Genomic DNA, 56,460 nt, shown 5'->3' with positions numbered 1-56,460 from the left:
CTGATGCCGGGCCTGAAGAAGAGCCGCGAGGCGCTCTATGTCGCCGTGCTGCTGCACGACATCGCCAAGGGCAGGCCTGAAGACCATTCCGAGGCCGGCGCCAGGATCGCAAAGCGGATCTGCCCGCATATGGGGCTTTCGCCGGCCGATACGGAAACCGTCGCCTGGCTGGTCGAGAACCACCTCGTCATGTCGATGACGGCGCAGACCCGCGACCTCAACGACCGCAAGACGATCGAGGACTTCGCCTCGATCGTGCAGTCGGTCGAGCGGCTGAAGATGCTGTTGATCCTGACCGTCTGCGACATCAGGGGCGTCGGACCGGGCGTGTGGAATGGCTGGAAGGGCCAGTTGCTGCGTACGCTCTACTACGAGACCGAACTGCTGCTGACCGGCGGCTTTTCGGAAGTCTCGCGCGCCCAACGCACGGCGGCAGCGCGCGAACGCCTGGCGAAGGCGCTCGCCGACTGGCCCGACAAGGCGCGCAAGCGCTATGTCGGGCTGCATTATGAAAACTATCTCCTGACCGTGGACCTGCCGGACCAGCTCCGCCACGCCGAATTCATTCGCGAGACGGACGCGGCTGGCAATAAGCTCGCCACCATGGTCAAGACCCATCAGTTCGAGGCGGTGACCGAAATCACCGTGCTGGCGCAGGACCATCCCCGTCTTCTCTCGGTCATTGCCGGGGCATGCGCCGGGGCCGGCGGCAACATCGTCGACGCGCAGATCTTCACGACATCGGATGGCCGCGCTCTGGACACGATCCTGATATCGAGGGAGTTCGATCGCGACGAGGACGAGCGCCGGCGCGCCGAGCGCGTCGGCCGGCTGATCGAGGACGTGCTGTCGGGCAAGAGCTGGCTGCCGGAGATGATCGAGAAACGCACCAAGCCAAGGCGCGGATCCAAGGTGTTCAAGATCCCGCCGCGCGCCGAAATCCGCAACGCGCTGTCGAACCGGTTTTCGGTCATCGAGGTCGAGGGGCTCGACCGCCCTGGCCTTTTGTCGGAGATCACCGGGACGCTGTCCGACCTGTCGCTCGACATTGCCTCGGCGCATATCACCACTTTCGGCGAGAAGGTCATCGACACCTTCTACGTCACCGACCTCACCGGCCAGAAGATCGACAGCCCAGCCCGCATCGCCACCATCCGCAACCGGCTGATCGCGACGCTCGAAGGCATCGTGCCGGAACGCGGCGGCAGGTCCAAGGCAGCCGCCGAGTGACGGCCATCATCCCCTTCTCCCAGTCCCACAGGCAGTTTGCGAACGCATGAGTCTCGTCAAGAAGTTTGCTACCGTCGCTTCCGGCACACTGATGAGCCGTGCGCTCGGTTTCGGCCGCGAGATGCTGATGGCAGCCGCACTCGGCACCGGACCGGTCGCGGACGCCTTCAATGCCGCCTTCCAGTTTCCCAACACGTTTCGCCGGCTGTTCGCCGAGGGCGCTTTCAATGCCGCCTTCGTGCCGCTGTTCGCCAAGGAGATCGAGACGCACGGCACCGACGGCGCCAAGCGTTTCTCGGAAGAGGTGTTCGGTGTCCTGTTCACGGCGCTCCTGGCGCTGACCATTGCCATGGAACTGGCGATGCCGCTGATCGTGCGCTATCTGGTGGCGCCGGGCTTTGCCGACACGCCGGGCAAGTTCGAGACGACCGTCACGCTTGCGACGATCATGTTTCCGTATCTGATCTGCATGTCGCTCGCAGCCATGATGGCGGGCATGCTGAACTCGCTGCGGCGCTATTTCGCGGCGGCGATCGCGCCGGCTTTCCTCAACATCATCCTGATTAGCGTGCTTGGCTACGCCTGGTACCATGGACTGGATGCACATGCTGTCGGCTTCGCCCTGTCCTGGGGCGTGCTGGCGGCGGGCGTGGTGCAGCTTGCCATCGTCTGGGTGGCGGTGCGCAATGCCGGCATCTCGATCGGCTTCCGCCGGCCGAAGATGACGCCGAACGTGAAGCGGCTGCTGATCCTGGCGCTGCCGGCGGCGATCACCGGCGGCATCACCCAAATCAACCAGCTGATCGGAACGGCCATCGCCTCGGCGCAGGACAGTGCCGTCTCCTCGCTGGCCTATGCCGACCGCGTCTACCAGTTGCCGCTCGGTGTCGTCGGCGTCGCGGTGGCGATCGTGCTGTTGCCCGAACTGTCGCGGGCGCTGAAGTCAGGCAACCTGATCGAGGCCGCCAATCTGCAGAACCGCTCCGTCGAATTCACCCTGTTCATGACGTTGCCGGCGGCGGCGGCACTCTGGGTCATGTCGGAACCGATCGTACGGCTGGTCTATGAGCGCGGCGCGTTCGCCGCCAACCATTCAACGCCTGTCGTGGCGGCGATCCTGGCGATCTTCGGTCTCGGCCTGCCGGCCTTCGTGCTGATCAAGGCCTTCACCCCAGGCTATTTCGCTCGCGAAGACACGCGCACGCCGATGATCTTCGCCGCAATCTCCGTGGCGGTGAACGTCGCCACGGCGCTGACGTTGTTCCCGAGGATGGGCGCACCCGGTATTGCCGTGGCTTCGGCCGTCGCCGGCTGGGTCAACGCGCTGATGCTGCTTGCCGTGCTGATCCGGCGCGGCCATTGGGGCCGCGACGTGCCGCTCCTGAAGCGCATTCCGCGGCTGGTGCTGTCGGCGGTGGTAATGGGGGTCGCCCTCTATTTCGCCGAGCATTATTTCGCAGTCAGGCTCGGACCCGGCTCACCGCTGGTCATCAAGGCGACGACGGTACTCGCGCTGGTGGCGGGCGGGGCGACGCTCTATTTCGTCACCGCGTTCGCCACCGGCGGTGCCGATTTCAGCATGATCCGGCGCAATGTCGGGCGCAGGGGATCGCCAGCGACTAAGGAACAGTCTCCAGATCCGTAAGCCGGAATTCGTCTGCCGTCGAAAGTATCGAAACGGCGTAGTAGCGCGCGCAAGCGTAGTGAAAACAGTCCGCCAAATTCAGGCGAATGGCGTTGTTGCGAAACCGTGACGCGGCCTCGATGGACAATGACGTTGCCTCGGAGGCAGGCGGAAGCTCCCGCAAGGCTATAGCTCGCTCTTCAAGAAAACGACTGACTATCCTCAGGCTTACTTCGACAGGCACTGCCAATTTTTCTGATCGCGAAAGCGCCATCGAGGCTTCCCAGACGGCGATCGCCGACGTGAAAGGAGCCGGCGCCTCCATGATCGCTTGCGAGCAGCGTTGAGCTTCGGCCTCTTGGCTCAGCATCGCGACGATAGCGGCTGCGTCGACGAACATCAGTCTTCGCCGGACAATTCGTCGTAGACCGAGCGCGGCAGCGGATTGCGTGCCTGCTCGCTCAGCTCGATCCCGAATTCGGCGCGGAGTCGTGCAGCCGTCTCAAGAGGTGTCTCTCGGTTACGCCGACGCTCCAGGGCTTCGCGCATGGCGATGACGATCGCCTCGGTGATGCCGACTCCCTCGACCTTGGCGAAGGCGCGCGTCAAGCTGTCCGCCTCCTTGTTGTTAATGTTGATGGTCATCGCAGTACCTACATTCATTTGTGTAGTTGGTAATACGTAGCACGCTACAAAAATAAATCAACATGATCGCGGATCGATCTCACGCCTCTTGATCCTCTCCCCACTCTCGTCCATAAGCGCGCCGTCGCAAGGCTTTCGCCGCGCGCGGTTTCCAGCCGCGTGATTGGCTCCGAAAAGTCTGCAACTTTTCGGAATCACGCTTATACGGCCCTCCACAAGCCATGAGGAAACCATGTCCGCCTTCAAGCCACTCGTCTTCTCCGGTGTCCAGCCGACCGGCAATCTGCATCTCGGCAACTATCTCGGCGCCATCAAGAAATTCGTCGCCCTGCAGGATACGTCTGACTGCATCTATTGCGTCGTCGACCTGCATTCGCTGACCGCCCAGCTCGTCTATGACGACCTTGCCGACCAGACGCGGTCGATCACCGCGGCGTTCCTCGCCTCCGGCATCGATCCGAAGAAGCACATCGTCTTCAACCAGTCGCGGGTGATGCAGCATGCGGAGCTTGCCTGGATCTTCAATTGCGTCGCGCGCATCGGCTGGATGAACAAGATGACGCAGTTCAAGGACAAGGCCGGCAAGGACCGCGAGAACGCCTCGCTGGGCCTGCTCGCCTATCCCTCGCTGATGGCCGCCGACATCCTGCTCTACCGCGCCACCCACGTGCCGGTGGGCGAGGACCAGAAGCAGCACCTGGAACTGACCCGCGACATCGCCCAGAAATTCAACAACGATTTCTCCGACCGCATTGCCGGTCTTGGCGTCGGCGTCGAGATGCAGGTCGGCGAGGAGACGGTGAACGGCTTCTTCCCGATCACCGAACCGGTCATCGGCGGGCCGGCGGCGCGCATCATGAGCCTGCGCGACGGGTCGAAGAAAATGTCGAAGTCCGACCCATCGGATCTGTCGCGCATCAATCTGACCGACGATGCCGACACCATCTCGAAAAAAATCCGCAAGGCCAAGACCGACCCGGAGGCCTTGCCGAGCGAGGTCGACGGGCTGGAAAGCCGGCCCGAGGCGGAAAACCTGGTCGGCATCTATGCGGGCCTCGCCGAGATGTCGAAGGCTGACGTGCTGAAGGAGTTCGGCGGCCAGCAATTCTCCTTCTTCAAGCCGGCGCTGGCCGATCTCGCGGTGGAGAAACTGGCGCCGATCGCCAGCGAGATGCGTCGCATCCAGGGCGACCGCGCCTATGTCGACGCCGTGCTCCGGGATGGCGGCGAACGTGCCGGCGTGCTTGCCGAGACGACAATGAAGACGGTGCGCGACATTGTCGGGCTGCTGCAGGGCTGAGCCTGATCGTCAACGCACCGCCTCATACCGGCCAAGACATACTGGCCTGTGGCCGGCGGCTTGCCGCCGGCCCGCCGCGGTGGCAGATTGCGGCCCAAAGATACCGAGCAGATAGACATGGTCTCCAAACGTCTCAGCCGCGAAGCCGGTCATCGCAGGAAATTCCTGACGATCATCGATGACACGCCGGAATGCGAACGCGCCGTCGCCTACGCCTCGAAGCGGGCGCAGAGCACCAGCGGCACGCTGGTGCTGCTCTATGTCATCGTACCGGACGATTTCCAGCACTGGCTGGGCGTCGAGAAGATCATGCGCGAGGAGGCGAACGCCACGGCACGCGCGGCGCTCGACGGCTACGCCAACAAGGTGCGCCAGAAGCTCGGCATCGAACCTGAGATGGTCGTGCGCGAAGGCAAGCCGACGGAAGAGATCCATAAACTGATCGAGGAAGACCAGGATATCGCAATCCTGGTGCTGGCGGCCGGCGCCGGCAAGGAAGGTCCCGGACCGCTGGTCGGTGCCGTGGCCGGCAAGGGTGCGGCCTTTCCGATCCCGGTCACCGTGGTGCCGCAGAATCTGTCGGATGAGGAGATCGACAGCCTCGCCTGAGGCCCGCCCGGGATCCAGTTCCCCAGCCAGCAAAAACATTCCGCCAGCCAGCCGTTCCGGCGACGCGTTTCGCTTGAATGTCCAGCCGATAGAGCCTATTTAGAACTATTCCAAACTAGTTGCCCAAAACGGGCATGGAGACGGCCATGTTCATCCAGACCGAGTCGACGCCCAATCCGGCGACGCTGAAATTCCTGCCCGGCAAGGAAGTGCTGCTCGAAGGCACCGCCGATTTCCGCGATGCCGACAGTGCGGCGACGGCCTCGCCGCTGGCTGGCCGGCTGTTCGAAATCCCCGGCGTCACCGGCGTGTTCTTCGGCTATGATTTCATCACCGTGTCCAAGGACGGCCCGGACTGGCAGCACCTGAAGCCGGCAATCCTCGGCGCCATCATGGAGCACTTCATGTCCGGCGCGCCTGTCATGGCCAAGGCCGGCCCCGCCGCCGAGACCAGCCAGACGGGCGAATTCTACGACAAGGCCGACGAGGAGCTCGTCATCACCATCAAGGAGCTGCTCGACACGCGCGTGCGCCCGGCGGTGGCCCAGGACGGCGGCGACATCACCTTCCGCGGCTTCGAGAACGGCACCGTGTTCCTGCACATGAAAGGCGCCTGCGCCGGTTGCCCGTCGTCGACGGCGACGCTGAAGCACGGCATCCAGAACCTGCTTCGCCATTTCGTGCCGGAAGTGCAGCAGGTCGAACAGGTCTCCTAACCGCCAGTTCCCTGCCGACAGACAACAAAAAACCGGGCCGAATTGCCCGGTTTTCTGTTTGGGACGTCCGTTGTTGCCTAGACGGTCCGCGTATGAAAGGCGACTTCCAGTTTAACCACGATGTGCCGAAAAAGCGGGGCTTTCCGGCATCATGGCCTAAAGAACGATGACCTTGGCGCCGACCTCGGCCCGATCGTAGAGGTCGATGACATCCTGGTTCATCAGCCGGATGCAGCCCGACGACATGGCCTTGCCGATCGAGTTCCATTCGGGGCTGCCGTGCAGGCGGTAACCCATGTCACCGCCCTTGTTGAACAGGTACATGGCGCGCGCGCCGAGCGGGTTCTTCAGGCCCGGATCCATGCCGCCGGCGAACTTGGCGAGTTCGGGCTGGCGCTTGATCATCTGCGAGGGCGGTGTCCAGGTCGGCCATTCGCGCTTGATGGCGATATGGGCGGTGCCGTGCCATTCAAAGCCTTCGCGGCCGACGCCGATACCGTAGCGGATGGCCCGGCCGCCGCCCTCGACGAAGTACAGGAACTTGTTCTGCGTATCGACGATGATGGTGCCCGGCTTTTCCTTGGTGTCGTAGTTGACTTCCTGGCGATGGTACTTCGAAGGCACCTTCTCGATCGGGATCCGCGGCAGCTGGTAACCTGCATCGGTCACCGCGCCATAGTCGTTGGAGAAGATCTGCCCGCCGATGGTGCTGCAACCGGCAATAGCGGTGGACAGCGCCAGTGCGGCGATTATTGCAAGCGACTTCATGCGCATGTGGTGATCCGGTGCCCCGCCTAAACCAGAGCGGCACGAGTCGGCCGCTTTCTCATCATCATTCATGCTGGCATTTGCTTTGCTTGCCAAGCACACGATGCCTATATGCGGGGACTTACATGCTGGTATGCGTATCACTATGGCATTTCGGCAACATACCTCGCCGGATTGTCAAGGAAATTCAATGGGCCTGAATCGCAGGCCCGCAAAATCGAGGACCCGCCATGAATGTCGGCGACGCCGCCCACCGCTCAGGCCTGCCGGCCAAGACCATCCGCTACTACGAGGAAATCGGCCTGATCGCGCCCGCGCGCGCCGCCAATGGCTACCGCGACTATTCGGGCGACGACATCCACCGGCTGGCCTTCCTGCGCCGCGCGCGCAACCTCGGCTTTTCCATAGACGATTGCCGCCAGCTGATGGCGCTCTACAGGGATCGTGGCCGCGCCAGCCAGGACGTGCGCGCGATCGCCGCCGCCCATGTCGCGGCCATCGAGGAGAAGGTGCGCGAGCTGCAGTCGATGCGCTCGACGCTGCAGAAGCTCGTTCACGCCTGCCATGGCGACGAGCGGCCGGACTGCCCGATCCTGGATGATATGGCGGGGGCGGCGTGAGTCAGCGACAAACCCCACCGCAGGAGCGATAGACCTCGTATTGAGGAAGGTGGCCTGGGCGAAGGCGGTTCGTGCAGTATATTGCACGCTCCAATATGAGCGTAACGTACAAGCCGGAGAGAGCGCATGACCCGCGACCAGATGCTCGCCTACCTTCGCGCCGCCGATGCGGTCGCTCGCGAGGCTGCCGCGCACGGCCATCATCCGTTCGGTGCGGTGCTGGTCGGCCCCGACGACGCGATCCTCATGCGCCAAGGCAATATCGACACCGTTCATCACGCCGAGACCGAAATTGCCCGGCGCGCGGCGGCAGCCTATTCGCCTGAGTTTCTGTGGACGTGCACGCTGGTCTCAACCGGCGAGCCCTGTGCGATGTGCACGGGAACGCTCTACTGGGCGAATATCGGCCGGCTGGTCTATGGCTTCGAGGAGACCGAGCTTCTCGCGCTGACTGGCGACCATCCCGAAAACCCGACGATGAGCCTGTCTTCGCGCATTGTGCTCGGCTCTGGACAGAAGAACATCGAGGTTCACGGCCCCTTCCCCGAAATTGCGGACGAGCTGGTCGCGGTGCACCGTGGCTTCTGGCAGCGGTAGTGGTTCTTCGGATTTGCTGGGTTGCCGGTCTGTCCTGAATGTCTTCCAATTTCGCTTTTGGTTTGGCTACCAGATAGTCGCCGCCTAAAAGTCTATATAAATGATAGACCCGATGGCGAATTGAGGACGTGCTGATATGGTGCGCGTCATGACGATCTGCGCAGCATCATAGAAAGTGCCGCAATGTCTGCCGTGGTCTGAGTATGTATCGTTCTGCTTATCGAAGGTGGTTTTAAGCGGTGGGGAACTAAGGCACCCGTAACCTTGCGCCATCGCCCCCACGCTGTCCCAAAGCGAGGAGGATGGCTCACGGCGTCTCGTCTTTACCTTGATACAAAGGGCGCGCCAACCCAGCCCTGTTCAAACCGAATAAAAAGTCCGCCACGGGCGCCTGAGAAACCGTCGCAGCCGCAGATCGACAAGTTTAGAGAAGCCGCGCGCGAACTGAAAGCCGCCCAGTCCGACGCAGCCTTTGAGGCTATTGTAAAGAAGATGGCGCATGCACTGAAGACCCAGGAACAGATAAAGGAACTGGTGCGTCGGAAGCGTGATCAAGGCGAAGATCAGACGGCTATTCACCCTTTCTTCACCATATCAGCACATGCTCATAAGCGGACATGCTGATGTAGCTCGTACGTGTCGAAAGCCCCGGTGCAGGCCCAAGCGCCGGGGCTTTTTCAGATAGCTCCCGATGGCTCCGGGAAATAGCGTCCTTCAGAAGATTCCCATGACAACTAGGATGATCCCAATCGCCGCAAGGGCCATGACGAGAATCATGGTCATCTCGAAGGCGTGACCGAAATTGTCAGTCATCAGGCACCACGCACAAAGGACAACAGCCCGGCCTGCTCATCGTGTGACACAGGATCCCGCAGGCCGGGCCGTACGCCGGCTTTTGAGGGCACGCGCCGGTGAAGGTTGAGCATGTTCCTAAGCGGACCTGTTCGCAATGGCATGTCCGAATGCGTACAAAATTCCGGTCTTATCTAGCAAACGGACCAAACAGCCTTCGGCTACTTTTTTGCCAGCAAGAGAGCTTCGCGCACCAGCGATGGCAGACTGCCCACACCAAGCAAATCGATAAGCTCGCGTGCTTGGCTGAGGGTGATTCCGGTTTTGTCGACAAGCCAGTTGGCGTGCTTTTCCTTGGCGGTTTGGATCAGCATTTTCGTTTCATCGAGTTCGTGCATGGCAAATGCTCCATGGCGAAACCGAAACGTATCCCTAGTGAAAGTAGCTCGCAAGCCGCGTAGGTGAAATCGTACAAATCAGACAAATCGGCCTTGCGGCCCCGCGCGCTCAAACAAGGATGGGTCTGTCAAATATACAATCGCCCGTCTAAACCGGGTTCAAACCGTGAACAAAATCTGGCATGGTGCCTGCCATGCCAATCATCTCCCCGATTCCCCTGAACCCTCTGATCGACGGCCGCCAGTCAGAGCGCGCCATGCTGGTGCGGCGGGGCGTGCAGCGGCTGCTGATGCAAATGGGCGCGCATGTGCTGCCTGAACTGTCGCTGGCCACCGGCCGCCGCGCCGATCTCGTGGCGCTGACACGGCAGGGCGATATCTGGATCATCGAGATCAAATCCTCGATCGAGGATTTTCGCGTTGACCGCAAGTGGCCGGACTATCGCCTGCATTCCGACCGTTTTTTCTTTGCCACCCATCCGGGCGTGCCGGCCGAAATCTTTCCCGAGGAATGCGGCTTCATTCTCTCCGACGGATATGGCGCCGAAATCCTGCGCGATGCGCCGGAGCATCGCATGGCGGCGTCAACGCGCAAGGCGCTGATGCTGCGCATCGCGCGTGCGGGCGCAGCACGGCTGCTCGCGGCGGAGCTTGCGGGGGTGGCGGTACCGGCGCTGGAGGGGGAGAGCGAGTAATCGCGGCCCTGAAATTGACGCCCGCAACTGTCAGATGCTCCAACCCCGGAACGGCTACTCCTCGGTCCTTTCCACTCCACTCGCAGCCGGCGCCATCAGCAGCACCGCGGCACCGAGCAGCGCGGCGATGAAGGAACCCGCGAGAATGCCGACCTTGACCGCGTCCTGCAGCGCCACGTCGCTGGCGAAGGCGAGCAGGCCTATGAACAGGCTCATGGTGAAGCCGATGCCGCACAGCAGCGAAATGCCGATCATGTGCGACCAGCCGGCATGGGCCGGCAGGTCGGCGAGGCCGAAGCGGATGGCGAGCGCGGAGGAGCCGAACACGCCGACCAGCTTGCCGACGACGAGACCGGCCGCGACGCCCAGCGTCAGCGGCTCGATCAAGGCGCCGAAACTCAGGCCGGCAAGCGAAACGCCGGCATTGGCGAAGCCGAAGATCGGAACGACGATGAACGCCACCAGCTTGTGCAGGCCATGCTCGAGCCGGTGTAGCGGCGAATGGTCGAGATCGTGGCCGATCCCGGCGGAGCGTTCGAGCGGAATGGTGAGCGCAAGTGCTACGCCGGCCAGCGTGGCATGGACGCCGGACTTCAGCACCAGCACCCACAGGATAGCGCCAAGCACGAGATAAGGCACCAGGCTCATCACCCGCATGCGGTTGAGCACGACAAGCGCGGCAATGACGGCGAAGGCCGCGCCGAGATAGGCCAGCGACAGACCGCTGGTGTAGAAGATGGCGATGATAATGACGGCCCCGAGGTCGTCGATGATGGCAAGCGCGGTCAGGAAGACCTTCAGCGAGGCCGGCACGCGGCTGCCGAGCAGCGACAGCACGCCAAGCGCGAAGGCGATGTCGGTGGCGGTCGGGATCGCCCAGCCGGACAGTGCGGCCGGATTGCTGCTGTTGATGGCGACATAGACCAGAGCCGGCACCACCATGCCGCCGGCCGCGGCGATGCCAGGCAGCACCCTGCGCGGCCAGGTCGAGAGCTGGCCATCCAGCATCTCGCGCTTGATCTCCAGCCCGACGAGCAGGAAGAACACCGCCATCAGCCCGTCATTGACCCAATGCGAGACACTGAGCGGGCCGAGATAGGCGTGAAGAACGGCGAAATAGCTTTCGGCAAGCGGCGAATTGGCGACGACCAGGGCAAGGGCCGCCGCCACCATCAGGATAATGCCGCCAGCCGCCTCGCTGTCCAGGAACTCGCGGAAGACGGAAACCGGCCGTTGCTTCAAATCCTGCATTTTGCCTCCGTCATGTCGCCTGCTCCGCGGGCTTCATTGTCCAAGCGCGGGTGCCGCCCCTCACCTGCCTGCCGGCATCCTCTCCCCGTATAGTGACGGGGAGAGGGGCGCTGTCGCAACCGGTTTCGCCAATCGTCGACGTCGCAAGAAGAGCGTCGCCATTGCCGCCAGCCCCTTCTCCCCGTCGCTATACGGGGAGAACTGCCCGGCAGGGCGATGAGGGGCAGCGCTGACTTCGGCGATTGGGTCGTCTCCACCGCAGGCTGTAAACTTTCATCGATCCAGCCGGCAGCCAGCGATCCTAACGCGGCGCGCGCTTGGCCAGGATCCGCTGCAGCGTGCGTCGATGCATGTTGAGCCGGCGCGCGGTCTCGGAGACGTTGCGTTCGCACATCTCGTAGACACGCTGGATATGCTCCCAGCGCACGCGGTCGGCCGACATCGGGTTTTCCGGTGGGGCGGCGCGCTCGCCGGTGGTGCGGGTCAGTGCCGCGAAGACATCGTCGGCATCGGCCGGCTTCGACAGATAGTCGACGGCGCCGAGCTTTACGGCGGTCACCGCGGTGGCGATGTTGCCGTAACCGGTCAGGATGATGGTGCGGGAATCCTCGCGCTTTTCGCGGATGGCGGCGACCACGTCGAGGCCATTGCCGTCGCCCAACCGCATGTCGACCACCGCATAGGCGGGCGGATTGGCGCGGGCCTTGCCCACGGCCTCCTCGACGCTCTCCGCCGTCTCGACCACGAAACCCCTGGTTTCCATGGCACGGGCCAGACGGGTCAGGAACGGCTTGTCGTCGTCGACGATCAGAAGCGAGGTGTCCTCGCCTTCAACCATAGGCCCACTGTTTTCATCGCCTGTCATCGTCTCGAAAATTCCTGCTGCCTTATTTTTACGCAGATATAGTTTTGCGGGGCTATTGTCCAATTACGCAGTGTCAAACATCGTCGCCGGGGCCGTTTCCGGGTTCAGGAAGACGCTCCTCGGCCAGGAAATCCGCACCACGGCCCCTTCGCCGAGGCCGCTCGAATTGCGAAAATCGAGCGTGGCGCCAGACCGTTCGAGCAATGTCTTGGCGATGAACAGGCCGAGCCCGAGGCCGCCTCCGGCTTCATTGCCCTGGCGTGTCGACATATAGGGCTCGCCAATGCGGTCGATGATCTCGGGCGGAAAACCCGGGCCGTCATCGGTGATCGAGAAGGAGACCATCGCCTCGTCCCAGCTCCAGCGTATGGTGACGCTCTTGCGGGCGAAATCGACGGCGTTCTCGACCAGGTTGCCGAGACCGTAGATGACACCCGGATTGCGCCGCCCGACCGGCTCCGGTCCGGTCCGCTCGCCCGGACGAAGCTTGATCGAGATGCCGAAGTCGCGATGTGGCGCGGTGACCTCCTCGACCAGCGAGGTCAGCGGCAGGCGGGACAGATGCGCCTCGCCTTCGGACGACAGGCTGGTCAGGCGTTTCAGGATTTCGCGGCAGCGCTCGCTCTGCGAGCGCAGCAGCTTCACGTCTTCCCCGTATTTCGGATCGGTGCCGAGCGCCTTCTCCATTTCCTTGACGACCAGCGTGATGGTGGCGAGGGGCGTGCCGAGTTCGTGCGCGGCGGCGGCGGCCAGCCCGTCGAGCGCCGAAAGATGCTGCTCGCGCTGCAGCACCAGTTCGGTGGCGGCGAGCGCGTTGGCCAGAAGCCGGGCTTCGGCGGCCACCCGGAAGGCGTACATGGCGGTGAAGGCGATGGACGACAGCACCGCCATCCACATGCCGGCGACATACACGAAGGGCATGGCCAGCGGCGCGTCCTCATGCCAGGGCAACGGCAGATGGCGGAAGACCAGCAAGGTCGCCGCTGTCATCACCAGCCCGCCAAGGATGGCGGTGAGGCGAAGGGGCAGCGAGGTCGCCGAAATGACGACGGGCACGGTCATCAGCAGCGAGAACGGATTGGTCAGACCGCCGGTCATATAGAGCAGCCCGGCTAGCTGCAGGCTGTCGAAGATCAGGATGCCGAAGGCTGCGAACGGAGTGAGCCGGTGCGCGGCCGGAAACCGGAAGGCCAGAAACAGGTTCATCCAGGCCGAACAGGCGATCAGGGCAAAACACAGGCTGACCGGCAGCGGGAATTTCAGGCCGTAGGCGACGACGAGCACCGTCACGCTCTGCCCGACAATGGCCAGCCAGCGCAGCCGGATCAGCGTGTTGAGGCGCAGTCGCTGGCTCTGCTGGAAATCGGGCGTGTTCAGGATGTTGATCATGGCAATGGATTACAGCCGCAAAGCGCCCAAGGCTAGGTCCGCTCCAATCCGACGGGATCGGATTGGATCTCTACTTCCTGTTTGAGCATGACCTGTTCCAAAAACCGGTTCCCACTTTTTGGGGTCATGATCGCGGCTTGGCGCGGGCGGTGGCGGCGGCGAGCAGCGGGTTTTCCGGCCAGACATGTTTGGGATAGCGGCCGCGCATGTCGGCACGCACGTCGGCCCAGGAGCCGCGCCAGAAGCCCGGCAGGTCGCGCGTCGTCTGGATGGGCCGATGCGCCGGCGACAACAATTCGAGCGTCAAGGGTACGGTACCGTTGGCGATCGAAGGCTGGCGGTCGAGGCCGAACAGTTCCTGGACGCGGACCGCCAGCACCGGCCATTCGCCATCATAGCGGATCGGCACATGGCTGCCCGACGGGGCATCGAAATGGGTCGGCGCCAGCGCATCGACCTTGCGCTGCAGGTCGTGCGGCACGAGCGACGCCAGCCCGGCCGGGACAGTGCCGGGGTCGATAGCGGCCAGGGATGCCGCACCGGACAGAAACGGCAGCAGCCAGTCGTCGAGGCGTCCGATGAGTGCTTCATCCGACATGTCCGGCCAGGGCGCGCCTAAGCCTTTGTGCAGCCAGGACAGCCGCTGGCGCAGCGTCCGAGCCTCCTTGCTCCAGGCCAAAAGGGAAAGCCCATGCTCGCGCAAGGCCTCGATGATGGCGCGGTCGGCATCGGCGCCGGCCGGCGCCGGCAGCATGCGTTCGGCGAGCGTGATGGCGCCGAGGCGCACGGTTTCGCGCACCCGCACGGCGCGGCGCTCGCGGTCGAAACTCGTCTGCCTGCGCGTTTCGATCTTGCCGCCAAGCGCTGACCGGATGTCCTCCTCGCTGATTGCCGCCGCCGCCGTGATGCGGGCATTCTGCGCCTTGCCCTGCAGGTCGGCGACGACCAGAAAGGGTTCACCCGCCAGCGGATCGGCGACGTCGAGCATGGCGCCCGAGCCATTGGCCAGCACGAAACGGCCGCGCTCGCCGCGCGCCTTGGCGACGCGGTCCGGCCAGGCATGGATGAGCAGGGTTCCGGCTGGAACAGCTCCGCTGGTCGTCGCACCACCTGCCTGCCTGGCCAGGCGCTCGGCAAGCTGGCGCGCCGACGTCGCACGCGGCGATTTCTCGCCGCGAAAGCGCATCAGCCGCCGTTCGAGATCGGCACCGTCGCCGCCGAGGCCGCGCTCGGTGAGCAGCACGGCGAGCATGGCCGCTTCCTGCGCCTCTCCGGCCTTCGCCGCCTCGGCGACCATATGCGCCAGCCGTACCGACAGAGCGAGCTTGCGCATCGAAGCGCCCGCCTCCGTCAACCGGCCTGCCTCGTCGATGGCATCGAGTGCGCGCAACAGCGCCCTTGCTTCATTGAGCGCGGGAGCCGGCGGCGGATCGAGGAAAGCGAGCGTCCCGGGATCGGCGACACCGAAGGCGGCGCAGTCGAGCAGGAGGCCGGATAGGTCCGCCTCGAGGATTTCCGGCGGCGTGAAGGCGGGAAGTGCCGCCGTCTGCTCAGCCCGCCACAGCCGGATGGCGACGCCGGCCTGCGTACGGCCGGCGCGGCCGGCGCGCTGCTCGGCGGAAGCCTTGCTGACGCGCACTGTCTCCAGCCGTGTCAGGCCGCTGGCCGGCTCATAGCGCGGCAGCCGCGACAGACCGGAGTCGATGACGACGCGCACGCCGTCGATGGTGATGGAGGTTTCGGCGATCGAGGTCGCCAGCACCACCTTGCGGCGGCCCGCCGGCGCCGGCTTGATCGCCGCGTCCTGCGCCTTGCCGTCGAGCTGGCCATAGAGCGGGACGATATCGGCGTCGGCGCCGACCTTGCCGGCCAACCGCTCGGCGGTGCGCTCGATCTCGCGCTGGCCAGGCAGGAAGGCAAGCACGCTGCCGCTCTCGTCGGCAAGCGCGGAGCGGATTGCCTTGGCCATGGCGTCCTCGATCGGCATCCCGGCCGGCCGTTCGTCGTACCTGACATCGACAGGGAAGGCGCGGCCCTGGCTTTCGATCACCCGCGCGCCGGACAGGAGTTTTGCGACCCGTGCGCCGTCGAGCGTTGCCGACATCACCAGCAAACGCAGATCCGGCCGCAGCGCGCCTTGTACATCGAGGGCGAGAGCGAGCCCGAAATCGCCGTCGAGCGAACGCTCGTGGAATTCGTCGAAAATGACGGCCGAAACGCCGGGCAGTTCAGGGTCGTCAAGGACCATGCGCGCAAGCACGCCCTCGGTGACGACCAGGATTTTCGTCCGCGCCGAGGTGCGGTTTTCCATACGCATGGCATAGCCCACCGTGGCGCCGGGCTCTTCCCCCAGCAGTTCGGCCATGCGGCGCGCCGCGGCGCGGGCGGCCAGCCGGCGCGGTTCGAGCAACACGATCTTGCCCGTGCCCAGCCAGGGCGCATCGAGCAGCGCCAGCGGCACCAGCGTGGTCTTGCCGGCACCGGGCGGTGCCACCAGCACGGCGCTGTTGCCGGAGCCGAGCGTCTCGCTCAGCGCCGGCAGCACGGCGGATACCGGAAGCTCCGGCAAGGGTCTGGTCGTCATTGCGATCGCATATCAGCGGTCGCGGGCGCCGTGCAACTCGTGAAAGTCGCGCCGGTTCAAAGCCGGGTGCGCGAAAACGGATTCCAGCGCACCTTACCCAGCCGCGCTTCCTCGCGCACCAAGCAGCGGCAAACAGGGTCGAGAAGAGACCGATCTCGAACACCGTGAATTGCCCCCCAGGCTCTTGATAACGGCATCGCTGCCCGAATAGCTTGCACGGGCGATCAGGGCGAGCAGAATTCCGTTCTGCACGTTTTTTCATTTCCGGGGAGAGAAAGTTGAAAATACTGGCGCTCGGTGCGCATGCGGACGACATCGAGATCTTCATGTTCGGTACGATGGCCGCCTATGCCGCGCAAGGCGCGGGACTCAGTTTTGCCGTGGCCACCGATGGCGCCAGGGGCGGCAAGAGCGATCCTGCTGTTCTGGCTCGTGTCCGCCGTGAGGAAGCGATGGCCGCGGCCGCGCTGCTCGGGGCGGCGCCGCGCTTCCTCGACTTTCCCGACGGCGGGCTGGTAGCCGACGCCGCACTGATCGATGCGCTGAAAACACTGATCGGCGAAATCGGGCCGGATCTTGTGATCACGCACGCGCCCAACGACTATCACGCCGACCATCGCGCGCTGTCGGACGGCGTGCGCATCGCTGCGTCGTTCTGCGTCCCCGTGCTGCATGCCGACACGATGGGCGGCACCGGATTTTCGCCGACCCACTATGTCGATATTTCCGCCCATGCCGATATCAAGGCCCGGGCGATCCGCATGCATCAGTCGCAGGACCCAGATCGCTTCGTCGATATCGCGCTGACGCAGAACCTTTTTCGTTCGGGCCAATGCAATGGCGCGCAAGGCTCGCTGGCCGAAGCCTTCCGCTTCGAGCCGACGTTTCCATTCGGCGACATCCGCGCGCTGCTGCCGCCACCCCCGCCGATCAGGACGGTTATGGTGAGCACCAAGCGGGTCGACTGAACCTCCGGACCGCGTCCACAATCCGCGCTCGTCCGACCAGGCCTTCGGCGCTTTTCCCAACGTTTTCAGAGACCGGCTTCAGCATGTTGCGGCGCAGCAACGAATTCGCTTGCCTTGTTTAGTAAAAATTGCATCACTAAACAAATTACTAAACATCCGCGGCGCAACGATGCCGCCATGTTTGGGCCTCTGAGGAGAGAGGTTGAGGTTCTTGAGACCGCCATCCGGGCGTGTTTCACAAATGGGAGGAAGGCATGAAATCGAGATTGAAACTGGCGTTGGGACTGACCTCGGCGATCGCAGCGTCGACAGCCGTCTCGAACGCCGCGCAAGCTGAAGACCTGACGCTGTGCTGGGCCGCCTGGGACCCGGCCAACGCGCTTGTCGAACTGTCCAAGGATTTCACCAAGGAAACCGGCATCGGCATGAAATTCGAATTCGTGCCGTGGACCAACTATGCCGACCGTTTCCTCAATGAGCTGAACTCGCACGGCAAGCTCTGCGACCTGATCATCGGCGACAGCCAGTGGATCGGCGGCGCGGCCGAGAACGGCCACTACGTCAAGCTGAACGACTTCTTCGACAAGGAGAAGATCAGCATGGACGACTTCGTGCCGGCGACCGTCGTCGGCTATTCGGAATGGCCGAAGAACACGCCCAATTACTGGGCGCTGCCGGCCATGGGCGACGTCGTCGGCTGGACCTACCGCAAGGATTGGTTCTCCAAGCCCGAGCTGCAGAAGGAGTTCAAGGAGAAGTATGGCTGGGACCTCGGCCCGCCTACCACCTTCGACCAGTTGAAGCAGATCGCCGAATTCTTCCAGAAGCGGCAGATCGACGGCAAGACGGTCTACGGCGCCTCGATCTACACCGAGCGCGGTTCCGAAGGCATCACCATGGGCGCCATGGACGTGCTCTACAGCTATGGCTTCCAGTACGAAAACCCGAAGAAGCCCTACGAGATGGAAGGCTTCGTCAACTCCGAGAAATCGGTGAAGGGACTGGAATTCTACAAGGCGCTCTACGACTGCTGCACCCCTCCGGGCGCCTCGAACAGCTACATGGGTGAAGGCGTCGATGCCTTCAAATCCGGCCAGGTGGCGATGCACATGAACTTCGCCTTCACATGGCCGGGCCTGCAGAAGGACGAGAATGTCGGCGGCGACAAGATCGGCTATTTCGTCAATCCCAAGGGGCCGGACGGCGACCAGTTCGCCCAGCTCGGCGGCCAGGGCATTTCGGTGGTGTCCTATTCCGACAAGCAGGAAGCGGCGCTGAAATACATCAAGTGGTTCGCCAACAAGGACGTGCAGTCCAAGTGGTGGTCGCTCGGCGGCTATTCCTGCCTGAACGCGGTGGTCAAGGATCCGAAATTCCCGGCCAGCCAGCCCTATGCTCAAACCTTCCTCGACTCGATGGCCATTGTGAAGGACTTCTGGGCCGAGCCCAGCTACGCACCGCTGCTGCAGGCGTCGCAGAAGCGCTTCCACGACTATGTCGTCGCCGGCCAGGGTTCGGCCAAGGATGCGCTCGACGGGCTGGTCAAGGATTGGACGCAGGTCTTCCAGGACGATGGCAAGATGTAGCCGCGAGGCAACATCCAGGCTCCTCCCGAGCTGTGACCGCCGCGTCCCGTGCCGACCTTGGCACGGGACGCGGTTCAGATAAATTCCATCACAGAGACGCCCAAGTGACCGAAGCAGGACTTACCATGCTCAATCGGACCGCGGAGAACGTTGCCCGGGCAACCCCGGAACCGTTGGCGCGCAAGGTCCGGGGCATCAGCGACAAGGGCCTCGCCTGGCTGTTCATCTCGCCGACGATCCTGTTGCTGCTCGCCATCAATATCTTCCCGCTGTTCTGGGCGATCTATCTGTCATTCACCAATTTCCGCGCCAACCGCCCCAACGAAGTGGTGAAGAACCTCGGTTTCGCCAACTACCAGCGCATCCTCGACGACCAGGACATCTGGATCGCCATGCAGACGACGGCGCATTTCGTGTTCTGGACCATCCTCTTGCAGACGCTGATCGGCTTCACACTGGCTTGGCTGATCGACAGGAAGTTCCGCGGCCACGCCTTCTGGACGACGCTGATCCTGGTGCCGATGATGTTGTCGCCGGCGGTGGTCGGCAATTTCTGGCGCTTCCTCTACGAGCCTCAGATCGGGCTGTTCTCTTATGTGATCTCGTTCGTGTCGGGCATTCCGCCGACAAGCATCCAGATGCTCTCCAACGTCTCGCTGGCACCGTGGTCGATCATCATCGTCGACACCTGGATGTGGACGCCATACGTCATGCTGATCTGCCTCGCGGGCCTGCGTTCCATCCCTGAATACATCTATGAGGCGGCCGAGGTCGACCGCGCCTCCAACTGGCGACAGTTCTGGTCGATCACCCTGCCGATGGCGCTGCCCTTCATCATGCTGGCGGTGCTGTTTCGCGGCATCGAGAACTTCAAGATGTTCGACATGGTCAATCTGCTGACCGGCGGCGGACCGGGCTCCACCACCGAGGTGGCCTCGATCACGCTGAAGCGGCAGGCCTTCGAAAGCTGGCGCACCGGCTATTCGTCAGCCTTCGCCATCATCCTGTTCGTCGCGGTGTTCGGTCTCGCCAACATCTACGTCAAGGCACTCAACAAGGTGAAGCAGAGATGAGCCTGACCACTGCCCATTCGGTCGTCGCCCCCTCGGCAGGTTCGAAGCGCATCGCCGGCGCCATCATCATCGCCTACGCGCTGATCTCGATCGTGCCGCTGTTGTGGATCTTCGCCACCAGCTTCAAGACGCCGCCGGACTCGATCGCCTATCCGCCGAAGATCGTGTTCCAGCCCAGTATCGAGGGCTACTGCAATTTGTTCACGACGCGGACTAGGCAGACGCCGGAATACATCAACTCGCTCGGACCGGCGACCGGCTTCTGCGACGAGACGGTGCGCAAGCGCAACATGGTGATCGCCGGCCCATCCAACTTCCTGCCGCGCTTCATCAATTCGCTGGTCATCGCCTTCGGCTCGACCTTCTGCGCCGTCTTCCTCGGCACGCTGTCGGCCTATGGCTTCTCGCGCTTCAAGGTGCCGCTCGCGGACGACCTTCTGTTCTTCATCCTGTCGACACGCTTCATGCCGCCGATCGCGGTCGCCATCCCCATCTACCTGATGTACCGCGAGCTTGGGCTGTCGGACACCGCGCTCGGCATGATCCTGCTCTACACGGCGGTCAACGTATCGCTGGCGGTCTGGCTGCTCAAAGGCTTCATCGACGAGATTCCGCGCGAATACGAGGAAGCCGCCATGATCGACGGCTACACGCGGCTGCAGGCCTTCTGGCGCACCGTGCTACCGCAGGCGACCACCGGCATTGCCGCGACCGCCATCTTCTGCCTGATCTTCGCCTGGAACGAATACGCCTTCGCCGCGCTCCTGACCTCGGGCACGGCGCAGACGGCGCCGCCCTTCATCCCCACCATCATCGGCGAAGGCGGGCAGGACTGGCCGGCGGTGGCGGCCGGCACGACGATCTTCCTGGTTCCGATCCTTGTCTTCACCATCCTGCTCCGCAAGCAATTGCTGCGCGGCATCACCTTCGGTGCTGTGCGCAAATGAGCATGACCAAGCCCATCAAACGCAAGTCGCGCTGGCCGCGCTGGGCAAGGCGCGGGCTGATGGAAAACATCGCGACCGCACTGATCGCCATCGGCTTCCTGATGCTGTTCCAGCCCTTCGCGCTGTCACTCTACACCTATTCCTTCATCACCATGCTTGCCGGCACGGTGATGTTCATCATCGTCTCGAAATTCCCGGAATAATCATGGCCGAAATCCGCGTCCAACATCTGAGAAAGGCCTTCGGCGATTTCGTCGCGGTGCAGGACTCCAACTTTGTCGTCGAGGACGGCGAGTTCTTCGTCATGCTCGGACCGTCTGGCTGCGGCAAGACCACCACCTTGCGTATGATCGCCGGGCTCGAGCTGCCGACGGGCGGCCAAATCCTGCTCGGCGGCGACGACGTCACCATGCTCCGGGCCCGCGAGCGCGACATCGCCTTCGTCTTCCAGCTGTTCGCGCTCTATCCGCACATGAATGTGCGCAAGAACATCGGTTTCCCGCTTTTGGCGCAAGGCATGCCGTCGGCCGAGATCCGTAACCGCGTCGAGGAGACCGCGAAGCTTCTGCGCATCGACCATCTGCTCAACAAATCGGTTTCGGGACTGGCGGGCGGTGACCGCCAGCGCGTCGCGCTCGGTCGCGCCATCGTGCGGCGGCCGAAATGCTTCCTGATGGACGAACCGCTGGGGACCCTCGACACCGAATTCCGCGATTTGATGGTCCATGAGTTGCGCGAGCTGCACAACCGTATCCATGCGACGACTGTGTACGTCACACATGACCAGATGGAAGCGATGTCGATGGCCGACAAGATCGCCGTCATGAACCACGGCGTTATCGAGCAGTTCGGCACACCGCGCGAGATCTACGACCGCCCCGCTACCATGTTCGTCGCCGACTTTATCGGCTCGCCGCCGATGAATTTTCTGGGCTTCGGCGGCGGGCTTTCCAAAGGCGCGATGGAGATCGTCGTCCAGGGTGCCAAGGTCGCGGTGCCGGAAGTGCGCGAGGACCTCGCGCCGGCCGACATGGCGCTCGGCATCCGGCCCGAGCACATCCGCTTCGACGATGCCTCCAAGCTGCGCGGCGCGATCTACGGCACCGAATATCTCGGCACCACGCAGATCGTGGCGGTGGAGACGGCGGACGGCATCATCAAGGCGCGCGTGCCGGCCGAAATTCGGCTCAACACCGGCGACCATGTCGGCCTGACGCTGAACAGCGCGCGGCTGTCGCTGTTCGACAAGGGCTCCGGGCGCGCGGTGAGAACGGCGATCCACGATACTGCCTCGGAGCGGAGAGTGCAGCATGGCTGATGTGCGCATCAAGGGCGTGACCAAGAATTTTGGCGAGCAGACCGCCGTCAACGGTCTCGACCTGCATATATCGGACGGCGAATTCGTCGTGCTGCTCGGACCGACCGGCGCCGGGAAGACGACGACGCTGCGGCTGATCGCCGGGCTGGAGCGGCCGGATGCCGGAACGATCGAGATCGGCGGCCACGATGCCACGAACCTGTCGCCGGCCGAGCGCGACACCGCTTTCGTCTTCCAGCAATATTCGCTCTATCCGCATTTGTCGGTGTTCGACAACCTCGCCTTCCCCCTGCGCTCGCCGGCGCGGAAAATACCGGAAGACCAGATCCGGCGCCGAGTCGAGGAGGTGGCGAAGATGGTGCGCATTCATCACAAGCTTGCCAACCGGTCGACGAAATTGTCGGGCGGCGAAATGCAGCGCGTCGCCATCGGCCGCGCGCTGGTGCGCAAGCCGTCCATCTACCTGATGGACGAGCCGCTGTCGTCGCTGGACGCCAAGCTGCGCGCGGATCTCAGGCTCGAACTGAAGCGCATCCAGTCCGAACTCGGCGCCACCATGCTCTACGTCACCCACGACCAGATCGAGGCCATGACCATGGCCGATCGGATCGGCATTCTCGCCGACGGCGTGCTGGTGCAGATCGGCTCACCACGAACCATCTATTCCGAACCGGCAAACCTGCATGTGGCGGCACGGCTCGGCCAGCCCGCGATCAATCTCCTGCCGACGGGGCTGCTGCCTGACGGCGGCGCGCCGGTCGGCACAAAGACGATCGGCGCACGCACCGAGCATCTGGCGATCGAGAAAGCCATGAACGGCCATGCCGACGGCGTTGTCGACTGGGTCGAGCATCTCGGCGACCAGAACCATCTGCATGTGACGGTGGGGCCGAAGAAACTGGTGACGCTGACCGATCCCGACACCGATCTCGCGCAGGGCGACAAAGTGATAATCCGTTACCGGTCGCCGCTCTATTTCGGCGCCGACGGACAACGACTGATGTGAATGATTTTCGGCATCCCCGCCAAGGTTATGCCGGCTTCTGATTGACGATTGCGAAATACGGGACGAATTCGATGAAGCACTTTTTCAACCGCAGGGAAACGATCGTCACCGAGGCGCTGGACGGATTGTTGCGCACCATTGGCTCAGGCGACCTCGCGCGCCTCGACGGCTATCCCGAGATCAAGGTCGTGCTGCGCGCCGATTGGGACAAGTCCAAGGTTGCCGTCGTCTCCGGTGGCGGCGCCGGGCACGAGCCGTCGCATGCCGGCTTTGTCGGCAAGGGCATGCTGACGGCTGCCGTCTCGGGCGAAATCTTTGCCTCGCCGAGCGTCGAGGCCGTGCTGGCGGCCATTCGCGCGGTCACCGGTCCTGCGGGTTGCCTGCTGATCGTCAAGAACTACACCGGCGACCGGCTCAATTTCGGCCTGGCGGCCGAGAAGGCGCGCGCCGAAGGTTTCCGGGTCGATATGGTGATCGTCGCCGACGACATCGCGCTGCCCGATATCGCCCAGCCGCGGGGTGTTGCCGGCACATTGTTCGTGCACAAGATATCAGGCCATCTGTCGGAAGCCGGCCGCGATCTGGCCGAGATCGCGTCAACCGCGCGTGCTGCTGCGAAGGATATCGTCTCGCTCGGCATGTCGCTGTCGTCCTGTTCGATCCCAGGCCAGCCGCATGAAGACAGGTTCGGCGCCGACGATGGCGAGCTCGGCCTTGGCATCCATGGCGAGCCCGGCGTCGAGCGCATCGCGGTGCAGAGCGCCGACCGGCTGGTGGCTGTTATGGCGGAGCGCCTTGCGGCGCGGCTCGACCCGAAGGCCACCTATGCCTTGCTGATCAACAATCTCGGCTCGGTGCCACCGCTTGAAATGTCGCTGGTCGCCAATGCGGTGCTTGCCTCGCCGCTCGCCAAGACCGTCAAGCTGACGATAGGCCCCGGGCCGCTGATGACGGCGCTCAACATGAACGGTTTCTCACTGTCGATGATCAAGCTCGATGCGGCGCGCGAAACCGCTTTGCTGGCCGCAGTCGGCCCGCATGCCTGGATGCCGGCAAAGCCGGTCGTTGCGCCTGCTGTCGTGCCTATGACCAAGGCAGCCGGACAAGGCGCGGCGCGCAAGGCCGGCCAGGATGCAGGCACCAGGCGCTTGATCGTCACGGTCTGCGAAAGGCTGATTTCACTCGAAGCGACATTGAACGGACTGGACGCCAGGGCGGGCGACGGCGACACCGGCTCGACCGTGGCGACCGGCGCGCGCAGCATCCTCGAACGGCTCGATACGCTGCCGCTTGCCGGCCCGGCGGCAACGCTTGGCGCGGTGGGCGACATCCTGAGCGCCTCGATGGGTGGCTCCAGCGGCGTGCTGCTGTCGATCTTCTTCACGGCGGCGGCGCAGGCCATGGACAGCGGTGCGAAGCTATCCAAGGGGCTGCTCGCCGGGCTTGAACGAATGACCTTCTACGGCGGAGCCGAACCGGGCGATCGCACCATGGTCGATGCGCTGGAGCCGGCCTTGAAGGCGCTCGACGGCACGGGCCTGGAGGAAGCCGCGATAGCGGCCCGGCGCGGCGCCGAGGCCACCGCCGCGATGGGGAAGGCCAAGGCCGGACGGTCCGCCTATGTCGGCGCCAAATTGCACGGCGTGGTCGACCCCGGCGCCCATGCCGTGGCCGAAGTGTTCGCGGCCGCCGCCACGCTGCTTGTCACGGCCTGACGCATGCACCAGTTGTCGAACGACCGTTCTTTCGCTACTGCGGGCAAGGTGGAAACCGGGAATTCGGGCGACATGACGGCGCTGGACCTTTCGAGGCTGATCACGGCGGCCGCGGACACGATTGCCGCTCACGCCGAGGAATTGACGGCGCTCGACCAGGCGATCGGCGACGGCGACCATGGGCTGAACATGAAGCGCGGCTTCGAAGCCGTGCGCGCCGAGGCCGATGCGTTCGCGGCAAAGCCGCTGCCCGACGGCCTGAAGGCGATCGGCACCAAGCTGGTGATGACGGTGGGCGGTGCCTCCGGCCCGCTCTTCGGCACGCTGTTCATGGCGCTCGGCAAGGAGATTTCGGCGGAGCCCGACCATGCCAATTTGACGGCTGCCTTCGGCAAGGCGCTCGAAGCCGTGGCCGCGCGCGGCAAGTCACAAGTTGGACAGAAAACCATGCTCGATGTGCTGCAGCCGGTGCGTGACGCGCTGGCCAAGGGCAAAACGGCGGCTGAAATAGCCGACATCGCGGACGCCGCCGCCGAAGCGACCGTCCCGATGAAGGCGCTGCGCGGCCGTGCCTCGTTCCTCGGCGACCGCTCCATCGGCCATATGGATGCCGGCGCGCGCTCGACCGCGCTGCTGGTGCGCACGGTGGCGCAAATCATCGGGGACAAAGCATGAGCAATGTCGGGATCGTGATCGTGTCGCATTCGCCGCTGGTCGCGGAGGGCACGGCCGACATGGTACGCCAGATGGTGGGCGACGAAGTGCCGGTTGCGTGGTGCGGTGGAAACGGCCATGGCGGGCTCGGCACCAATGTCGAGGCGATCATGGGCGCCATCGACAGGGCCTGGTCGGAAGCTGGCGTTGCCGTCCTTGTCGATCTCGGCGGCGCCGAGACCAACAGTGAAATGGCGGTCGAGATGATCGGCGAGCCGCGTGCGCACAAAATCATCGTCTGCAACGCGCCGATCGTCGAGGGCGCGGTGATGGCGGCGACCGAGGCATCCGGCGGCGCCTCGCTGCGGGAAGTGGTCGCGACGGCGCACGAATTGTCGCCGTCGTGAGTGAACGGGATTTTTGAAGACATGTCGGAAACCGCTGAAGCGACCGTCCTGATCACCCATGATGTGGGCCTGCATGCGCGTCCTTCGGTGAAGTTCACCAAGCTGGCCAAGAGCTTTGCCGCCGACGTGGAAATTGCGCTTGCCGCCAACGGCCCATGGTTCGATGCCAAGAGCATCGTCAAGGTGATGGCGGCCAAGGCGCCGAAGGGCACGGTGCTGCACATCAGGGCCAATGGCGATGGTGCCGATGATGCTGTCCGCGCGCTGATCGAACTGGTGCAGCGCGATTTCGACGAGGATGCCGGCCATGTCCGCTCGGCTTGAGGCCGATGCATGCCTTGGCCGGCCCGCTGGGAATGCGGGCCATGCGCATTGAGGGTGTTTCTGCCTCGGCCGGCTATGCCGAGGGGCCTCTGTTCGACCTCGGCCGGCCTGCAAGCATCTACGCGAGCAAGGCAAGCGCCGCGGAAGAGAAGATGTCGCTGGAAGCAGCGATCGGCACGGCGATGAACCGGCTCGTGGCCATGATCGAAACCGCCGACAGCGATGCCGCCGGCATACTCGAATTCCACCTCGCCATGCTGGAAGACGACGCGCTAAGCGGACCGGCCTTCGCGTCGATCGCTTCCGGAAAACCCGCCGACGCGGCCTGGCGGCAGGCACTCGATGCCGAGATCGCCGGCTACGACGCCTCGGACCAGGATTATTTCCGCGCCCGCGCCACGGACCTGCGCGACATCAGGGACCAAGTGCTGCGCGCCCTGACCGAGGACGGTGGCAGCACGGCACCGGCGGGCGCCATCCTCCACGGCGAGGACATCGCGCCGACGCGGTTTCTCGAAACCGACTGGAGCCATGGCGGCGGCATCGCGCTGAAGGCAGGCAGCACCGCCAGCCACGTCGCCATGCTGGCGCGCTCGCGTGGCGTGCCGATGGTCGTGGGTCTGCGCGAGCCGCTCACCGCTGTTGCCGGCATCGCGCTGCTCGACGCCGAGCACGGCAATATCGTTCTGGCGCCCTCGGCTGTGGAGATCGGCTCGTTCCGGCAGGCATCCTCCGCCTTCACCGCCCGCCAAGGCGACGCGCGCACCTTTCTGGCGCGGCCGGCGGCGACGAAGTACGGTACCGCGGTGCGGGTGCAGGTCAACATCGCCGACCCCAGGGATGTCGACGCCATCGATATCGAAACCTGCGACGGTGTCGGCCTGATGCGCACGGAATTCCTGTTCGGTAAGACGCTGCCGGATGAAGAGACCCAGTATCGCGCCTATCGCAAAGTGCTGGAATGGGCCGGCGAAAAACCAGTTACGATCCGTACCGTCGATGCCGGAGGCGACAAGCCGGTGCCGGGCTTCACCGTCGAGGAAGGCAATCCGTTCCTTGGCTTGCGCGGCATCAGGCTGTCGCTGGCCAGGCTCGACATATTCCGTGTTCAAATCAGGGCATTGCTGCGCGCCGCGCCACACGGCAATCTCAAAGTCATGTTTCCGATGATCGCCACATCAGAAGAGTATGAACGCGCCGCTGCCCTGTTCGCCGAGGAAAGGGCGGCCCTTGCCGCGCGCGGCATCGCGCAAGAGATGCCGCCGCTCGGCATCATGGTCGAAGTGCCTTCGGTGGCCATCGCGCCGGAGGCGTTCGCCGGCGTCGCCTTCCTGTCGATCGGTTCCAACGATCTGACGCAATATGTGATGGCGGCCGCGCGCGACAATGCCGCTGTGGCCCACCTGAATTCTGTTCGTCATCCCGCGGTGCTGAGGCTGATCGGTTCGGTCTCGGCCTTCGGACGGGAAACCGGGATTCCCGTCAGCCTGTGCGGGGATGCCGGCGGCGACCCCGCCTCGATCCCGTCGCTGCTGGAGGTCGGCCTGCGCGATCTCTCGGTCGCGCCGGCGCAACTCGCCATGGCCAAGGCGGCCATCGCGGACATCCCGGTCTAGGCGGCAGGCATGATCGATATCAAACTCGAACCCCGTTCCGAAGAGGCGATCCGCGCCTACAAGACGATCCTGTCACAGGTCATCGACCAGCGCCCGTCCGGCATGCGCCAGCGCCTTGCCGACGCGCTTGGCAAGCACCGCAGTTTCGTCACGCAGATTTCGAGCCCCACCTATTCGATCCCGATTCCGTCGAAGCATCTGCCCGCCATCTTTTCCGTCTGCCATTTCAGCCAGGCCGAGCGGGACCAGTTTCTCGCCGCCTATCATCAGGCCCATCCAGGGAAGATCTCGATCGCCGCGGGCGCGCGCAAGACAAGACACGTTTCGCTCATCGTGCCGGATTTCGGCGACGACAAACAGAATGCGGCGCTCGACCGCGCGATCAACGAATTCATCCAGAAGGTCGCCAGCATCACCGGCAAGAGTGGCTGATTGACCCCTTGATGTCAGGCTATTTCGGGAGGAGACGGCCGTGAAGAAATTCATGAACTCGGTGGACACGGTGCTGACCGAGAGCCTCGACGGTTTCGTGGCCGCTCATGCCGACATCCTGGTGCTTGGCGAGGAGCACAAATTCATCCGCCGCAAGATGCTCAAGCCGGGCAAGGTGGCGCTGATCTCCGGCGGCGGCTCCGGCCACGAGCCGCTGCATGGCGGCTTTATCGGCCATGGCATGCTGGACGCCGCCTGCCCCGGCCAGGTGTTCACCTCGCCGACGCCGGACCAGATGCTGGCCGCCGCGCAAGCTGTCGACACCGGCGCCGGCTGCCTGTTCATCGTCAAGAACTATGAGGGTGACGTGATGAACTTCGACATGGCGGCGGAAATGTCGGAAGGCGTGCTTCAGGTGGTGACCAATGACGACGTCGCTGTCGAGAATTCGTCCTATACGACCGGACGGCGCGGCGTCGCCGGCACGCTGGTGGTGGAAAAGATCGTCGGTGCCGCTGCCGAGCACGGGCTGGGGTTGCCGGCGTTGAAGGCACTGGGCGAGCGAGTCAACGACGCGACCCGCTCGATGGGTGTGGCGCTGACCAGCGGCACCGTGCCGGCGGCCGGCAAACCGACCTTCGATATCGGCGATGGCGAGATGGAATTCGGCGTCGGTATCCATGGCGAGCCCGGCCGCCGCCGCGACACCTTGAAGAGCGCCGATGCGATCGCGCAGGAGATCTGTGCCGCGATCCTTGGGGATCTGGATGGCAAGGCGAAAGGCCCGGCGCTGCTGTTCGTCAACGGTTTCGGCGGCACGCCGCTGATGGAGCTCTATTTGATGTACAACAGCGCTCGCCGGATTTTCGAGAAACATGGCGTGACGGTAACCCGCTCGCTGGTCGGCACCTATGTCACCTCGCTCGACATGGCCGGCTGCTCGATCACGCTGACCCTGCTCGACGACGAATTGACGGGCTGGTGGGACGCACCTGTCCACACGGCCGCGCTGCGCTGGGGCCTATAAGGCTGGCTTCGGCCGCGCTTTTCTGCAACCATTCTGGACAATCCACTTAGCCATGGATTTGCCCGGGTTGATGCTGCCCTCCCTCACCTTCGCAGAAGAAAGACTGCTGCTGCGCTTGGCCGATCCGGAGGTCGCGGCGGTCGAGGACAATTTGTCGGCGAAGGCACTGTCGGCGCTGCTCGACAATGCCGAATTCCACGGCGTCCTGCCGATTATGCTGCGTAAGCTCAGGGAGCGCGGCGACGCGCGCCTGCCTGAAGATCCAGGCCTGCAATCCAAGCTGGATGATCTGCGCCAGAAGGCGACGATCGCCACCGGCCAATCGATGCTGCTGCAGTATCATGGCGACCGCATCATGAAGGGGATGGCGGCGGAAAGCATTCCGGCGCGGATCGTCAAGGGACCGGTCTTCGCGCGAAAACTCTACCGCAACGTTTCCGACCGGCCGTTCACCGACATCGACATCCTCGTCGAGCCCGCCAATCTTGCGCGGGCAAACCAGGTGATCGCGGCGTCAGGCTTCGAGCTTGGCAGCAACGAAGCCGAATCCTACCAGCTGCAGGAGTTCAAATGGCTGGAAAAGGAGAACGCCAGCCTGCTGGTCGAGCTGCATGGCGACCTTGTGCACGATACCGGCATGCGGCGGCGCCTGTCCCTGGGCTTTCGCGAGCTGGGCATCATTGACGGCGAGGCGACGGACACGCCGGCAGCCCTTTTGACGATCGCCATCGTGCATGCGGCAGGGGGGCATAAATTCCACCGGCTGCAGCTTTGTGTCGACGTGCTGCAAGGCGTACGGGCGCTACAGTCGCCGAAAGCAGAGCAACGCCTGCTCGATGCCGCCCGCATGACCGGCATCGAACTCGAACTGGCGATCGTGCTCAACGTGACCGGCCAGTTGTTCGACGAACCGCATGCGCTCGAACTGGCCGGACGGATCAAGCCCGACCTGTCGATACGGCTGGCCAAAAAGCTGATCACGACGAACACGCTGCTCAGGGTCAATTCCCGAGAGAAGATCGGCTCGCGCCTGCGTCGCGATGCGTTCCGCTGGATCCAGCGGCTGGCCAAAGCCAGGCCATACGCGGCTTGAAGTGGCCGTCAGTCCCGTGACGTCAATGTGGCGCTTATCAGCGCCGCCGCGTCGGCCGGACGCGCGCCCACTTCCAGGGTGAAGGTCGGCACCGAGGAGACCAGCTTGCCGATCGTCGCCAGCCGGCGCTTCTGCAGCGGCAGCAGGCCGGTCATGCCGGTGCGGACATTGTCCATCGCCAGCGCCACCATCGCGTCGGCCCGGGCCATGGGCGTGAGCCGGGTTTCTTCGTCGGCCGATCGCGCAAGGTGCAGGAGTGCTGCTACCGGACGGGCGGTCGGGTTCTCGATTTTTATGATCCCACCCAGCTTTTCCAGCGAAACAGCCTGTTCGCCGTTACGGTCCCAGGACGGCCCGAGACATGGCGCCACAAGCGGGATCATCCGCGCTGTCTTCTCATGGATCTTGACGTGGCGGGGCAAACCCCAGGCAACAGGCGTGGCGGAAGCGACATTCAGGATCATGGCATCGTCGGAGCACAGGCCGAATCCTTGCGTTGCCAAGGCCAGCGATGTGGTGGTCTTGCCGGTACCGCTCGGGGCATGGACCAGCACGACGGCGTCGCGGCCCGGCAGCGTCAGGCCCGCGGTGTGCAGCACATGTTGGTCGCCGGCATCGAGTGCTGCGTCCAGCATCAGCATCGAAGGCGTCCAGGCGGCCTTGCTGTCGGGCACGATGCGGAGTCGAGCCCAGCCCTTCTCGTTGATCTCGACGGTCTGGCGTCCTGGCAGGACCAGATGGACGCTGGCGCCGTCCGTGATCATTCGGCAGTAGCCGTCGTCCGGGATCTCGCCGTCAAAGACCAGGGATCCGGCGGGTATCTCGTCCAATGTTTCCGCCTCGACGATGTCGAGATGAAAATCCGCTTCGGTCGAACCTTCGACGCGCAGGCTGGCGAGCATCCTGTCGAAGTCCCGCCATAGCTCGGCACGGTCGGCCGAAATGCCGAGGACATGGCCGTTGAGATCATAGAAGGCGCAAGGTCTGGTCAAGCGGCGCGCACTTTCGAGGCGCGGTCATGGTGGCGATAGATCTCGACCATGCCGGGAAGGCTGTCGCTGACCACCGGCCTGCCGTCGAGGCAGACCCAGCAATGCGCCGACAGCCGCGACGCTTGCAGCGACTTCGGATCGACGCCGAAGCGCAACTCCGGATCGAACCCGGCAAGGCGCAGGAAACGGTGGCCGAGCAGTCCTTCCCGCAGGCATCTGCGGTCGCGCATCAGCCAGGGACGGCGCACGGCACGGTTGATACGGGCGATAATGTAGGGGGCTGGCAAGCCGCGATAGGGCGTCGGCGAGGCGAGCGGCGCCCATTTCAGCACCTCCTCGAAGCTGCGGTTGGCAATGAGGACCGGCATCAGCCGCGCGCTTGCCCAGAGATGGCAGCGGAACAAGGCGCGCAGGAGGGGACTGTCCGCCATCAAGCAGCCCTTCAGCTATCAAGCCCTGGAGCGGCGAGGATGCCTTCCGAGACCAGATCGGTCACCAGCGCCGCCATGTCCTCGTCAAGCGTGCCCTTGTCGACCTCGAACTCCTCGCAAAGCAGGCCCACGATCTGGCCGAGGCTGCGCGCGCCATCCACCTTGTCGAGAAAAGCTTCGGTCGTGCCGTTGCAGGTATAGAGCTGGCCGCTGCGCGCCAAAAGCACGACCGCGCCGTCGCCGACATGCTGAACCGAGGCATCGTCCGCCAGCCGCAGAACCGTTCCAGAGGCAATTTCCATCACGAGCCCCAAAAGCCAAGCAAAACCCCGAAATGAGATAGCGCGGTGGTGGGGCGCTGTCTATCGGCCGGCTGGGTATGGCCCGCAGGCCTCTATGTTTGCGACAGGCTCTCGTCAGGCCGCAACGTCCATCCACGGCCGAAATCGTCCCAGAAATAGTCGTCGGAATGACGCGGCAGGCGAGTGCGTTGACCGGCAAGACCGTTGCTTTTCTTCCCTTGGGTAAGGTAAGAACTCCCCGGGACTTGGGGAGATAAGCGTATGCGTTACAATTGGGAGCGGGCTCCAACGACTTTCGAACGTCATCGAAAAGCTCTTGCGACAGCCATTTTGATCTTCGGCGGTGTCGGCCTCATGCTGGTGGCCTTGCCGATCTAGTGCAATCCACATTTGTCCAACGAATCCTGTTCGTTAGACGGCTATCGATGGATCGCTCAGCGGAGCTGCCCGGTCACGGCGATGAAGCGGCGATCACGCCCTTCAAAGCCTTGGCTGAAGCGCTGCACCAGCACGACGATCACCGCCGGCTTGCCAGCCGGTGTGTATTCATAGGATTCCGACAGGCTGTAGGAGCTCGGGCAGTTCCTCGAGCCCGGTACGGCCTTGTCCTCATGCAAGGTCCTGAAAGGCTTGCCGTCCTGGCCTTGCAGCGTCAGCCGGAAACCGAGCGCCTTGCCCGATGTGTCGCCTTGCTGGATGTCATCGAAGTTCGCCGAACAATCGGCCGTGCTGCCGGCCAGAATCTGTTCCAGCTGGATCGTCGAAACCCCGGTTTCGTCATAGAGCGGCGAAAGCCATTTCTGTGACACCTGCTCAAGGCGGGGAATGTCGTTGTAGGCGACCATTTCACCGGGAAAGGTGAACTTGTCGGAAGCCGTCTGCTTGCCGCGCGATGCGATGGCATATTTGGCAAGGGTGGGTCCTGCCTTGGTGGTCGCTTGCGCCCTTGCCTGATCGAGGCTCAGCGTCGACTCCTCGGATTCGTCGACGATCAGGATCGGCTTGCCGCCGACGAACTCGTCGGTTCTGATATCGATGATATCGATCTCGGAATAGCCGGAGGCCGAGGCACCGGCGTCAAGCGTTCCGTATTGTTCGAAGGCGAAATAGACGCCATCGGGCGAGAAGCCGATGATGCGCCGTGCCGCGGCATCTCCGGCATGGGCGATCCCGGCTGAAACCGCCAGTGCCACGCCAATTGCCAGCCCGATAGCCGGCCTTGCCGCGATAGACCACCGATAGTGCATTCGTTCACCCCCTAGGTACCCACTTCACGACACCGCGCGTGTCAGGTCAAGACGCGGCCGACTGAGACGAAAATGCAGGGAGACATCGCCCGAAGAAACAACATAGGCTATTGCCGAGGACCGCAAATCGTTCCTGGGGAGGTTACGGATGGCTTCACGCTATCACGAGGTCTATGACGGCTGGAAACGCGACCCGGAAAAATTCTGGGCGGAGGCGGCCGAGGCCATCGACTGGTATTCGCCCTGGGACAAGGTGTTCGATGCCGCCGCCGGCGTCTATGGCCGCTGGTTCACCGGCGCGACCTGCAACACCTGCTACAACGCCCTTGACCGGCATGTCGCCGGCGGGCGGGCCGACCAGATCGCACTGATCCATGACAGCGCCATCACCGGAACGGTGAAGAAGTTCACCTATGCCGAGTTGAAACGCGAAGTGGTGGCGCTGACCTCGGTGCTCAAGAACCGCGGCGTCGGCAAGGGCGACCGCATCATCATCTACATGCCGATGGTGGCGGAAGCGGCCATCGCCATGCTCGCCTGCGCCCGCATCGGCGCCGTGCATTCGGTCGTGTTCGGCGGCTTTGCCTCGCATGAGCTTGCCACCCGCATCGACGACGCAAAACCGAAACTGATCATCTCGGCGTCCTGCGGCCTGGAGCCGGGCCGGGTGGTCGCCTACAAGCCGCTGCTCGACAAGGCGATCGAGATGTCCCGCCACAAGCCGGACGCCTGCCTGATCCTGCAGCGCGACCAGTTGCGCTGCGATTTGAAGGACCATTTCGACGTCGACTATGCCGACGCCGTCGCCCGCGAACGGGCGGCCGGCGCCAATGTAGACTGCGTGCCGGTGCTGGCGACCGACCCGCTCTACATCATCTACACGTCGGGCACGACCGGCCAGCCCAAGGGCATCGTGCGGGACAATGGCGGCCACATGGTCGCGCTGAAATGGACGATGGACAACGAGTTCGGCGTCAAGCCGGGAGAAGTGTTCTGGGCGGCGTCCGACGTCGGCTGGGTGGTCGGCCATTCCTACATCGTCTACGGACCGCTGCTGCATGGCTGCACCAGCGTGCTGTTCGAAGGCAAGCCGATCGGAACGCCCGATGCCGGCACCTACTGGCGGGTGATCTCGGAGCATGGCGTGGTCGCGTTGTTCACCGCGCCGACCGCCTTCCGCGCCATCAAGGGGCAGGACCCCAAGGGCGAGTTCGTGCCGAAATACGATCTGTCCAAATTCCGCACGCTGTTCCTCGCCGGCGAGCGCGCCGACCCCGAAACCATCAAATGGGCGGAACAGAAGCTCAACGTGCCGGTGGTCGACCATTGGTGGCAGACCGAGACCGGCTCGCCGATGACGATCAACCCCGCCGGGCTCGGCCTGTTGCCGGTGAAATACGGCTCGCCCGGGGTGCCGATGCCGGGCTACGACATCCGCGTGCTCGACGATGCCGGCGATGAGGTGCCGCGCGGCACGCTGGGCAATGTCGTGGTCAAGCTGCCGCTTCCGGCGGGCTGCCTGCCGACGCTGTGGAATGCCGATGCCCGCTTCCGCCAGGCCTATCTCGATGAGTTCCCCGGCTTCTACAAGACGGCCGATGCCGGCATGATCGACGAGGACGGCTATCTCTACGTGATGGCCCGCACCGACGACATCATCAACGTCGCCGGGCATCGGCTGTCGACCGGCGCGATGGAAGAAGTGCTGGCCGCCCATCCCGACGTCGCCGAATGCGCCGTCGTCGGCATCGCCGATGCGATGAAGGGCCAGATTCCGCTGGGCTTCGTGGTGCTGAACGCCGGTGTCGCGCGCGAAGGCGGCGCCATCGAGAAGGAGGTCGTCGCGCTGGTGCGCGAGCGTATCGGCCCGGTCGCCGCCTTCAAGACCGTGGTGACCATCAAGCGGCTGCCCAAGACGCGGTCCGGCAAGATCCTGCGCGGCACCATGCAGAAGATCGCCGACAAGGAAGCGTGGACGATGCCGGCGACCATCGACGATCCCGCCACCCTCGAGGAAATCACGGCGGCGCTGAAGGCGCGTGGCATCGGCGTGTAGGGAGCACTGCCGGCATCTGGGTGGCGCTACCGTTCCGCTATGTTGCGGCGCTGCGAACTTTGTGACGGCCGCAGGGCGGGACGGCCGAAACTTTGCGCAATCCCGAAATGAGAGCGGCGGCCTATCTCAGGCCGCTGTCTTCGACCGCACTTCCGACTTGTCGAGATAGTAGCTCGAGTACTTGTCGAAGAATTTCTCCGACGCGCCGAACGATCCGTATTTGGCCAGCTTCTTCAGATCGACCTTGTTCAGCACCGCGCCGACGATCTTGTTGGCGACATAGGGTTCGGATTCCAGCATGGAGCGCACCATGGCGCGCGGCGTGCGGCCCCATTCGGCGACCAGAACGAAGCCGTCGACGAGCGGCGCGAAGGCCTTGGCGTCGACCACCGGCCCCAGCGGCGGCAGATCGACGACGATGTATTCGAACGTCTCCTTGGCGTTCTCGATGAAGCGCCGCATGCCGGCCGAGGAGAGAAGCTCGCTGGTGTGCGAGAAATGCCCACGCGACACCGCCGGAATGATCGCCAGCTTGGTCTGCCTGTCGATCTTGCCGACGGACTGCCAGGTTTGGCCGCTCACCACGGCTTCCATCAACCCTTGCTCGGCTTCCATGCCGAGGCTGCGGCTGAGGCCCGGATTGCGCAGGTCGCCGTCGATGAGCAGCGTCCTGGCGCCGTTGGCGGCGAGCAGACCGGCGAGATTGGCCGCGACCGTCGACTTGCCTTCGCCGGGCAGGACCGAGACCACGCCGATGACGCGGCTGGCCTGCCCTTCCATGACGACATCGAAAGCGATCTTGGCGCTGCGCAGCGTTTCGGAGAACATCGACGCCGGAGCGTCGATGCTCACCCGCATTCGCGCGCGCCTTTCAATGGCGGCCGGCGATCTGGCGACCTTGAGATCGGGCTCGTCCGGTTTGTCTTCCTTCGTCGGCTTGCTGCCGATGGTGGGCAGGTAACCGAGGAATTTGAGGCCAACGCGGTCGCGCACCTCCTCGCCGGTCCTGAAGAACCGCTCATTGAATTCGTTCAGCCCGCCGAAGCCGGCGCCCATCAGAACGCCGAGCACCAGCGAAAGGCCGAGCACGATGACGGTGCGCGGGCTCGAGGCGGCAAGCGGCGTCGACGCATCCGAGATGATGCGGATCTTGCCGACCGGGAAGGATTGCTGCTGCGCGGCTTCCTCGTAGCGGCCGAGGAAAGTCTGGTAGAGTGTGGTCAGCGCCGTCGCCTTCTGGTCGAGGTCGCGCAGCTTCACCTGCGACTGGTTGTCGATGGAGCTCTTGCCTTGCGCGGCGGCGACATTGGCCCTGAGCGCGGTCTCGCGCGCCAGCGCCACCTCGTACTCGTTGCGATAGTTTTGGGTCAGCTGCTTCAGTTCGCCGAAGATCTGCGCCGATATGTCGGCCTTCTCCTTGGCGAGCGCCACCGCCTGCGGATGCTGCGGGCCGAAATTCGCCTCCACATCCTGCTGCCGCTTGGCGACGGTGAGGTAGCGCGTCTTCAGCGCCGCGATGACTGCGCTGCTTGGCTGGTCGCTGGATATGGCGGCGTCCTTGAAAGCGTTGTCCGAACCGCTGTCGACGATCGACTTGTATTGCTGGTAGCGGGCGCTGGCACGTGCCGTGTCGGCCTGCGCCACGATGAGCTGGGCGTTCAGATCGGCGAGCTGCTTGTCGCTCATCAGCTGGCCGTCGCTGTTGGCGGACAGGCCATGTTCGGCCCTGAATTTCTCGACCGCCAGCGATGCCTGCTGCGAGCTCTCGCGCAGTTCGGTCAGCCGGCCCTGCAGCCAGACCGCCGCGCGCTCGGTGGCGTCGAAGCTGGCATCGAGCTGATCGGCGAGATAGGCGTCGGCATAGGCCTTGGTGATGGCTTTCGCCAAACCCGGATCCGTCGCTTGATAGCCAAGCGCGATGACGTAGCTTCGCCCGACGCGATCGGCCCGGATCTCGTTCTGCAGCTTGAGGATGGCATAGTCGCGTCGCGACGTGGCGATCAGCGCATCGCGCGCGGCGGGGTCGAGCTTGGAGATATCGCCGGCGCCCGGCGTGGACTGGCTCGGATGGACATACTGGATCAGACCGCGGATCATGCCGACGCCCTGGGCAAGCGCCGACTGGGGCGGGTTCATGAACGCGTCGTTCTGGTCGAGCTTGAGCTTGTCGACGACCACGGCGGCGAGCCGGGTCGAGGTCAGGATCTCGATCTGGCTCAGGATGGCCGAATCGGTCTGCATGGTTGTCGATGTCGCCGAGATGTCGTCGACGATCTTGTTCAGGCCCTCATCGATCAGCACGCTGGAGACCGACACAAATTTTGGCGGCGTCGTCTGCAGATAGAGCAAGCCCAGGAAAAGACCGATGATGGCGCACACGCCAACCACCTTGGCCTGCCGTGCGGCCATGCCAAGCAGCCGCTCGATATCGATGAAGTCGTCGCCGTCTCCTGCGTCCGAATTCGGCAATGGCATCCTCTTGTCGAGAGGAAAATTGGCATAATTCATCTTCGGTCCAATTCTGGCTTGTCTCGCTCGCGGGCCCCAGAAAGATCGGGAGCATTGGCGGACGCGACACACGCTTGGGGCCGGACAGCGAGGAGCCGACCGGCCCCTCCGCCGTCAGCCGTCCGACAATGCTCCCGAAAGATGGGCATTATGCGGCTTCTTCCTGGCGTTCATGCGTCCGGACGAACTCCCGGAGCATCTCGAAAACCGGGCCCTTCATGTCGTCGCGCGCCAGCGCGAAGGCGATATTGGCCTGGATGAACCCTTCCTTGGAACCGCAGTCGAACATGCGGCCCTTGAAAGGCTGGGCAAAGAATGGCTGCTGCTCCGACAGGCGGACCATGGCGTCGGTCAGCTGGATCTCATTGCCGGCGCCGCGTTGCTGGTTGCCCAGAAGCTGGAAGATCTCGGGCTGCAGGATATAGCGGCCGTTGATGTAGAAGTTCGACGGCGCGTTGGCTGGCGCCGGCTTTTCGACCATGGCGGTCACCTCGAAGCCGCCGCCAATATCGGCGCCACGGCCGACGATGCCATATTTGTTGGTCTCGGTCGGATCGCAGCGCTCGACGGCGATGACGTTGCCGCCGGTCTCGGCATAGAGGTCGGTGATCTCGGCCAGGCATCCGCGCCCTCCGAAGGAGACCATGTCAGGCAAAAGCAGGGCGAAGGGCTCGTTGCCGATGACCTCGCGCGCGCACCAGACGGCATGGCCGAGGCCTTGCGGCGATTGCTGGCGGATGAAGGAGGTGGCGCCGGCCACCGGAAGCAGGCTTTCCAGCGACTGCAATTGCGCCTTCTTGCCGGTCTGCTCCAGGGTCCCGATCAATTCCGGATGGAGGTCGAAATAGTCCTCGATGACCGCCTTGTTGCGGCCCGTCACGAACACGATGTGCTCGATGCCGGCCTCGAAGGCCTCGTCCACCGCATATTGCACGACGGGCCTGTCGACGACGGGAAGCATTTCCTTCGGCATCGACTTGGTCGCCGGCAGGAACCTTGTTCCAAGCCCCGCCACCGGTATCACGGCCTTCCTGATTTTCTTCATCGCAAATTCCTTCTGAGGAGATCGACTTCAGTCCATTCACAGGCCACGAAAAATCCCTCCATGTGCCTGCATCTTCACCTCCCCACCCCCACGGCAAACTGTGCCGCTACTCTTCGCAACCGCACGGCGATCGGCATGCCCATATGCCCGACCGCCGCCGGGTCGCTGAGCGCAGTCCGGATCGCCTTGAGCGGGGACCGCGCCTTGATGTGCTGAACCATCGCCAGGAACGAGGCTGCCTTGCGCAGGCTGCGGCCGCGCCGGGCGAACGCTGCCTGCGCTGCCTCATCCATCTGGTGGGTTTGAGCGAACACCGCATCTGCTTTGCGCATCGCTTCGACGTGATGAAGCTCGAGCACACGGGAGATGGAGCCGCTGCGAATATGATAGGCATAGCCGATAGTAGGCTCGACCACGCATCTGCCGCCCTTGGCCAGGGCGTCGGCAAACAGGATGTAGTCCTCGCCGATCCTCAGTTTCTCGTCATAGCGCAGTTGGTTCTCGTCGAGGAAACTGCGCAGGAAGATCGGCTTGAGGTAGCCGAAATTGAATTTCGATTCGAAGACGACGTTGCCGGCGATGTAGGTGGCGAGCGTTATCTCGCGCAGATCTTCCAGATACTGGCGCGGGAACATCGCGTCCTCGACCACACCGTCCTCACGGACGACCTGGAGATTGTCGACGGCGATCTCGGCGTCCGCCTTTTCGGCGCGGCCCATCATGGCGGCGATGCGGCCGGGAAAGACGGCGTCGTCGGAATCGAGAACCGCGATCCACCTGCCGCGCGCGGCGTCGAGCCCAGCATTCCTGGCCCCACCGGGGCCTTTGTTCTTTTCGAGCGCCACGACGCGCACGATGTGCTCGGGATAGGCTCGCGCCACATCGAGTGTGCCATCACGCGATTTGTCGTCGACGACGATGATTTCGAGGCTGACGCCCTGCTGGGCGATGGCGCTGGCGATCGCCCGATCGAGGGTTGCCTCGGCGTTGAAGGCCGCAATCACAAAAGAAACATCAGGGACGAAGGCACCATCAGGCTGCATGCTTGCCCCCTTCCCCTGGTGAAGGCTGGCCGTAAAGGCGCAGTTCGCGCACACCGACAAGGCCGCTGACGACGCCGACATGCATGATGCCGCGCAGTACGCTGCGGTTCCTGCGCATCGGGCTGGCGGCAACCGGAAGTGCGGCGGCAAAGCAATAAGCGGCCTTTGCCGCGGCAAGGCCGGCCTGCTTCACCCGCGCGATGCCGCTGGCATTGCGGCCCAGGAGATGGCCGTGCGTCTGGCCGACCCGGAAACGACGGCGGCTGAGCCAGTCGAACGCGGCTCTGGCCCTCGGCACCGCCTCGTCCACCCATGCTTCGGGCGCAAAGGCGATCCGGCCGCCTGCCTTGTGCATCTGGTCGAAGAATTCGGTGTCCTCACCGCCGGTCTGGCCGCGCGCCAGGCTGAAGCGGCGGGAGCGCAGGCTGTCCGATCCCATGCGCAGCAGGACGTTGCAGGTGTAGCCGGTGCGGATTTCGCCGCGCACGCGAACTGGCAAGGTGGAATGGAAATCGCCGCGGCGCATCCAGTCCGGCGCATCCGGGCGATAGAGCGCGCGCACCGGGCCGAGAACCGCGGCGGCGCCGCTCTTTTCAGCCATCGCCACCAGTTCGGCGAGCCAGTGGGCGGTGGCGGTCTCATCGTCGTCGATGAAGGCCAGGAAATCCGCCTTACTGGCGTCGAGACAAGCGTTGCGGGCAATCGAGATGTTACGCGCCGGGCAATGCCGGTAGCGGACCGGCAGCTTCAATTCCTGCGACAGCGCCGTCACCAACGCCCTGGCGCTTGGCGTGTCGTCATTGTCGGCGACGATGACGCCGACCTCGAAGCCGTCAGGCATGGCAAGCGCGGCGAGCGAGCGCAGCGTGTCGGCCAGTTCCGGCCGCCGGAACGTGCACACGCCGATGTCGATGCTGCGGTTCCTGGCCCCAGCCACCATCACGCCGCCCTCCGCCACGCGCCGAGGCCGAGAAGCTGCAGCCAGAAGCCGACGGACCAGCCGAAATGCATGACCATCGCCGAGACGCCGGCAAGCGCGATATCGGCATTGCGCTGACTGATGGCCGTCACCAGGCCGTAGCCCAGGCACACCGCCACCCATAGCAACAGCGGCAGCGCCGCAATCCAGTGCACGAAGGAGAAGGCCGCCAACAGAACCACCGGGAAGACCGCCAACGGCACCATCTGCCGAACCTTCGGGATCACCCGGTGTTTCAGCACATTCTTGGCCCGGCCACGGCCGTAGCCGAGGTACTGGAAATAGAGGCCGCGCAGCGAAGTACGCGGATAGTAGACCATCTGCGTCCTGCCGCTCATCCAGATCCTGTAGCCGGCCTGCCTCAGCCGATAGTCGAGTTCCGCATCCTCGTTGTGGCTGAACGTCTCGTCATAGCCGCCGACGGCCTGGAAGGCCGATATCCGCATCAGCGCGTGATGGCCGTGGTCGACCCACTCGCCGGCGGAGAGGTGGCGATGCTTGGAGCCGCCGGTGCCGAGCTTGGAGTTCTGCGCCGCCGCCGCCGCCTTCTGCACGGTGCCGCTGCCGCTGGTCAGCATCGAAACCACCACCGAATCGGCGCCGGTGGCCTGCGCCTCCTCGATCAGCCGGTCGCAATAGTCGTCGGGATAACCGCCATGGGCATCGATGCGGATCAGATATTGCGCGCCCTCGCCGAATTTGGACACCGCCAGGTTGATCGCGGCACTCTGGATGCGCCTTTCATTGTGAAGCAGGATGATGCGCGGATCGTTCTTCTGGCGCTCGCCGACAATTGCCAGCGTACCGTCGGTGCTGCCGCCATCGGCAACGAGGATCCGCGCGCCAAGCCGTTCCGCCGCCGGGCAGAGCTGGTCGAGCAGCGCACCGATATGAGTTGCCTCGTTGAGGCATGGGATCACGATCAGGCTGGCGGCAGGCGCTTGCGTCATCGGGCGATGTTTCTCCTAGGCCAAAACTTCGGTTGTGAAAGGCTCGCGCCCGATGGTCAGTCGGCGAAGTTTCTCGACCAAGGCGCTGCAGTCGCCGCGATCGTAGCTCCACATCCTCGGATTGTGGGCCAGCACGCGCGCCTTGAGCCTGCCGAAGCGGTGTTGTTCCATCCTGCCAAGTGCTGTTTCCAGCGCCTCGGGCGTGGCCTGCGGCAACAAAACGCCGATATCGCGCTGCCGCAGGAACCGTCCGGTCTCGGTGTTGTCCATCGAGATCGGCACCGCGCCGAAGCGGCAGCCTTCATAAAGGCGGTTGGGCAGCAGCCATTCGGAGTTCTGTCCCTCCTCGAAGAAATCGATCGCCCAGGAGAAATGGACGTCCTGATAGATCGCCGCCATGTCCTCCGGGTTGCGATACGGCCCGCGAAACGACAGGTAAGGTTCGGCATCGACGAAGGCATGGAAATCCGGGAATTCGGAAAGTGCCGGGCGGCCGCGCAGTACGATCTCGAACCGGCCCTCCATACGGCGCGTGAAGCCGGCCAAAAGTTCGAGCGAGCGGCGGCACCGAAGCGCCCCGAACCAGCCGATACGCCATGGCGGCGCGCCAGGTCCTTCCACCGCCTCGCGTTCGCCAGGCAGAACAGCGCGTTCGCCAGGCAGAACAGCCGCTGCCTCGAAATATTTGTTCTCGACCAGTTCCACCGGTGCCGCGACCTGGCGGAAGGGTTTGAAATAATTGGCGATGAAGGCGGGCGAACTGGTCACCAGCAGCTTCACGTCCCGCGCCAGATGGCGCTCGGTGGCGCGCAGCGCCTTGCCCAGGACATCGTCACGGAGCACCAGGCGATGAATGTCGAGGCATTCATAGACGATCGGGACCGCGGCGCCGAAAGCCGACCTTGCCCGGCGCGCCAACGCCAGCATTTCAAGGTTGCGCGCGATGATGATGTCGGGCTTCGGCATGCCCTTGAGCTTCGAACCTATCGAAACTGCTGTTTTCGCCACGGCCGCCAGACGCTGCGCGAATCGGCCGTCACGCGTCGCGCCAAGGTCGACCGGCCGCAATCCTTCGATATCGGCAACCGGCGTGGCGGTACGGCGGAAGCCAGCCAGGGTGACCTGGGCGCCACCTGTCCGGAGCATCGTGATCCGCCGGCGAACCGCCGGATCGGAAACATCGTGTACAAGGTACAAGACATGCAGCATGAAAACTCGACCGCTGTTTGACCCACCCGAGGGGAGCCTAGTACAGCTCTTGCTGCATCGCAACATTTTTGCTGCGGCGTAGCAAAAATCGACCCGGCGCGTTGATCAAGGCGAATGCCCGGGAGTCAGGAGAACCACACGCTCTGAATGGATTTATCACGTCGTTTCAAAGGCTTGCCAGCCCGGAAAGCTTCCCTTGGGGAGTCAGGCCGCTGAAGACCATCGACTGGCGATAAATTTGTCCACGATTCATATTGCGCTGCAGCATAAAATGCGTGGATCGAGACGATGCAGGATGGCGCCCTACGGATTGGCCGAGCCCCGAGCCAAATTCGGTTTCTTGAATAGGTACTTAAGCCACATTTTGATAATGTCTCGATACCTGATGTTCTCTTTTCGCATGACCTCCCCGGCGAATCCCGACCGGAGCAGGTGCTTCCAATAAAGCCACGCAAACGGGTGCCACTCTCCAGCCTTCCACGGCTTAACGCTCTCCGTAAAGTGGATGATTTTTGGCACGGTATGCCTATCTCTCGACATCACGCGCCATGCGGCTAGATCATCGTACATAAACTCTCTCTGGAAATTCCAAGTCGCATCCACCTGCTTCCACTTTCCCCACAACACGACATTCAGGGCGTCCTGATCGGCATATTCAAACTTGGATGGATGCTCCAGCAACAGATTCAATGCACCTCTCAGAATTCCATCAATACGAGCGCGCCGCATGTCAAATACCATCATCCCCGCGTTAAAATATTGACCGGATGGGTTCAAATTATACTTCTGCGCGAACGCTTCGATATTTATACCAGGATCAGGAACAGCCGCACAAACACAGTCGCCCAAATCACATTGCCAAAGCTCTTTCAGACTGCCCGTCACAACCATATCAATATCCAGGTATATGAGACGAGATATCGATTCATCCAGAACCTCGTCCATGATAAGACGCAAATATGTAGCGCGGCTTATTTGCAGAAGAGGAGGCAATGTCAGAGCGTCGTGGCCGACAATTGAATACCAGCGAACCTCCATCCCTCTCAATTCGGCCGATATTAATTTTTGCAAATCTTCACTTATAGCGTCATGTATAATATGTACATTGAAGGTGTCATCATGACCAGAATTTGATTGGACTGATTTCAATAGTGTAACCAGATGTGGCACATAGTTTGTATCGGACACGCATACTATGTTGATATTTTCATCAACAGAATTTCTCATCACCGCTCCTTAAACTCAAAAAAAAGCCGTTCTGATCTTTCGAACGCCAAAAATGTCAGCCGCCACGCCCCGGGAGATGCTCCACGGCTCAAAAATATCGCGACTTTGCACTTGGTTGCTTGAAATTTGCTTTAGTCATGGCCCAGGCAAAGCCGAAATGCACTCGAGCTTTTTCTGGTCGGCGGCGCAAAGTGGCGAGAATACCTCGCAGAAGCCGAGCGATGATCCTGTCCGGCAAAAGTAGCCGCCGATTGACGAAGTATCCAATTGCCAATTCCTCCCGCAGAAGCTTGGTCTCGCTCCATGTCTCGGCGTTGTGGTTGGGATTGCTGTAGCTGACATCCCTGGTGTCGATGCGCAACATCGCGTGACGGCGGGATGCCAAATAGTACTTGGTCCATTCCTGGTCCTCGGCCGAAAAGACCTCCTCCCGGAAGGGACGCTCTCGCAGCAGTCGAGTAGGGATCATGGCCATGGTATTGGACAGGCCATTTCTGCCGTTGAAGTTGTGATTGGTCATAACGGTATGGCACTCGTGTGGGGCATCCTGTGCTGGTGGATGCCTCCAGTAGACAATCTCCATGCCCCCACTAAGACCAGCGTCCCATCCTTTCGCTATCAGGTCAGGCGCCCGAATGAGCATGTGGCTGCTGATGATGAGCGTGAGAGGCTGGTCGTTGACTGCGACACCGAGATTGATCGCTTTCGAGAAATTGAAGTCCTCGGAAGGATATGTCACGATATCCGCACCAAGCTCTTCAAACGCGCTGGATACGGCCGGATCGCGCGACGAATCCACGATGATCAACCGTTTCGGAGGCACGCTTTGTCTTCGCAGCGCTTCTATCACTTCGATCAGGAGCGGCGTGCATTGATATGCGCGGATCACCGCCGCGTAATGCGGCGAAGAGCTGCAATCCGGCATTCCAATGATCTGGCTCATTTCGGCGGCATCACGGCTTGGACAGCATGGACCATGTCGGAGGGACCATCAGCTAGCCGGCAGATGGGCGCCGCATGTGTCCAGGTGTCGTAAAAAGCAGCAGCTTTGGCATCGAAGGATCTGAAAACGACGTTCGGGATTCCGAGAAGCGTGCTCAGAATATGAGCATGCAACCGATCGGTGACCACAATACGCCCGCGGCTCAACAGATCGATACCCACCCTCAGCCGGGTCTCCGCGTAGCGTCGGCGTGCGATAAGCGCCAAGGGCGCCAGCAGCGGATAGGCGACAGGAAACTTACGCGTGAATTTGGAGAACAATATGTCCCCCAATCGAGCCGCGGTTCTGGGATCATCCAACCAGTCCCTCGCCTCCGCGGAAAGCCCCATCTGGTTCAACTGCCTCTTGATTTCTTCATGCGGCGCCACCGCTTCCTTGTCAGTGCGCAACAGGCAGAACGCGTCCACGCTTGCCGGCTTGCGGACGATCCGGTCCATGGCGAATGCCATGTCCGGACAGAGCACCACCTGGCAATCGAAATTCGCCCGGGCAAAGGCTTCACTTTTTGTGTCACGAGCCAGCAATGTGAAATCGGAATGCGCGGCGATGGCGTCACGCGTCTCCTGCAACGCCGCCGGTGAGTCGAAATGGATGCTTTGAGACAGCTGGATGGTCGGTCGATTGGGAAAGCGCCGAAGGATTTTCAAACGAAACTCGTGGTGGTGAGGATATATATCCCCGAAATTGCCCCCGCCATGCATCAAGAGAACGGATGCGCGCTCGATGTGTCGGTCAGATGACGGGCTGTAGGTACTCCAGTCGTGGAATGCCACTTGGCTGCCGGGAAGCTCGCGTTTGAAAAAATCCAATTCGCCCAACAAGATCGCGCAGTCGCCGACGTTGGGATGCTCCGGTGGATCAATAAGGTGGATGCGCTCGCCGCGTCCGGCTATCAGCGGGAGCAAGACTTCTCTGATACGATGCCGCAAGGCAATTTGAAGATCTTCGGTCGTTCGGCTCCCTTGCGGAGGGTCTTCCAGCCATTTCTGGTGCGTCATCAGAAGTCGATCCTTTTGTGTGTCGCTCTTTTCCATCTTGCCCCACCGATTGCGGTGCACAATAGCCATATCCGTTTTAATGCTGCACTGCGGCATAAATGCTTGCGCCCTGACCCGACGGGGAATAAAAACGATCGCATCGGACATTGATCGAATATCGATCGCGGGCGGGGATGTGTCGGTTCTGAGTGTACTGGAGGCGCCGGCGCGTGGATGGAATCAAGGGAAGACTGGCCAAGGGCGCGGCATGGATCACCGCGGCTCGGCTCATCACCAATCTCCTGGGCTTGGTAAGCACGCTTGTCCTAGCGCGGCTGCTCACTCCCGGCGATTTCGGAATTGTCGCCCTCGGCTGGACCGTGCTCGCGATCTTGAACTCAGTCACCGAAATTTCGATCGGCGCTGTGCTCATCCATCATCCAAATCCCACCAAGGAACATCTTGATACCGCCTGGACGCTAAGCGCGGTGCGTGCCGCGGCGGTGGCCGCGATGCTTATGGTCGTCGCGATGCCGGCCGAATCGGCGTTCGCGGAACCGCGCTTGCCGCCGGTGCTGGCGGCGTTGGCAATTTCGACACTGATCGGAGGGCTTGGCAGTCCGCGTCGAATCCTCCTCACGCGCGACCTGGTGTTCTGGCAGCAATTCCTGGTCGAAGTTTCCCAGAAGCTTGTCGGGCTCATCGTGTCGGCCGTGTTCGCGTTCATCTTCAAAAGCTACTGGGCGCTTGTTGCGGGAACGTTGGCATCGGATTTCACTGGCCTCGTCATTTCCTATGTAGTCGCGCCCTTCAAGCCAAAGCCCGGCTTACGGCACTGGCGCGAGATGTTCGGCTATTCCATCTGGCTGACTCTTGCACAGGCTATCAACACACTGAACTGGCGGTTCGACCACCTGCTGATCGGGGCCTTCCTCGGCAAGACGCCGCTTGGATATTATTCGGTGGGCGACAATCTCGCCGCCATGCCGACGCGCGAGGCGATCGCTCCTTTGACCTCGGTGCTGTTTCCTGCATTCGCCCATGTGAAGAACCGTGACGACGGCGGCCTGGAGAAGGTCTACCAGTCGTCGCAAGCGCTCGTCACGATGATCGCATTGCCCGTCGGTGTCGGAATGGCGCTGATCGCCGAACCATTGGTCCGGCTGACGATGACGGACAAGTGGCTTCCCGCCGTAATCGTGATCCAGGCGTTGTCTGCCGTGTTTGCCATTCAAACCCTGGGAAGCCTGGCGCAACCGCTGGCGATGGCAACGGGCGACACGCGATTGCTGTTCAAGCGTGACGTTCAGGCATTCGTCCTGCGCGTCCCCTCGGTCGTCGTGGGACTTTGGCTTGGTGGACTTGCCGGCGTGGCAATCGCGCGAGCGGTGGCGGGGGTCATCGGCATCTTTTTCAATCTTCAGGTCGTGCGGCAACTCACCGGCATTGGCTACCTGGCACAGGTGCGCCCAAATCTGCGAAGCCTGGCAAGTGCCGGAGTCATGATCGCGGCCGTGCTCGTCTCTCGGTCGGCGCTTCCATCCGGCGTCGAAACGTCCGAGATGATTTTGAACCTCGCATCACAGATCGCCATTGGAGCGATCTCTTTTGCCGGCGCGCAATTGCTGCAGTGGAATTTGATGCGACGACCTGTAGGACCCGAAACTGAACTGATTGCCCTGGGCAAGCGGCTTTTGATGGGCAGGGGCGCACGCCTGCTTGGACGGTGGGCATGACAGGGAAAAAGCACGACACCGCGGTCGTCTTCGTGACCGACAACGGATATCTCGGTCCGTCACTCCTGGCGGCACTTCAGTTGACGGCGCAAGGCATCGACGCGTTGGCCGACATCATGATCTACACAGTCGGTGTCGATCCAGCACTGATCGACACACTTCAGAACCGTGCAGGTCGGGCGATATCCTTCATCGCGCTGCCCGACACGTCCTATGTGCCACCGGATGGCGTGGCGTTTGCCAAGAACCACGTGCCAGTCACCGCTTTGGCGCGGCTCGTGATAGCCGACCATTTGCCTTCGCAGTATCGCAACATCGTTTATCTTGATGGCGATATCCAAATCGTTGGAGACATTGCGCCGCTCGTTCGGCATCGGGTCCGGGACGGTTGGATCGCGGCCGGCAGGGGTAGCGCCTGGCTCGATCCCGACGATAGATTGGGGCTTAATCCTAAAGGCTATTTCGATGTGTTGGCGGGAGCCACGCGTCAGAGCTACTTCAACTCCGGAGTGCTGGCATGCAACCGGGACACTTGGGCCATTTATGGTCCCAAAGCGCTAAACGCATTCTTCAGCAACGGCGACACATTCATTCGGCACGACCAGAGTGCGCTCAATGCCGTCTTTGAGCAAAATGTCGAACCGCTCTCGCCGGCCTATAATTTCCACAATGTCTACGCCAAGCTCAAGTGCCACGGAATTCTCGCGCCGAAGATCATCCATTTCACCGGCCCCGCCAAACCTTGGAAGGCTGCCGTCCCGCCATGGGGATGGCGTTTCCACAAGCCTTATACCGATCTCATGGAGCGCTTTCCGGAGCTTGCGTCGGTCTTCAAAGTCGAACCTTACGCGCCGCAGCCGACACCCGGCCTGCGTGCGAGGATTTCAACCCTTCGGGGCGCTCGCACTCGAATATCCCAGCGCCGGGCATTTCGTGCCTATGTCAAGCGGGACTTCTTCGCAGTTAGATAACCGCCGCTACGTCGATTAATTCAGGGCGCGAATATTGACTCAAGACCGTTTCAATTCCCTGCATGCAATTCGTGGAATTGCAGCCATCGTCGTACTAATGAGTCACTTGGTGTTGGCCATTCCAGGTATCGATTTGCTTGTGTGGGCAGACCCAAACGCAACACGCCATTTCACCTGGCGCTGGGAAAACGTAATTACCTATTCTCCGCTCCACATCTTCTGGAGTGGGCACGAAGCAGTACTGGTGTTTTTCATATTAAGCGGCTTTGTCTTGACGTTGGCTATTCTCAAGGCACGCGATTCTTTTGCCAATTATGCCGCAAAGAGAATAGTGCGAATTTGGATGCCCTTTGCCGTCGCATTGTTGCTGGCAATAATTGCATCAAAGGCTCTTTTCGTTCAACCCATCGGAGATGGATACAGCGAATGGCTCCAGCACATGCCACCTGGTGCGATTTCAATCAAGTCCGTCGTGGGTCATTTGTTAATAACAGGACTGACCCAACATATGACGCTATCGCCCATAATGTGGTCTCTCGTACACGAGATAAGAATATCCATCGCGATGCCATTCATAGTCTGGGGCGTTCTGAAATTTCCAAAGGCCATGGTAACTTTGTCGTTGGTCCTCTTGGTGCCCGGGGCGATCCGGCCCGAAGCATTTAGCCTTGCCGCCAGCAGCGTAACGCAGTCTCTTCTGCAGACCTCCATTTATATCCCGATCTTTGTCGGCGGAGCTTTCCTGGCCGTCTATCGAGACACACTGAAAACAGCTATCGCCAAATATCCAACCGTTGTCGTCGCGTTGATGTGGGCCATGGGAATTCTTCTTTTGGAGGCTCGTTGGATCATCTATGACGGGTTACTTTTCAGCCACATCTCCTCCGGAGTTGGTGCTGGCCTCATAATTCTTATGGCGTTCGCTTCGCCCGGGAGTAGCCGTTTCCTCGATAAGCCGGCGCTGATATGGCTGGGGGATATATCTTACCCATTGTACCTCACTCATTTCACTGTGCTCATCGCTGTCGCGAAAATAGGTACGTTGATTGGTGCTCCTGTGTGGATCGTCCTGCCCATGGTTCTTGCAGTGTCGCTTTTGGTGGCTGACATTTTCCGAAGAATGGTCGATAGCCCTGTGCAAAATCTCAACAAGATGTTTTCGGCCAAGCCCCGAACCGCCTAAAGCGCGTCGCATTGAGTGGCATAGTGGCCAGCCAGCCCGTGAGCGTCGAGCGATCGACATGATCGCCTCAATTCACACACCACGATGACGCGCTGCTCAGCTGGAGTGATGGCGCGTTGGTGACGTTGCACGGGTTACATGAATTCAAAGCCGGCTATCCAATTCAAGCTGGCCTATTTTCCGTCGACCTGATGCATGTCGCGCAAACTGCCCGGAGCGCGGAGCGCACGACGCCGGGTTAACAGCTGTCGTGATTGCATTCAGCTGCTCACGCCACCAGCCTGCCAATCGAGTGATATTCGATGCCGTGGCGCGCCACGACCTTGGGATCGTAGAGGTTGCGGCCATCGAAGATGACCGGCGTGGTCAGTGCAGCCTTCAGCGCATCGAAGGACGGTGCGCGAAAATTCTTCCATTCGGTGGCGATCAGCAGCGCATCGGCGCCGCGCAATGCCGCTTCCTTGGTGCCGCACAACATCAGGTCGTCACGCAGCCCATAGATGGCCTGGCATTCCTGCATGGCCTCGGGGTCATAGGCCTGCACGGTCGCGCCGGCGTTCCAGAGCGCTTCCATCAGCACACGCGCCGGCGCCTCACGCATGTCGTCGGTGTTGGGCTTGAAGGCCAAGCCCCACAGCGCGAAGGTCTTGCCCGTGAGATCACCCTTGAAATAGCGGTGCACCTTGTCGAACAGCACGGATTTCTGGTCGTTGTTGCGCTCCTCGACGGCGCGCAGCAGCTTGGCGTCGAATTTGACGCCCTCGGCGGTCTTGATCAGAGCGCGGACGTCCTTGGGAAAACACGAGCCGCCATAGCCGAGGCCCGGATAGATGAAGTGGTAGCCGATGCGCGGATCGCTGCCGATACCCTTGCGCACCTCCTCGATGTCGGCGCCGAGCTGCTCGGCGAGGTTCGCCATCTCGTTCATGAAGCTGATCTTGGTCGCCAGCATGCAGTTGGCGGCGTATTTCGTGAATTCGGCGCTCCGCACGTCCATCACGATCATCTTCTCATGGTTGCGATTGAAGGGCGCATAGAGTTCGCGCATCACCGCTTCGGTGTCCTCGCTGCTGGTGCCGACGATGATGCGGTCGGGCTTCATGCAGTCGGCGACGGCCGAGCCTTCCTTGAGGAATTCGGGATTGGAGGCGACGTCGAAGCGCAAATCCTCGCGCCCCCTCTTCTTCAGCGTCTCGGCGATCCTGGCTTTCACCTTTTCGCAGGTGCCGACCGGCACGGTCGACTTGCCGACGACGATCTTGGCGGTATCCATCTCGCGCCCAATGGTCTCGGCGACCGTCAACACGTATTTGAGGTCGGCCGAACCGTCCTCGCCGGGCGGCGTGCCGACCGCTATCATCTGGATTTCGCCATGCCTGACGGCGGCCGCCGCATCGGTGGTGAACTTGATGCGGCCGGCGGCGTGATTCTCCCTGACGATGCTTTCAAGGCCTGGCTCGAAGATCGGGACGAGGCCCTGGTTGAGCCGCTCCACCTTGCTTGCGTCGATGTCGACGCAAACGACCTGGTGTCCAACCTCGGCAAGCACCGCCGCCTGCACGAGGCCGACATAGCCAATTCCAAACACCGTCAAGTTCATGCGGTTTGATTCCCATCAGGCAGCGGGCCTCTTCTCGGCCCTGCCGGTTCAATTCGTCTTTCCCAACTCCTTTATACCGCACACCAGCGATTCCGGAAATTGGCAGGGCTGGCCGAGCGCGGTGAAGGCGACACGTTCGACCTGCAGCGAAAGCTTGCGGCCCGGATCGGCGAACGTTCCCATCCAGCCCTTCATCGTATCGCTGCCCCAAAAGCTGAAGAAAATCCTCTGCGCATGGCTGGGCAGCTTCGCAGGATCGGTGATGGTGTTCACAAGCTGGCCGTTGAGGTACCAGCGCAGACTATCCTTCTCCCAGACGAAGGCGTAGTCGTTGAAGGCACTGTCGGTGCCACCGGGCACGTCGACCAGCTTCTCGTTCTTGCCCTTGCCGGCGATATAGGCGTTGACCTGCACCTTGGACGTGTCCTTGGTGAGGACCTCGAAATCGATCTCGTCCCAGGGCTGCTTGTCGGACGGGCCGATATAGGAAAAGAAGGCCGCATTGAGGCCGGCGCCTGTATCGGTTTTCATTCGCGCCTCATAGGTACCATAGCCGAAGCGCTGCTTGGTCTGTATCTCACCGCAGGCGAACTCACGATCCTTGGTCTTCTGCTTCGCGAAACCGAGTGAAAGAACGCCGTCGGAAAGCTGGACCAGGCCTTTCGACCAGGTGCAATTCTGATGGCTGCCGTTTGTCCAGCCATCTGAAACGTACCAGCGCTCGTGGTCGAAACTCTTGAAGTCGTCGACGAAAGAGGGCGCGGACTGGACATCCTGCGCATGAGACGGGGTTGCCGGCAGGCTGCCAAGAGCCGCGAGCAGCAAAGCGACTGCCAGGCAGGACCGCCAGCCGAAATGCAGGGGGGCGTCGATTGCTGTCGTGGACATGATTTTTGGATCCGAATTCATGACAAACTCACCTTTGCGCTGTGCGTCCCCAACCCAAAGTCGACGTTTGAACCGCCTCCAAACGGGCCAACCTTGACCTCTTCAATCACCCTCCCGACTTCCTCCAGTCTTGCATCACCTCCGTCGTAACGGTCCCGCGCCGCCGCCTTCACCCCCGGCCGGCTCCTGCCCGCCAGGCCGATGCGACCGTGGCCGGCGAATCGGTGGCCGCATTCTCGTCGAAGACCGCATCCAGCGAATGACGGAGCTCGCGCATCATGCCGCCCTGGCGCGACAGTGCCGCGATGCGGCGCTCGCTGTTCAAGATCGACTGCATCAACGCGCTGACCTCGGACGAGCGGCGGTCGGAGGCGGAACCGTTTTCCACGGCTTCGACTGGGAAGGCCGCGTTGGTCGCCTCCTTGCGGTAGCGGCTCTCCAGGCTGGTTTTCTCGGCATCGATTTCAGCCGCGACCTGCTCGAACAGCTTCGCCAGCCGGTCGAGACGCGCAACGTCTGTCTGCCTGTCGCGGATAGGATCCCTTGATCTGAAGCCGAATATCGAGGCCATGAGCTTAAATTCCCGTCATCGCCGGCTTTCTGGACCGGCTTTCCGTCCGGGCCACTGGCCGATCCCCGCAACCGGGGCTGAAAAACTCGTACCGCGTCCACTTCTCCGAAGAAGAGAGACTTCGGACCAGTCCGATCGGGGCCAATTCGGCCGGCCGTTCAATTTGCTGCACCGCAACATAGACTGCCATCCCCGGAGCCGCGAGGCAACCACCCAATTCGTAAACTCATGAATCCGATCGAAATGGTTTGCGTGGCACGCTCCCGGGCGGCAGGCAGCACCGGACGGTCCCGCGCCTTACCGTCCCTTGTCCGTGCTGGTTCCGTCCATCAGGAAACGCAGCGTCGGCACGCGCTTGTTCCTGGACACGAGGCCAACACTGCGAAACAGCGCCTCGAGCTTGTCGGATGCCACGCCCTGGACGATGGGAATGAGGTTGGATTGGCTTGCGAAGGCATAGGCCGCGGCCGAAGCCAGGCCTCGCTCGGCCTTCACATCGAGGAAATTGCGCAGCCGGTATTTGTCGCGCACATGCCGCTCGTGCCGCCGCAGTACCGCCTTGGACCCTTCCGGCAGGCTGTCGATGGCCAGCAGCGCCAGATCGGCATCGGCCAGCCGCTTCAGGTCCTGCGTCTTGTGGCGGCCACTGAGCGAATCGGCGCGCACGATGGCGCCGTAACCGCAGGAGCGGATGACCTTGAATCGTGCCCCGTGGGCGACCGCCCGCGCGTAAAGCTCATAGTCCTCGCCCAGTCGCAGGCTTTCGTCGTAGCGCAATCCGTGGCGGTCGAGGAAGGCACGGCTGATCACGGGCTTCAAGAAGCCGAGTTCACCTCTTTGCACGCTGCGTCTAGAGATGTTGCCTTCCACGAAGCTTTCGAAATCCAGGAATTCCGGATTGGCGGCAAAATCCGGGGCGACGATCTTGGTCGCGTCACCGGTCGCGTCATCTCTGATAAGCATGATGTTGTCGGCGGCGAAATCCCAGTCGGCGCCGGCAAACAGGTTGCGAAACCGGCCCTCGAGGAAGAAATCGTCGGCGTCCAGAATGCTGACGAACGGCGCTCGTGAGCGGGCGATCGCGGCGTTGCGGGCAAAGGACGGGCCGCGGTTGACGTCGAGGCGCATGACGGTAAGCCGACCGCTGCCATCATCGGCGGAGCGGGCGACCTCGGCCGTAGTGTCGGTAGAGCCGTCGTCGACGACGACGACCTCCGCCACTTCCGGTTCGCGCAGCGCGGATCCGATGGCGACCGCGATGGTGCGCGCCGCGTTCTTGGCCGCGATGATCACGCAGACCTGGGATTTCGTCATCGACATGGAATTTGCCTCTTGCACAGGTTCCGTTCTGCCCTCGCCCTGTACCCGTTCGATACCCACTGCCATCATGGACTGGCCGGCCGTTCGAAGATGCGGCGGCTGATGTCCGCCGACGCGGCCCAGCCAACCTCGGCCAGATAGCGGACGGGAGCCCGCCCGCACAATTCCCACAACACCGTCCGCCGCTGAGGCCAGCGCAGCGACAACAGCCATGGCGCAATGACCATGTTGAACAGATCCTCATTGCCGATGCGCGACAGGATCGGCTTGGCCCGCTCCGACAGAAGCGTGCCGGTGCCGCCCAGCAGCACATCGGCGGCGCGCAGGCCGAGCAGCAAGGTGTCTTCCAGTCCCTGGCTCACCGCGGCATCGAGCACACGCTGCTGATCAGCCTCGTCGAGTCGGCTGGCGCTGGCCCTGATATCGCAGACATAGCCGGCGCAGGGCTCGCGGTTGAACAGGGCCTTGGCGACGCTGATGCAGGACAGCATCAAAGTGTCGGCGGCTGACGTGAAGGGGACTTCGGCGCCGGTAATCTCGACCAGCCGTTTTCGCCGCAGGAACCCGTCGGCATCGCGGGGACTGGGCGAGCCGGGCTGCTGAAGCCGGTAATGAAGATCGGCCGTGGATGATTTCGGCCCATTGCCGCGGACCATGTGCTGTTCGCCGAGGAAGCGGACCCACCAGACCGAACGTGACTTGCCTGACACCTCGTAGCCGATCGAGCGCAACACTTCGCGTGCCTTCGAGAACCCGGCCGGCGAGACCAGGATGTCGACATCGCCCGCAGGCTTCATGAAGTGATCGTCGTAAAGCAGATGCTGCTGGAACGGCCCTTTCAGGAAGACGAAATCAATCCGCCTGTCGAGCAGCGCCTCGTTGATGGCCATCGAATCCATCAGGCAGGCGGCGTTCATCGAAACCGTCCTTCTACGATAGGTTTCAAGCCACTGGAAGAGCTCGGCCGGCCTCTCATTCGCCGGCGCACGCGACAGCGCCTTCAGAACGAAGGTACCGACCTTGTTAAGCCTGGCGATATCGGTGACGACAGCGACGGAAAGGCCAGGCGGCGACACCTCGCCCGCCGAGGCGGCCGTTCCTGCGAAATACAATCGTAAGCAGGCCTGCACATAGGCGATCTCATTGGCGCAGTCCGTGGCGCGCAATCTTTCATAAGAGCTTTCCGGCAAGGCCATTGAGCGCACAGTCTCCAAAAAACGGTTTGCGCGTCGCGCTATGCTGCAACTGCGAAGCAAAGCATCCTTAAAAACCGCGGCGCCGTAAAGCCTTTCCTTTCGCAGTGCAAAATTTTGCAACCGCCGGGCTATCGGCGGTAGTCAGTTCAAAGAGGGATATAGTCTAGCGTTATCTAAAATCAATCGCCTGCGTTATTTTCCCTTAAAACAGTAGAATCAAAGGTTTACAGGGCTTGTAGCAGCAAGCGGCGATTGCACGCGGCTTTATGTCAAAGGAGGCGAGTCTCTTATACCGGGTGACGTCCGCAACCCATAATTGATTAACGCAAGGTAAATGAGGCTTGACTCATAAATGTTGCCGTGCAGCTATTGCAATGCAGCATTAAAGTGCTGACGGCAATCGACAGGCCGTTTCAAGTCCTAATGGAGAGTAAAATGGAACAGAATGTTGAAAAGCATGAGTATGAAACGCCAAACCTGACGGTACATGGTTCAATTGAAACCATTACGCAGGGCGGCGGTGGCAGCACGGCACTCGACGCGTCGTTTCCCGCGCACACCCCGATCGGCGACCTGACTTTCTCCTGAGACCAGCCTGATGCTGGAGGAGTGACGTTGGGCCTCCAGTATCCAAGACCAGAATGGAGCCGGGGATGAAAATCCCCGACTTTCCGCCTTGAACCGACGACGTGTAGGCCGTGTGTTGCAAACGAGGTTTTAGGATGAACTGGAACCCCTCCGGGCACGATTGCGTAAGGGCCACCAAGGACGCCGTTG

General features: G+C 62.5%; 55 protein-coding genes (2 of these 55 only partly in view). 29 read left to right on the top strand and 26 right to left on the bottom strand.

Going from position 1 to position 56,460, the window contains the following annotated elements:
- Positions 1-1,230, top strand: partial view of a [protein-PII] uridylyltransferase gene (locus M653_RS0108215; protein WP_027142909.1) — the final stretch only. It extends 1,572 nt beyond the left edge of the window; only the last 1,230 of its 2,802 coding nucleotides appear in the window; its start codon lies beyond the left edge, outside the window; its stop codon occupies positions 1,228-1,230.
- 46 nt (positions 1,231-1,276) lie between these two features.
- A complete protein-coding gene (gene murJ / locus M653_RS0108210; protein WP_027142908.1) occupies positions 1,277-2,875 on the top strand; it encodes a murein biosynthesis integral membrane protein MurJ in 1,599 nt (532 codons plus the stop codon).
- Here the strand turns inward: murJ and M653_RS0108205 are convergent.
- Both M653_RS0108205 and M653_RS0108200 read right to left on the bottom strand, forming a co-directional pair.
- Positions 2,850-3,254 (bottom strand): type II toxin-antitoxin system VapC family toxin, encoded by a 405-nt coding sequence (locus M653_RS0108205; RefSeq protein ID WP_027142907.1) that lies wholly within the window; start codon positions 3,252-3,254, stop codon positions 2,850-2,852. The two genes, murJ and M653_RS0108205, sit on opposite strands and share 26 nt — an antisense overlap.
- Complete coding sequence (locus M653_RS0108200) at positions 3,254-3,499, bottom strand: PSK operon transcription factor (RefSeq protein WP_027142906.1); 246 nt, start codon at positions 3,497-3,499, stop codon at positions 3,254-3,256. The genes M653_RS0108205 and M653_RS0108200 overlap by 1 nt, the downstream gene beginning before the upstream one ends.
- A gap of 232 nt (positions 3,500-3,731) precedes the next feature.
- On the opposite strand from M653_RS0108200, the gene trpS reads away from it, so the two are divergent.
- The 3 genes from trpS (at position 3,732) to M653_RS0108185 (ending at position 6,124) form a co-directional block, all read left to right on the top strand.
- Positions 3,732-4,799 (top strand): tryptophan--tRNA ligase, encoded by a 1,068-nt coding sequence (gene trpS / locus M653_RS0108195; protein ID WP_027142905.1) that lies wholly within the window; start codon positions 3,732-3,734, stop codon positions 4,797-4,799.
- Positions 4,800-4,916: 117 nt separating this feature from the next.
- Complete coding sequence (locus tag M653_RS0108190; RefSeq protein WP_010913128.1) at positions 4,917-5,408, top strand: universal stress protein; 492 nt, start codon at positions 4,917-4,919, stop codon at positions 5,406-5,408.
- 146 nt (positions 5,409-5,554) lie between these two features.
- A complete protein-coding gene (locus M653_RS0108185; protein ID WP_027142904.1) occupies positions 5,555-6,124 on the top strand; it encodes a NifU family protein in 570 nt (189 codons plus the stop codon).
- Positions 6,125-6,280: 156 nt separating this feature from the next.
- On the opposite strand, the gene M653_RS0108180 is transcribed toward M653_RS0108185, so the two are convergent.
- Positions 6,281-6,898: a L,D-transpeptidase gene (locus M653_RS0108180; RefSeq protein ID WP_027142903.1), complete on the bottom strand. Its 618-nt coding sequence runs from the start codon at positions 6,896-6,898 to the stop codon at positions 6,281-6,283.
- Between the two features lie 224 nt (positions 6,899-7,122).
- Between M653_RS0108180 and cueR the strand changes: the two genes are divergently transcribed.
- Together cueR and M653_RS0108170 are read left to right on the top strand one after the other, a co-directional pair.
- A complete protein-coding gene (gene cueR / locus M653_RS0108175; RefSeq protein ID WP_027142902.1) occupies positions 7,123-7,512 on the top strand; it encodes a Cu(I)-responsive transcriptional regulator in 390 nt (129 codons plus the stop codon).
- A 126-nt stretch (positions 7,513-7,638) separates the two neighbouring features.
- Positions 7,639-8,109 carry a nucleoside deaminase gene (locus M653_RS0108170; protein ID WP_027142901.1) on the top strand — a complete coding sequence of 157 codons (471 nt, stop codon included), beginning with the start codon at positions 7,639-7,641 and terminating at the stop codon, positions 8,107-8,109.
- Positions 8,110-9,122: 1,013 nt separating this feature from the next.
- On the opposite strand, the gene M653_RS1000000137225 is transcribed toward M653_RS0108170, so the two are convergent.
- Positions 9,123-9,299 carry a hypothetical protein gene (locus M653_RS1000000137225; RefSeq protein WP_198028738.1) on the bottom strand — a complete coding sequence of 59 codons (177 nt, stop codon included), beginning with the start codon at positions 9,297-9,299 and terminating at the stop codon, positions 9,123-9,125.
- Positions 9,300-9,493: 194 nt separating this feature from the next.
- Between M653_RS1000000137225 and M653_RS0108150 the strand changes: the two genes are divergently transcribed.
- A complete protein-coding gene (locus M653_RS0108150; protein ID WP_198028736.1) occupies positions 9,494-9,994 on the top strand; it encodes an MmcB family DNA repair protein in 501 nt (166 codons plus the stop codon).
- Positions 9,995-10,048: 54 nt separating this feature from the next.
- On the opposite strand, the gene nhaA is transcribed toward M653_RS0108150, so the two are convergent.
- From nhaA to hrpB, 4 genes are all read right to left on the bottom strand, one after another.
- Positions 10,049-11,245 carry a Na+/H+ antiporter NhaA gene (nhaA, locus tag M653_RS0108145; protein WP_027142898.1) on the bottom strand — a complete coding sequence of 399 codons (1,197 nt, stop codon included), beginning with the start codon at positions 11,243-11,245 and terminating at the stop codon, positions 10,049-10,051.
- 301 nt (positions 11,246-11,546) lie between these two features.
- Complete coding sequence (locus M653_RS0108140; protein ID WP_015314185.1) at positions 11,547-12,110, bottom strand: ActR/PrrA/RegA family redox response regulator transcription factor; 564 nt, start codon at positions 12,108-12,110, stop codon at positions 11,547-11,549.
- Positions 12,111-12,173: 63 nt separating this feature from the next.
- Complete coding sequence (locus M653_RS0108135) at positions 12,174-13,499, bottom strand: ActS/PrrB/RegB family redox-sensitive histidine kinase (RefSeq protein WP_027142897.1); 1,326 nt, start codon at positions 13,497-13,499, stop codon at positions 12,174-12,176.
- Positions 13,500-13,623: 124 nt separating this feature from the next.
- Positions 13,624-16,083 carry an ATP-dependent helicase HrpB gene (hrpB, locus tag M653_RS0108130; protein WP_027142896.1) on the bottom strand — a complete coding sequence of 820 codons (2,460 nt, stop codon included), beginning with the start codon at positions 16,081-16,083 and terminating at the stop codon, positions 13,624-13,626.
- A 278-nt stretch (positions 16,084-16,361) separates the two neighbouring features.
- Here hrpB and M653_RS0108125 point away from each other — a divergent pair, with 278 nt between their 5' ends.
- The 15 genes from M653_RS0108125 (at position 16,362) to M653_RS0108055 (ending at position 30,249) form a co-directional block, all read left to right on the top strand.
- Positions 16,362-17,051: a PIG-L deacetylase family protein gene (locus tag M653_RS0108125; protein ID WP_027142895.1), complete on the top strand. Its 690-nt coding sequence runs from the start codon at positions 16,362-16,364 to the stop codon at positions 17,049-17,051.
- A gap of 254 nt (positions 17,052-17,305) precedes the next feature.
- On the top strand, positions 17,306-18,637 hold the full coding sequence (locus M653_RS0108120; RefSeq protein WP_027142894.1) for an ABC transporter substrate-binding protein: 1,332 nt from the start codon (positions 17,306-17,308) through the stop codon (positions 18,635-18,637).
- A 125-nt stretch (positions 18,638-18,762) separates the two neighbouring features.
- The gene (locus M653_RS0108115; RefSeq protein ID WP_027142893.1) at positions 18,763-19,710 is read left to right on the top strand and encodes a sugar ABC transporter permease; all 948 of its coding nucleotides are present in this window, start codon (positions 18,763-18,765) and stop codon (positions 19,708-19,710) included.
- Positions 19,707-20,657, top strand: a complete 951-nt coding sequence (locus M653_RS0108110; RefSeq protein WP_027142892.1) for a carbohydrate ABC transporter permease — start codon at positions 19,707-19,709, stop codon at positions 20,655-20,657. The genes M653_RS0108115 and M653_RS0108110 overlap by 4 nt, the downstream gene beginning before the upstream one ends.
- Positions 20,654-20,860, top strand: coding sequence for a hypothetical protein (locus M653_RS0108105; protein WP_084636526.1), 207 nt, complete (start codon positions 20,654-20,656; stop codon positions 20,858-20,860). Before M653_RS0108110 ends, M653_RS0108105 begins: the two co-directional genes overlap by 4 nt.
- Before the next feature lie 2 nt (positions 20,861-20,862).
- Positions 20,863-21,975 (top strand): ABC transporter ATP-binding protein, encoded by a 1,113-nt coding sequence (locus M653_RS0108100; RefSeq protein ID WP_027142890.1) that lies wholly within the window; start codon positions 20,863-20,865, stop codon positions 21,973-21,975.
- Positions 21,968-22,981 (top strand): ABC transporter ATP-binding protein, encoded by a 1,014-nt coding sequence (locus tag M653_RS0108095; protein WP_027142889.1) that lies wholly within the window; start codon positions 21,968-21,970, stop codon positions 22,979-22,981. The genes M653_RS0108100 and M653_RS0108095 overlap by 8 nt, the downstream gene beginning before the upstream one ends.
- A gap of 71 nt (positions 22,982-23,052) precedes the next feature.
- On the top strand, positions 23,053-24,696 hold the full coding sequence (locus M653_RS0108090; RefSeq protein WP_027142888.1) for a dihydroxyacetone kinase subunit DhaK: 1,644 nt from the start codon (positions 23,053-23,055) through the stop codon (positions 24,694-24,696).
- Between the two features lie 72 nt (positions 24,697-24,768).
- On the top strand, positions 24,769-25,371 hold the full coding sequence (gene dhaL / locus M653_RS0108085; protein WP_027142887.1) for a dihydroxyacetone kinase subunit DhaL: 603 nt from the start codon (positions 24,769-24,771) through the stop codon (positions 25,369-25,371).
- The gene (gene dhaM, locus M653_RS0108080) at positions 25,368-25,757 is read left to right on the top strand and encodes a dihydroxyacetone kinase phosphoryl donor subunit DhaM (protein WP_027142886.1); all 390 of its coding nucleotides are present in this window, start codon (positions 25,368-25,370) and stop codon (positions 25,755-25,757) included. Before dhaL ends, dhaM begins: the two co-directional genes overlap by 4 nt.
- A 21-nt stretch (positions 25,758-25,778) precedes the next feature.
- Positions 25,779-26,081 (top strand): HPr family phosphocarrier protein, encoded by a 303-nt coding sequence (locus M653_RS0108075; protein WP_027142885.1) that lies wholly within the window; start codon positions 25,779-25,781, stop codon positions 26,079-26,081.
- A gap of 41 nt (positions 26,082-26,122) precedes the next feature.
- Positions 26,123-27,697 (top strand): phosphoenolpyruvate--protein phosphotransferase, encoded by a 1,575-nt coding sequence (gene ptsP / locus M653_RS0108070; protein ID WP_027142884.1) that lies wholly within the window; start codon positions 26,123-26,125, stop codon positions 27,695-27,697.
- Between the two features lie 9 nt (positions 27,698-27,706).
- Positions 27,707-28,129: a hypothetical protein gene (locus tag M653_RS0108065; protein WP_027142883.1), complete on the top strand. Its 423-nt coding sequence runs from the start codon at positions 27,707-27,709 to the stop codon at positions 28,127-28,129.
- Between the two features lie 40 nt (positions 28,130-28,169).
- Positions 28,170-29,156 (top strand): dihydroxyacetone kinase subunit DhaK, encoded by a 987-nt coding sequence (gene dhaK / locus M653_RS0108060; protein WP_027142882.1) that lies wholly within the window; start codon positions 28,170-28,172, stop codon positions 29,154-29,156.
- A gap of 70 nt (positions 29,157-29,226) precedes the next feature.
- Positions 29,227-30,249 (top strand): nucleotidyltransferase family protein, encoded by a 1,023-nt coding sequence (locus tag M653_RS0108055; RefSeq protein WP_032935114.1) that lies wholly within the window; start codon positions 29,227-29,229, stop codon positions 30,247-30,249.
- Positions 30,250-30,257: 8 nt separating this feature from the next.
- On the opposite strand, the gene M653_RS0108050 is transcribed toward M653_RS0108055, so the two are convergent.
- From M653_RS0108050 to M653_RS0108035, 4 genes are all read right to left on the bottom strand, one after another.
- On the bottom strand, positions 30,258-31,241 hold the full coding sequence (locus M653_RS0108050; protein WP_027142880.1) for a serine kinase: 984 nt from the start codon (positions 31,239-31,241) through the stop codon (positions 30,258-30,260).
- On the bottom strand, positions 31,238-31,672 hold the full coding sequence (locus M653_RS0108045; RefSeq protein WP_027142879.1) for a lasso peptide biosynthesis B2 protein: 435 nt from the start codon (positions 31,670-31,672) through the stop codon (positions 31,238-31,240). The genes M653_RS0108050 and M653_RS0108045 overlap by 4 nt, the downstream gene beginning before the upstream one ends.
- 11 nt (positions 31,673-31,683) lie before the next feature.
- Positions 31,684-31,974, bottom strand: coding sequence for a PqqD family protein (locus M653_RS0108040; protein ID WP_084636524.1), 291 nt, complete (start codon positions 31,972-31,974; stop codon positions 31,684-31,686).
- A gap of 434 nt (positions 31,975-32,408) precedes the next feature.
- Positions 32,409-33,221 (bottom strand): DUF2259 domain-containing protein, encoded by an 813-nt coding sequence (locus tag M653_RS0108035; protein WP_027142877.1) that lies wholly within the window; start codon positions 33,219-33,221, stop codon positions 32,409-32,411.
- Between the two features lie 148 nt (positions 33,222-33,369).
- Here M653_RS0108035 and M653_RS0108030 point away from each other — a divergent pair, with 148 nt between their 5' ends.
- Positions 33,370-35,277, top strand: coding sequence for a propionyl-CoA synthetase (locus M653_RS0108030; protein ID WP_027142876.1), 1,908 nt, complete (start codon positions 33,370-33,372; stop codon positions 35,275-35,277).
- Between the two features lie 126 nt (positions 35,278-35,403).
- Here the strand turns inward: M653_RS0108030 and M653_RS0108025 are convergent, their stop codons facing one another.
- From M653_RS0108025 to M653_RS01000000132200, 9 genes are all read right to left on the bottom strand, one after another.
- A complete protein-coding gene (locus tag M653_RS0108025) occupies positions 35,404-37,785 on the bottom strand; it encodes a polysaccharide biosynthesis tyrosine autokinase (RefSeq protein WP_027142875.1) in 2,382 nt (793 codons plus the stop codon).
- A 148-nt stretch (positions 37,786-37,933) separates the two neighbouring features.
- Positions 37,934-38,830, bottom strand: a complete 897-nt coding sequence (locus M653_RS0108020; protein WP_027142874.1) for a UTP--glucose-1-phosphate uridylyltransferase — start codon at positions 38,828-38,830, stop codon at positions 37,934-37,936.
- Positions 38,831-38,904: 74 nt separating this feature from the next.
- On the bottom strand, positions 38,905-39,873 hold the full coding sequence (locus tag M653_RS0108015; protein ID WP_027142873.1) for a glycosyltransferase family 2 protein: 969 nt from the start codon (positions 39,871-39,873) through the stop codon (positions 38,905-38,907).
- The gene (locus M653_RS0108010; RefSeq protein WP_027142872.1) at positions 39,863-40,813 is read right to left on the bottom strand and encodes a glycosyltransferase family 2 protein; all 951 of its coding nucleotides are present in this window, start codon (positions 40,811-40,813) and stop codon (positions 39,863-39,865) included. Before M653_RS0108010 ends, M653_RS0108015 begins: the two co-directional genes overlap by 11 nt.
- Positions 40,813-41,802: a glycosyltransferase family 2 protein gene (locus M653_RS0108005; RefSeq protein WP_027142871.1), complete on the bottom strand. Its 990-nt coding sequence runs from the start codon at positions 41,800-41,802 to the stop codon at positions 40,813-40,815. The genes M653_RS0108010 and M653_RS0108005 overlap by 1 nt, the downstream gene beginning before the upstream one ends.
- Before the next feature lie 15 nt (positions 41,803-41,817).
- On the bottom strand, positions 41,818-43,011 hold the full coding sequence (locus tag M653_RS0108000) for a hypothetical protein (RefSeq protein WP_027142870.1): 1,194 nt from the start codon (positions 43,009-43,011) through the stop codon (positions 41,818-41,820).
- A gap of 303 nt (positions 43,012-43,314) precedes the next feature.
- Complete coding sequence (locus M653_RS0107995; protein ID WP_084636522.1) at positions 43,315-44,238, bottom strand: glycosyltransferase family 8 protein; 924 nt, start codon at positions 44,236-44,238, stop codon at positions 43,315-43,317.
- An 88-nt stretch (positions 44,239-44,326) separates the two neighbouring features.
- Positions 44,327-45,181 (bottom strand): glycosyltransferase family 2 protein, encoded by an 855-nt coding sequence (locus M653_RS0107990; RefSeq protein WP_027142868.1) that lies wholly within the window; start codon positions 45,179-45,181, stop codon positions 44,327-44,329.
- Positions 45,178-46,386, bottom strand: a complete 1,209-nt coding sequence (locus tag M653_RS01000000132200; protein WP_051442618.1) for a polysaccharide pyruvyl transferase family protein — start codon at positions 46,384-46,386, stop codon at positions 45,178-45,180. Before M653_RS01000000132200 ends, M653_RS0107990 begins: the two co-directional genes overlap by 4 nt.
- 62 nt (positions 46,387-46,448) lie before the next feature.
- Here M653_RS01000000132200 and M653_RS0107980 point away from each other — a divergent pair, with 62 nt between their 5' ends.
- Genes M653_RS0107980 through M653_RS0107970 form a run of 3 tightly spaced genes read left to right on the top strand, consistent with a single transcriptional unit; the run spans position 46,449 to position 50,108 of the window.
- A complete protein-coding gene (locus M653_RS0107980; protein ID WP_032935103.1) occupies positions 46,449-47,954 on the top strand; it encodes a lipopolysaccharide biosynthesis protein in 1,506 nt (501 codons plus the stop codon).
- A complete protein-coding gene (locus M653_RS0107975) occupies positions 47,951-48,925 on the top strand; it encodes a glycosyltransferase (protein WP_027142866.1) in 975 nt (324 codons plus the stop codon). The genes M653_RS0107980 and M653_RS0107975 overlap by 4 nt, the downstream gene beginning before the upstream one ends.
- Positions 48,926-48,959: 34 nt before the next feature.
- Complete coding sequence (locus tag M653_RS0107970; RefSeq protein WP_156938158.1) at positions 48,960-50,108, top strand: acyltransferase; 1,149 nt, start codon at positions 48,960-48,962, stop codon at positions 50,106-50,108.
- A 268-nt stretch (positions 50,109-50,376) separates the two neighbouring features.
- Here the strand turns inward: M653_RS0107970 and M653_RS0107965 are convergent, their stop codons facing one another.
- From M653_RS0107965 to M653_RS0107945, 5 genes are all read right to left on the bottom strand, one after another.
- A complete protein-coding gene (locus M653_RS0107965) occupies positions 50,377-51,708 on the bottom strand; it encodes a UDP-glucose/GDP-mannose dehydrogenase family protein (RefSeq protein ID WP_027142864.1) in 1,332 nt (443 codons plus the stop codon).
- 48 nt (positions 51,709-51,756) lie between these two features.
- Complete coding sequence (locus M653_RS0107960; protein ID WP_027142863.1) at positions 51,757-52,617, bottom strand: family 16 glycosylhydrolase; 861 nt, start codon at positions 52,615-52,617, stop codon at positions 51,757-51,759.
- A 148-nt stretch (positions 52,618-52,765) separates the two neighbouring features.
- Positions 52,766-53,167, bottom strand: coding sequence for a hypothetical protein (locus M653_RS0107955; RefSeq protein ID WP_027142862.1), 402 nt, complete (start codon positions 53,165-53,167; stop codon positions 52,766-52,768).
- A 297-nt stretch (positions 53,168-53,464) separates the two neighbouring features.
- The gene (locus M653_RS0107950; RefSeq protein WP_027142861.1) at positions 53,465-54,487 is read right to left on the bottom strand and encodes a glycosyltransferase family 2 protein; all 1,023 of its coding nucleotides are present in this window, start codon (positions 54,485-54,487) and stop codon (positions 53,465-53,467) included.
- 65 nt (positions 54,488-54,552) lie between these two features.
- A complete protein-coding gene (locus tag M653_RS0107945) occupies positions 54,553-55,683 on the bottom strand; it encodes a nucleotidyltransferase family protein (RefSeq protein ID WP_027142860.1) in 1,131 nt (376 codons plus the stop codon).
- A gap of 435 nt (positions 55,684-56,118) precedes the next feature.
- Here M653_RS0107945 and M653_RS1000000135390 point away from each other — a divergent pair, with 435 nt between their 5' ends.
- The gene (locus tag M653_RS1000000135390) at positions 56,119-56,271 is read left to right on the top strand and encodes a lasso peptide (RefSeq protein WP_084636520.1); all 153 of its coding nucleotides are present in this window, start codon (positions 56,119-56,121) and stop codon (positions 56,269-56,271) included.
- Positions 56,272-56,405: 134 nt separating this feature from the next.
- Positions 56,406-56,460: the 5' end (the start) of a PqqD family protein gene (locus M653_RS0107935; protein WP_027142859.1), read on the top strand. Its footprint extends 245 nt past the window's final position; the window shows 55 of its 300 coding nt (coding positions 1-55); the start codon lies at positions 56,406-56,408; the stop codon falls past the right edge of the window.

Source organism: Mesorhizobium sp. WSM3626, from assembly GCF_000513935.1.
In the GTDB taxonomy this organism is placed as follows: domain Bacteria; phylum Pseudomonadota; class Alphaproteobacteria; order Rhizobiales; family Rhizobiaceae; genus Mesorhizobium; species Mesorhizobium salmacidum.
This window is presented reverse-complemented; position numbering and strand designations above follow the sequence as displayed.

Excerpts from the sequence above, each read along its gene's own strand:
- M653_RS0107960 (WP_027142863.1), bottom strand. The coding sequence starts at position 52,617 with ATGAATTCGGATCCAAAAATCATGTCCACGACAGCAATCGACGCCCCC.
- M653_RS0108120 (WP_027142894.1), top strand. The coding sequence starts at position 17,306 with ATGAAATCGAGATTGAAACTGGCGTTGGGACTGACCTCGGCGATCGCA.
- M653_RS0108020 (WP_027142874.1), bottom strand. The coding sequence starts at position 38,830 with ATGAAGAAAATCAGGAAGGCCGTGATACCGGTGGCGGGGCTTGGAACA.
- M653_RS0108035 (WP_027142877.1), bottom strand. The coding sequence starts at position 33,221 with ATGCACTATCGGTGGTCTATCGCGGCAAGGCCGGCTATCGGGCTGGCA.
- M653_RS0108105 (WP_084636526.1), top strand. The coding sequence starts at position 20,654 with ATGAGCATGACCAAGCCCATCAAACGCAAGTCGCGCTGGCCGCGCTGG.
- M653_RS0107975 (WP_027142866.1), top strand. The coding sequence starts at position 47,951 with ATGACAGGGAAAAAGCACGACACCGCGGTCGTCTTCGTGACCGACAAC.
- M653_RS0108025 (WP_027142875.1), bottom strand. The coding sequence starts at position 37,785 with ATGAATTATGCCAATTTTCCTCTCGACAAGAGGATGCCATTGCCGAAT.
- M653_RS0108205 (WP_027142907.1), bottom strand. The coding sequence starts at position 3,254 with ATGTTCGTCGACGCAGCCGCTATCGTCGCGATGCTGAGCCAAGAGGCC.
- hrpB (WP_027142896.1), bottom strand. The coding sequence starts at position 16,083 with ATGACGACCAGACCCTTGCCGGAGCTTCCGGTATCCGCCGTGCTGCCG.
- M653_RS0107990 (WP_027142868.1), bottom strand. The coding sequence starts at position 45,181 with ATGAGCCAGATCATTGGAATGCCGGATTGCAGCTCTTCGCCGCATTAC.
- M653_RS0108010 (WP_027142872.1), bottom strand. The coding sequence starts at position 40,813 with ATGGTGGCTGGGGCCAGGAACCGCAGCATCGACATCGGCGTGTGCACG.
- cueR (WP_027142902.1), top strand. The coding sequence starts at position 7,123 with ATGAATGTCGGCGACGCCGCCCACCGCTCAGGCCTGCCGGCCAAGACC.
- M653_RS0107965 (WP_027142864.1), bottom strand. The coding sequence starts at position 51,708 with ATGAACTTGACGGTGTTTGGAATTGGCTATGTCGGCCTCGTGCAGGCG.
- M653_RS0108005 (WP_027142871.1), bottom strand. The coding sequence starts at position 41,802 with ATGACGCAAGCGCCTGCCGCCAGCCTGATCGTGATCCCATGCCTCAAC.
- M653_RS0108040 (WP_084636524.1), bottom strand. The coding sequence starts at position 31,974 with ATGGAAATTGCCTCTGGAACGGTTCTGCGGCTGGCGGACGATGCCTCG.
- ptsP (WP_027142884.1), top strand. The coding sequence starts at position 26,123 with ATGCGCATTGAGGGTGTTTCTGCCTCGGCCGGCTATGCCGAGGGGCCT.
- M653_RS0108000 (WP_027142870.1), bottom strand. The coding sequence starts at position 43,011 with ATGCTGCATGTCTTGTACCTTGTACACGATGTTTCCGATCCGGCGGTT.
- M653_RS0108140 (WP_015314185.1), bottom strand. The coding sequence starts at position 12,110 with ATGACAGGCGATGAAAACAGTGGGCCTATGGTTGAAGGCGAGGACACC.
- M653_RS01000000132200 (WP_051442618.1), bottom strand. The coding sequence starts at position 46,386 with ATGTCCGATGCGATCGTTTTTATTCCCCGTCGGGTCAGGGCGCAAGCA.
- M653_RS0108180 (WP_027142903.1), bottom strand. The coding sequence starts at position 6,898 with ATGCGCATGAAGTCGCTTGCAATAATCGCCGCACTGGCGCTGTCCACC.
- M653_RS0108190 (WP_010913128.1), top strand. The coding sequence starts at position 4,917 with ATGGTCTCCAAACGTCTCAGCCGCGAAGCCGGTCATCGCAGGAAATTC.
- M653_RS0108065 (WP_027142883.1), top strand. The coding sequence starts at position 27,707 with ATGATCGATATCAAACTCGAACCCCGTTCCGAAGAGGCGATCCGCGCC.
- M653_RS1000000137225 (WP_198028738.1), bottom strand. The coding sequence starts at position 9,299 with ATGCACGAACTCGATGAAACGAAAATGCTGATCCAAACCGCCAAGGAA.
- dhaL (WP_027142887.1), top strand. The coding sequence starts at position 24,769 with ATGACGGCGCTGGACCTTTCGAGGCTGATCACGGCGGCCGCGGACACG.
- M653_RS0107955 (WP_027142862.1), bottom strand. The coding sequence starts at position 53,167 with ATGGCCTCGATATTCGGCTTCAGATCAAGGGATCCTATCCGCGACAGG.
- M653_RS1000000135390 (WP_084636520.1), top strand. The coding sequence starts at position 56,119 with ATGGAACAGAATGTTGAAAAGCATGAGTATGAAACGCCAAACCTGACG.
- nhaA (WP_027142898.1), bottom strand. The coding sequence starts at position 11,245 with ATGCAGGATTTGAAGCAACGGCCGGTTTCCGTCTTCCGCGAGTTCCTG.
- M653_RS0108090 (WP_027142888.1), top strand. The coding sequence starts at position 23,053 with ATGAAGCACTTTTTCAACCGCAGGGAAACGATCGTCACCGAGGCGCTG.
- M653_RS0108170 (WP_027142901.1), top strand. The coding sequence starts at position 7,639 with ATGACCCGCGACCAGATGCTCGCCTACCTTCGCGCCGCCGATGCGGTC.
- M653_RS0108100 (WP_027142890.1), top strand. The coding sequence starts at position 20,863 with ATGGCCGAAATCCGCGTCCAACATCTGAGAAAGGCCTTCGGCGATTTC.
- M653_RS0108055 (WP_032935114.1), top strand. The coding sequence starts at position 29,227 with ATGCTGCCCTCCCTCACCTTCGCAGAAGAAAGACTGCTGCTGCGCTTG.
- M653_RS0108030 (WP_027142876.1), top strand. The coding sequence starts at position 33,370 with ATGGCTTCACGCTATCACGAGGTCTATGACGGCTGGAAACGCGACCCG.
- M653_RS0108115 (WP_027142893.1), top strand. The coding sequence starts at position 18,763 with ATGCTCAATCGGACCGCGGAGAACGTTGCCCGGGCAACCCCGGAACCG.
- M653_RS0107995 (WP_084636522.1), bottom strand. The coding sequence starts at position 44,238 with ATGAGAAATTCTGTTGATGAAAATATCAACATAGTATGCGTGTCCGAT.
- M653_RS0107945 (WP_027142860.1), bottom strand. The coding sequence starts at position 55,683 with ATGGCCTTGCCGGAAAGCTCTTATGAAAGATTGCGCGCCACGGACTGC.
- M653_RS0108150 (WP_198028736.1), top strand. The coding sequence starts at position 9,494 with ATGCCAATCATCTCCCCGATTCCCCTGAACCCTCTGATCGACGGCCGC.
- M653_RS0108015 (WP_027142873.1), bottom strand. The coding sequence starts at position 39,873 with ATGCAGCCTGATGGTGCCTTCGTCCCTGATGTTTCTTTTGTGATTGCG.
- trpS (WP_027142905.1), top strand. The coding sequence starts at position 3,732 with ATGTCCGCCTTCAAGCCACTCGTCTTCTCCGGTGTCCAGCCGACCGGC.
- M653_RS0108135 (WP_027142897.1), bottom strand. The coding sequence starts at position 13,499 with ATGATCAACATCCTGAACACGCCCGATTTCCAGCAGAGCCAGCGACTG.
- M653_RS0108185 (WP_027142904.1), top strand. The coding sequence starts at position 5,555 with ATGTTCATCCAGACCGAGTCGACGCCCAATCCGGCGACGCTGAAATTC.
- murJ (WP_027142908.1), top strand. The coding sequence starts at position 1,277 with ATGAGTCTCGTCAAGAAGTTTGCTACCGTCGCTTCCGGCACACTGATG.
- M653_RS0107950 (WP_027142861.1), bottom strand. The coding sequence starts at position 54,487 with ATGTCGATGACGAAATCCCAGGTCTGCGTGATCATCGCGGCCAAGAAC.
- M653_RS0108045 (WP_027142879.1), bottom strand. The coding sequence starts at position 31,672 with ATGGCGGACAGTCCCCTCCTGCGCGCCTTGTTCCGCTGCCATCTCTGG.
- M653_RS0108095 (WP_027142889.1), top strand. The coding sequence starts at position 21,968 with ATGGCTGATGTGCGCATCAAGGGCGTGACCAAGAATTTTGGCGAGCAG.
- M653_RS0108200 (WP_027142906.1), bottom strand. The coding sequence starts at position 3,499 with ATGACCATCAACATTAACAACAAGGAGGCGGACAGCTTGACGCGCGCC.
- dhaM (WP_027142886.1), top strand. The coding sequence starts at position 25,368 with ATGAGCAATGTCGGGATCGTGATCGTGTCGCATTCGCCGCTGGTCGCG.
- M653_RS0108110 (WP_027142892.1), top strand. The coding sequence starts at position 19,707 with ATGAGCCTGACCACTGCCCATTCGGTCGTCGCCCCCTCGGCAGGTTCG.
- M653_RS0108075 (WP_027142885.1), top strand. The coding sequence starts at position 25,779 with ATGTCGGAAACCGCTGAAGCGACCGTCCTGATCACCCATGATGTGGGC.